This window comes from Sphingomonas daechungensis (genome assembly GCF_039543105.1).
Lineage (GTDB): Bacteria > Pseudomonadota > Alphaproteobacteria > Sphingomonadales > Sphingomonadaceae > Sphingomicrobium > Sphingomicrobium daechungense.
In genome coordinates this window covers 646,578-699,688 of sequence record NZ_BAABJC010000001.1, presented here as the reverse complement: position 1 = coordinate 699,688, position 53,111 = coordinate 646,578, and the positions used below count along the sequence as shown (strand labels likewise).

At 63.3% G+C, this 53,111-nt stretch carries 65 protein-coding genes and 2 tRNA genes (1 of these 67 only partly in view); 34 read left to right on the top strand and 33 right to left on the bottom strand.

Annotated features, from left to right (window positions below; genetic code table 11):
• The 5 genes from grxD to nadA all read left to right on the top strand — a co-directional run.
• A protein-coding gene (gene grxD / locus ABD928_RS03635) for a Grx4 family monothiol glutaredoxin (protein ID WP_187714462.1) crosses the window boundary here: on the top strand, positions 1-276 show its 3' portion. The gene continues 42 nt to the left of window position 1, outside the view; the window shows 276 of its 318 coding nt (coding positions 43-318); the start codon falls outside the window, past its left edge; its stop codon occupies positions 274-276.
• Between the two features lie 247 nt (positions 277-523).
• The gene (locus tag ABD928_RS03630; protein WP_187714461.1) at positions 524-1,783 is read left to right on the top strand and encodes a glycosyltransferase; all 1,260 of its coding nucleotides are present in this window, start codon (positions 524-526) and stop codon (positions 1,781-1,783) included.
• A gap of 49 nt (positions 1,784-1,832) precedes the next feature.
• Entirely contained in the window at positions 1,833-2,687 is an 855-nt protein-coding gene (locus ABD928_RS03625) for an MBL fold metallo-hydrolase (RefSeq protein ID WP_187714460.1), read from the top strand.
• Complete coding sequence (locus ABD928_RS03620; RefSeq protein ID WP_187714459.1) at positions 2,669-3,394, top strand: DUF4230 domain-containing protein; 726 nt, start codon at positions 2,669-2,671, stop codon at positions 3,392-3,394. Before ABD928_RS03625 ends, ABD928_RS03620 begins: the two co-directional genes overlap by 19 nt.
• The gene (gene nadA / locus ABD928_RS03615; protein ID WP_187714458.1) at positions 3,395-4,408 is read left to right on the top strand and encodes a quinolinate synthase NadA; all 1,014 of its coding nucleotides are present in this window, start codon (positions 3,395-3,397) and stop codon (positions 4,406-4,408) included.
• Here the strand turns inward: nadA and ABD928_RS03610 are convergent.
• From ABD928_RS03610 to ABD928_RS03600, 3 genes are read right to left on the bottom strand one after another with little or no spacing between them, the layout of a single operon-like run.
• On the bottom strand, positions 4,405-4,917 hold the full coding sequence (locus ABD928_RS03610; RefSeq protein ID WP_187714457.1) for an MAPEG family protein: 513 nt from the start codon (positions 4,915-4,917) through the stop codon (positions 4,405-4,407). The genes nadA and ABD928_RS03610 overlap by 4 nt on opposite strands.
• A 47-nt stretch (positions 4,918-4,964) precedes the next feature.
• Positions 4,965-5,387, bottom strand: coding sequence for a DUF4112 domain-containing protein (locus ABD928_RS03605; protein WP_345170139.1), 423 nt, complete (start codon positions 5,385-5,387; stop codon positions 4,965-4,967).
• Positions 5,387-6,871, bottom strand: a complete 1,485-nt coding sequence (locus ABD928_RS03600; protein ID WP_345166186.1) for an ABC transporter substrate-binding protein — start codon at positions 6,869-6,871, stop codon at positions 5,387-5,389. Before ABD928_RS03600 ends, ABD928_RS03605 begins: the two co-directional genes overlap by 1 nt.
• A 101-nt stretch (positions 6,872-6,972) precedes the next feature.
• On the opposite strand from ABD928_RS03600, the gene ABD928_RS03595 reads away from it, so the two are divergent.
• The 4 genes from ABD928_RS03595 to ABD928_RS03580 all read left to right on the top strand — a co-directional run bounded on the left by ABD928_RS03595 (position 6,973) and on the right by ABD928_RS03580 (position 9,918).
• Positions 6,973-8,946 carry a transglycosylase domain-containing protein gene (locus ABD928_RS03595; RefSeq protein WP_345166183.1) on the top strand — a complete coding sequence of 658 codons (1,974 nt, stop codon included), beginning with the start codon at positions 6,973-6,975 and terminating at the stop codon, positions 8,944-8,946.
• A 137-nt stretch (positions 8,947-9,083) separates the two neighbouring features.
• Positions 9,084-9,245 carry a Flp family type IVb pilin gene (locus tag ABD928_RS03590; protein WP_187709216.1) on the top strand — a complete coding sequence of 54 codons (162 nt, stop codon included), beginning with the start codon at positions 9,084-9,086 and terminating at the stop codon, positions 9,243-9,245.
• A gap of 188 nt (positions 9,246-9,433) precedes the next feature.
• Positions 9,434-9,592 (top strand): Flp family type IVb pilin, encoded by a 159-nt coding sequence (locus ABD928_RS03585; RefSeq protein ID WP_187714454.1) that lies wholly within the window; start codon positions 9,434-9,436, stop codon positions 9,590-9,592.
• A 167-nt stretch (positions 9,593-9,759) separates the two neighbouring features.
• Positions 9,760-9,918 (top strand): Flp family type IVb pilin, encoded by a 159-nt coding sequence (locus ABD928_RS03580; RefSeq protein WP_187714453.1) that lies wholly within the window; start codon positions 9,760-9,762, stop codon positions 9,916-9,918.
• Positions 9,919-10,059: 141 nt separating this feature from the next.
• Here the strand turns inward: ABD928_RS03580 and ABD928_RS03575 are convergent.
• Positions 10,060-10,135, bottom strand: a tRNA-Ala gene (locus tag ABD928_RS03575).
• Between the two features lie 66 nt (positions 10,136-10,201).
• Positions 10,202-10,522, bottom strand: coding sequence for a TIGR02300 family protein (locus ABD928_RS03570; protein WP_187714452.1), 321 nt, complete (start codon positions 10,520-10,522; stop codon positions 10,202-10,204).
• 100 nt (positions 10,523-10,622) lie between these two features.
• On the opposite strand from ABD928_RS03570, the gene cmk reads away from it, so the two are divergent.
• Both cmk and ABD928_RS03560 read left to right on the top strand, forming a co-directional pair.
• Positions 10,623-11,291 (top strand): (d)CMP kinase, encoded by a 669-nt coding sequence (cmk, locus tag ABD928_RS03565; RefSeq protein WP_345166167.1) that lies wholly within the window; start codon positions 10,623-10,625, stop codon positions 11,289-11,291.
• A gap of 114 nt (positions 11,292-11,405) precedes the next feature.
• Positions 11,406-11,825 carry a hypothetical protein gene (locus ABD928_RS03560; RefSeq protein ID WP_187714450.1) on the top strand — a complete coding sequence of 140 codons (420 nt, stop codon included), beginning with the start codon at positions 11,406-11,408 and terminating at the stop codon, positions 11,823-11,825.
• A 34-nt stretch (positions 11,826-11,859) separates the two neighbouring features.
• Here ABD928_RS03560 and ABD928_RS03555 read toward each other — a convergent pair whose 3' ends face one another.
• Both ABD928_RS03555 and ABD928_RS03550 read right to left on the bottom strand, forming a co-directional pair.
• Positions 11,860-12,651, bottom strand: coding sequence for a Crp/Fnr family transcriptional regulator (locus ABD928_RS03555; protein ID WP_345166162.1), 792 nt, complete (start codon positions 12,649-12,651; stop codon positions 11,860-11,862).
• Positions 12,652-12,768: 117 nt separating this feature from the next.
• A complete protein-coding gene (locus tag ABD928_RS03550; RefSeq protein ID WP_345166159.1) occupies positions 12,769-13,629 on the bottom strand; it encodes an agmatinase family protein in 861 nt (286 codons plus the stop codon).
• Positions 13,630-13,715: 86 nt separating this feature from the next.
• Here ABD928_RS03550 and ABD928_RS15360 point away from each other — a divergent pair, with 86 nt between their 5' ends.
• From ABD928_RS15360 to ABD928_RS03540, 3 genes are all read left to right on the top strand, one after another.
• Positions 13,716-14,009 (top strand): J domain-containing protein, encoded by a 294-nt coding sequence (locus ABD928_RS15360; RefSeq protein ID WP_425569664.1) that lies wholly within the window; start codon positions 13,716-13,718, stop codon positions 14,007-14,009.
• A 23-nt stretch (positions 14,010-14,032) separates the two neighbouring features.
• Positions 14,033-14,575, top strand: a complete 543-nt coding sequence (locus tag ABD928_RS03545; RefSeq protein WP_345166156.1) for a lysozyme inhibitor LprI family protein — start codon at positions 14,033-14,035, stop codon at positions 14,573-14,575.
• Between the two features lie 279 nt (positions 14,576-14,854).
• On the top strand, positions 14,855-16,432 hold the full coding sequence (locus tag ABD928_RS03540) for a putative bifunctional diguanylate cyclase/phosphodiesterase (protein WP_345166153.1): 1,578 nt from the start codon (positions 14,855-14,857) through the stop codon (positions 16,430-16,432).
• Positions 16,433-16,453: 21 nt separating this feature from the next.
• Here the strand turns inward: ABD928_RS03540 and ABD928_RS03535 are convergent, their stop codons facing one another.
• Together ABD928_RS03535 and ABD928_RS03530 are read right to left on the bottom strand one after the other, a co-directional pair.
• Positions 16,454-16,633 (bottom strand): hypothetical protein, encoded by a 180-nt coding sequence (locus ABD928_RS03535; RefSeq protein ID WP_187714445.1) that lies wholly within the window; start codon positions 16,631-16,633, stop codon positions 16,454-16,456.
• A 135-nt stretch (positions 16,634-16,768) separates the two neighbouring features.
• Positions 16,769-17,068: a hypothetical protein gene (locus ABD928_RS03530; RefSeq protein ID WP_345166147.1), complete on the bottom strand. Its 300-nt coding sequence runs from the start codon at positions 17,066-17,068 to the stop codon at positions 16,769-16,771.
• Between the two features lie 774 nt (positions 17,069-17,842).
• Here ABD928_RS03530 and rpsA point away from each other — a divergent pair.
• The 5 genes from rpsA to ABD928_RS03505 all read left to right on the top strand — a co-directional run bounded on the left by rpsA (position 17,843) and on the right by ABD928_RS03505 (position 22,091).
• Positions 17,843-19,576, top strand: a complete 1,734-nt coding sequence (gene rpsA / locus ABD928_RS03525) for a 30S ribosomal protein S1 (protein WP_187714443.1) — start codon at positions 17,843-17,845, stop codon at positions 19,574-19,576.
• 106 nt (positions 19,577-19,682) lie between these two features.
• Positions 19,683-19,979, top strand: a complete 297-nt coding sequence (locus ABD928_RS03520) for an integration host factor subunit beta (RefSeq protein ID WP_187714442.1) — start codon at positions 19,683-19,685, stop codon at positions 19,977-19,979.
• A gap of 34 nt (positions 19,980-20,013) precedes the next feature.
• Positions 20,014-20,100 (top strand) — tRNA-Leu (locus ABD928_RS03515).
• Positions 20,101-20,207: 107 nt separating this feature from the next.
• Positions 20,208-21,815 (top strand): putative bifunctional diguanylate cyclase/phosphodiesterase, encoded by a 1,608-nt coding sequence (locus ABD928_RS03510; protein WP_345166140.1) that lies wholly within the window; start codon positions 20,208-20,210, stop codon positions 21,813-21,815.
• A 102-nt stretch (positions 21,816-21,917) separates the two neighbouring features.
• Positions 21,918-22,091 (top strand): hypothetical protein, encoded by a 174-nt coding sequence (locus ABD928_RS03505; protein ID WP_187714440.1) that lies wholly within the window; start codon positions 21,918-21,920, stop codon positions 22,089-22,091.
• Between the two features lie 10 nt (positions 22,092-22,101).
• Here ABD928_RS03505 and ABD928_RS03500 read toward each other — a convergent pair whose 3' ends face one another.
• Positions 22,102-23,415, bottom strand: coding sequence for an MFS transporter (locus ABD928_RS03500; protein ID WP_345166136.1), 1,314 nt, complete (start codon positions 23,413-23,415; stop codon positions 22,102-22,104).
• A 181-nt stretch (positions 23,416-23,596) separates the two neighbouring features.
• Positions 23,597-24,766 (bottom strand): alpha/beta hydrolase, encoded by a 1,170-nt coding sequence (locus tag ABD928_RS03495; protein ID WP_345166133.1) that lies wholly within the window; start codon positions 24,764-24,766, stop codon positions 23,597-23,599.
• A gap of 340 nt (positions 24,767-25,106) precedes the next feature.
• On the opposite strand from ABD928_RS03495, the gene pgsA reads away from it, so the two are divergent.
• On the top strand, positions 25,107-25,676 hold the full coding sequence (gene pgsA, locus ABD928_RS03490; protein ID WP_345166129.1) for a CDP-diacylglycerol--glycerol-3-phosphate 3-phosphatidyltransferase: 570 nt from the start codon (positions 25,107-25,109) through the stop codon (positions 25,674-25,676).
• A 239-nt stretch (positions 25,677-25,915) separates the two neighbouring features.
• Positions 25,916-28,120 carry a catalase/peroxidase HPI gene (gene katG, locus ABD928_RS03485; protein WP_345166125.1) on the top strand — a complete coding sequence of 735 codons (2,205 nt, stop codon included), beginning with the start codon at positions 25,916-25,918 and terminating at the stop codon, positions 28,118-28,120.
• 77 nt (positions 28,121-28,197) lie between these two features.
• Here katG and ABD928_RS03480 read toward each other — a convergent pair whose 3' ends face one another.
• From ABD928_RS03480 to ABD928_RS03465, 4 genes are read right to left on the bottom strand one after another with little or no spacing between them, the layout of a single operon-like run.
• Positions 28,198-29,154, bottom strand: a complete 957-nt coding sequence (locus ABD928_RS03480; protein ID WP_345166122.1) for a hydrogen peroxide-inducible genes activator — start codon at positions 29,152-29,154, stop codon at positions 28,198-28,200.
• A 49-nt stretch (positions 29,155-29,203) separates the two neighbouring features.
• On the bottom strand, positions 29,204-29,428 hold the full coding sequence (locus ABD928_RS03475; RefSeq protein ID WP_345166119.1) for an ester cyclase: 225 nt from the start codon (positions 29,426-29,428) through the stop codon (positions 29,204-29,206).
• A 1-nt stretch (position 29,429) separates the two neighbouring features.
• Positions 29,430-29,678 (bottom strand): hypothetical protein, encoded by a 249-nt coding sequence (locus ABD928_RS03470; RefSeq protein ID WP_187715959.1) that lies wholly within the window; start codon positions 29,676-29,678, stop codon positions 29,430-29,432.
• A gap of 11 nt (positions 29,679-29,689) precedes the next feature.
• Positions 29,690-30,454 carry a sulfite exporter TauE/SafE family protein gene (locus tag ABD928_RS03465; RefSeq protein ID WP_345170137.1) on the bottom strand — a complete coding sequence of 255 codons (765 nt, stop codon included), beginning with the start codon at positions 30,452-30,454 and terminating at the stop codon, positions 29,690-29,692.
• Positions 30,455-30,579: 125 nt separating this feature from the next.
• Between ABD928_RS03465 and cysE the strand changes: the two genes are divergently transcribed.
• Positions 30,580-31,287: a serine O-acetyltransferase gene (gene cysE / locus ABD928_RS03460; protein WP_345166116.1), complete on the top strand. Its 708-nt coding sequence runs from the start codon at positions 30,580-30,582 to the stop codon at positions 31,285-31,287.
• Positions 31,284-31,628 carry a DUF2794 domain-containing protein gene (locus tag ABD928_RS03455; RefSeq protein ID WP_345166113.1) on the top strand — a complete coding sequence of 115 codons (345 nt, stop codon included), beginning with the start codon at positions 31,284-31,286 and terminating at the stop codon, positions 31,626-31,628. The genes cysE and ABD928_RS03455 overlap by 4 nt, the downstream gene beginning before the upstream one ends.
• Here ABD928_RS03455 and ABD928_RS03450 read toward each other — a convergent pair.
• Positions 31,606-32,712: a hypothetical protein gene (locus tag ABD928_RS03450; protein WP_345166110.1), complete on the bottom strand. Its 1,107-nt coding sequence runs from the start codon at positions 32,710-32,712 to the stop codon at positions 31,606-31,608. The two genes, ABD928_RS03455 and ABD928_RS03450, sit on opposite strands and share 23 nt — an antisense overlap.
• A gap of 120 nt (positions 32,713-32,832) precedes the next feature.
• Complete coding sequence (locus ABD928_RS03445) at positions 32,833-33,132, bottom strand: glycine zipper 2TM domain-containing protein (RefSeq protein ID WP_187714436.1); 300 nt, start codon at positions 33,130-33,132, stop codon at positions 32,833-32,835.
• A gap of 125 nt (positions 33,133-33,257) precedes the next feature.
• Between ABD928_RS03445 and ABD928_RS03440 the strand changes: the two genes are divergently transcribed.
• Together ABD928_RS03440 and ABD928_RS03435 are read left to right on the top strand one after the other, a co-directional pair.
• Positions 33,258-33,848: an SOS response-associated peptidase gene (locus ABD928_RS03440; protein WP_345166106.1), complete on the top strand. Its 591-nt coding sequence runs from the start codon at positions 33,258-33,260 to the stop codon at positions 33,846-33,848.
• Positions 33,849-33,872: 24 nt separating this feature from the next.
• Positions 33,873-34,256, top strand: a complete 384-nt coding sequence (locus ABD928_RS03435; RefSeq protein ID WP_187714434.1) for a hypothetical protein — start codon at positions 33,873-33,875, stop codon at positions 34,254-34,256.
• On the opposite strand, the gene rsmD is transcribed toward ABD928_RS03435, so the two are convergent.
• On the bottom strand, positions 34,234-34,773 hold the full coding sequence (gene rsmD / locus ABD928_RS03430; RefSeq protein WP_187714433.1) for a 16S rRNA (guanine(966)-N(2))-methyltransferase RsmD: 540 nt from the start codon (positions 34,771-34,773) through the stop codon (positions 34,234-34,236). The two genes, ABD928_RS03435 and rsmD, sit on opposite strands and share 23 nt — an antisense overlap.
• The gene (locus ABD928_RS03425) at positions 34,770-35,546 is read right to left on the bottom strand and encodes a pseudouridine synthase (RefSeq protein ID WP_345166102.1); all 777 of its coding nucleotides are present in this window, start codon (positions 35,544-35,546) and stop codon (positions 34,770-34,772) included. The genes rsmD and ABD928_RS03425 overlap by 4 nt, the downstream gene beginning before the upstream one ends.
• Before the next feature lie 51 nt (positions 35,547-35,597).
• Here ABD928_RS03425 and ABD928_RS03420 point away from each other — a divergent pair, with 51 nt between their 5' ends.
• Complete coding sequence (locus ABD928_RS03420) at positions 35,598-36,029, top strand: response regulator (protein ID WP_187714431.1); 432 nt, start codon at positions 35,598-35,600, stop codon at positions 36,027-36,029.
• Here the strand turns inward: ABD928_RS03420 and ABD928_RS03415 are convergent.
• Positions 36,026-37,165: an aromatic ring-hydroxylating oxygenase subunit alpha gene (locus tag ABD928_RS03415; RefSeq protein ID WP_345166099.1), complete on the bottom strand. Its 1,140-nt coding sequence runs from the start codon at positions 37,163-37,165 to the stop codon at positions 36,026-36,028. The genes ABD928_RS03420 and ABD928_RS03415 overlap by 4 nt on opposite strands.
• 108 nt (positions 37,166-37,273) lie before the next feature.
• On the opposite strand from ABD928_RS03415, the gene ABD928_RS03410 reads away from it, so the two are divergent.
• Positions 37,274-38,644, top strand: coding sequence for an AmpG family muropeptide MFS transporter (locus ABD928_RS03410; protein ID WP_187714430.1), 1,371 nt, complete (start codon positions 37,274-37,276; stop codon positions 38,642-38,644).
• Here the strand turns inward: ABD928_RS03410 and ABD928_RS03405 are convergent.
• From ABD928_RS03405 to ABD928_RS03390, 4 genes are read right to left on the bottom strand one after another with little or no spacing between them, the layout of a single operon-like run.
• Positions 38,641-39,861, bottom strand: coding sequence for a bifunctional folylpolyglutamate synthase/dihydrofolate synthase (locus ABD928_RS03405; protein ID WP_187714429.1), 1,221 nt, complete (start codon positions 39,859-39,861; stop codon positions 38,641-38,643). The genes ABD928_RS03410 and ABD928_RS03405 overlap by 4 nt on opposite strands.
• Positions 39,861-40,718 (bottom strand): acetyl-CoA carboxylase, carboxyltransferase subunit beta, encoded by an 858-nt coding sequence (gene accD / locus ABD928_RS03400; protein ID WP_187714428.1) that lies wholly within the window; start codon positions 40,716-40,718, stop codon positions 39,861-39,863. Before accD ends, ABD928_RS03405 begins: the two co-directional genes overlap by 1 nt.
• Positions 40,719-40,744: 26 nt before the next feature.
• Positions 40,745-41,446 (bottom strand): orotidine-5'-phosphate decarboxylase, encoded by a 702-nt coding sequence (gene pyrF, locus ABD928_RS03395; protein ID WP_187714427.1) that lies wholly within the window; start codon positions 41,444-41,446, stop codon positions 40,745-40,747.
• Positions 41,443-41,730 carry a hypothetical protein gene (locus ABD928_RS03390; RefSeq protein WP_345166092.1) on the bottom strand — a complete coding sequence of 96 codons (288 nt, stop codon included), beginning with the start codon at positions 41,728-41,730 and terminating at the stop codon, positions 41,443-41,445. The genes pyrF and ABD928_RS03390 overlap by 4 nt, the downstream gene beginning before the upstream one ends.
• 145 nt (positions 41,731-41,875) lie before the next feature.
• Between ABD928_RS03390 and ABD928_RS03385 the strand changes: the two genes are divergently transcribed.
• On the top strand, positions 41,876-43,195 hold the full coding sequence (locus ABD928_RS03385; protein WP_187714426.1) for a serine hydrolase domain-containing protein: 1,320 nt from the start codon (positions 41,876-41,878) through the stop codon (positions 43,193-43,195).
• A gap of 3 nt (positions 43,196-43,198) precedes the next feature.
• Here ABD928_RS03385 and ABD928_RS03380 read toward each other — a convergent pair whose 3' ends face one another.
• Positions 43,199-43,453: a hypothetical protein gene (locus tag ABD928_RS03380; protein WP_345166089.1), complete on the bottom strand. Its 255-nt coding sequence runs from the start codon at positions 43,451-43,453 to the stop codon at positions 43,199-43,201.
• A gap of 58 nt (positions 43,454-43,511) precedes the next feature.
• Here ABD928_RS03380 and ABD928_RS03375 point away from each other — a divergent pair, with 58 nt between their 5' ends.
• The 3 genes from ABD928_RS03375 to ABD928_RS03365 all read left to right on the top strand — a co-directional run bounded on the left by ABD928_RS03375 (position 43,512) and on the right by ABD928_RS03365 (position 45,261).
• Positions 43,512-44,024 (top strand): hemerythrin domain-containing protein, encoded by a 513-nt coding sequence (locus ABD928_RS03375; protein ID WP_187714424.1) that lies wholly within the window; start codon positions 43,512-43,514, stop codon positions 44,022-44,024.
• A 180-nt stretch (positions 44,025-44,204) separates the two neighbouring features.
• Positions 44,205-44,360 (top strand): hypothetical protein, encoded by a 156-nt coding sequence (locus ABD928_RS03370; RefSeq protein ID WP_187714423.1) that lies wholly within the window; start codon positions 44,205-44,207, stop codon positions 44,358-44,360.
• 31 nt (positions 44,361-44,391) lie between these two features.
• On the top strand, positions 44,392-45,261 hold the full coding sequence (locus ABD928_RS03365; RefSeq protein WP_345166084.1) for an MBL fold metallo-hydrolase: 870 nt from the start codon (positions 44,392-44,394) through the stop codon (positions 45,259-45,261).
• Positions 45,262-45,597: 336 nt separating this feature from the next.
• On the opposite strand, the gene ABD928_RS03360 is transcribed toward ABD928_RS03365, so the two are convergent.
• The 5 genes from ABD928_RS03360 to ABD928_RS03340 all read right to left on the bottom strand — a co-directional run bounded on the left by ABD928_RS03360 (position 45,598) and on the right by ABD928_RS03340 (position 48,459).
• Entirely contained in the window at positions 45,598-45,783 is a 186-nt protein-coding gene (locus tag ABD928_RS03360) for a hypothetical protein (protein WP_345166080.1), read from the bottom strand.
• Between the two features lie 10 nt (positions 45,784-45,793).
• The gene (locus tag ABD928_RS03355; RefSeq protein ID WP_187714422.1) at positions 45,794-46,345 is read right to left on the bottom strand and encodes a L,D-transpeptidase family protein; all 552 of its coding nucleotides are present in this window, start codon (positions 46,343-46,345) and stop codon (positions 45,794-45,796) included.
• A 93-nt stretch (positions 46,346-46,438) separates the two neighbouring features.
• Positions 46,439-46,993, bottom strand: a complete 555-nt coding sequence (locus tag ABD928_RS03350; RefSeq protein ID WP_345166077.1) for a hypothetical protein — start codon at positions 46,991-46,993, stop codon at positions 46,439-46,441.
• 54 nt (positions 46,994-47,047) lie between these two features.
• A complete protein-coding gene (locus ABD928_RS03345) occupies positions 47,048-48,076 on the bottom strand; it encodes a sulfotransferase family protein (protein WP_345166074.1) in 1,029 nt (342 codons plus the stop codon).
• Positions 48,077-48,132: 56 nt separating this feature from the next.
• On the bottom strand, positions 48,133-48,459 hold the full coding sequence (locus tag ABD928_RS03340) for a GNAT family N-acetyltransferase (RefSeq protein ID WP_345166072.1): 327 nt from the start codon (positions 48,457-48,459) through the stop codon (positions 48,133-48,135).
• A gap of 131 nt (positions 48,460-48,590) precedes the next feature.
• Between ABD928_RS03340 and ABD928_RS03335 the strand changes: the two genes are divergently transcribed.
• Positions 48,591-48,983, top strand: coding sequence for a hypothetical protein (locus ABD928_RS03335; RefSeq protein WP_187714418.1), 393 nt, complete (start codon positions 48,591-48,593; stop codon positions 48,981-48,983).
• On the opposite strand, the gene ABD928_RS03330 is transcribed toward ABD928_RS03335, so the two are convergent.
• Positions 48,929-49,294, bottom strand: a complete 366-nt coding sequence (locus ABD928_RS03330; RefSeq protein WP_187715920.1) for a bleomycin resistance protein — start codon at positions 49,292-49,294, stop codon at positions 48,929-48,931. The genes ABD928_RS03335 and ABD928_RS03330 overlap by 55 nt on opposite strands.
• Positions 49,295-49,360: 66 nt before the next feature.
• Positions 49,361-49,825: a PilZ domain-containing protein gene (locus ABD928_RS03325; RefSeq protein WP_187714417.1), complete on the bottom strand. Its 465-nt coding sequence runs from the start codon at positions 49,823-49,825 to the stop codon at positions 49,361-49,363.
• Between the two features lie 176 nt (positions 49,826-50,001).
• On the opposite strand from ABD928_RS03325, the gene ABD928_RS03320 reads away from it, so the two are divergent.
• Both ABD928_RS03320 and ABD928_RS03315 read left to right on the top strand, forming a co-directional pair.
• Entirely contained in the window at positions 50,002-50,187 is a 186-nt protein-coding gene (locus tag ABD928_RS03320) for a hypothetical protein (protein WP_345166066.1), read from the top strand.
• A 33-nt stretch (positions 50,188-50,220) separates the two neighbouring features.
• Entirely contained in the window at positions 50,221-51,822 is a 1,602-nt protein-coding gene (locus ABD928_RS03315) for a sulfotransferase family protein (protein WP_187714415.1), read from the top strand.
• Between the two features lie 61 nt (positions 51,823-51,883).
• Here the strand turns inward: ABD928_RS03315 and ABD928_RS03310 are convergent, their stop codons facing one another.
• Positions 51,884-52,807, bottom strand: coding sequence for an outer membrane protein (locus ABD928_RS03310; protein WP_187714414.1), 924 nt, complete (start codon positions 52,805-52,807; stop codon positions 51,884-51,886).
• Positions 52,808-53,111 lie beyond the last annotated feature (304 nt).

The window sequence follows — 53,111 nt, the reverse complement described above, 5'->3', positions numbered from 1 at the left end:
AACGAGGTCGTGCTGTTCATGAAGGGCACGCCCCTCTTCCCGCAGTGCGGCTTTTCGAGCCGGGCCGTGAGCATCCTGGAGCACCTGGGTGTTCCGTTCGAAAGCGTCGACGTCCTCCAGGATCAGGAGATCCGTCAAGGCATCAAGGAATATTCGGATTGGCCGACAATTCCGCAGCTCTACGTGAAGGGCGAGTTCGTCGGCGGTTCGGACATCATGATGGAGATGTTCAAGAGCGGCGAGCTGCAGCAGCTTGTCGGTGCCGAGGCTCAGTAGTTTGTAGAAACAAAAAGGGACGGTGAGCGGGACCAGAATAACCGCTGCACCGTCCCTTTCGTTGGCGTGGGACCAAGTGGACACGGTAATAGTAGCAATCGCCGTGCCAATTCAAATAAACGGCAGAAAATAGCCAATTTTGAGAAATCGAGCGAGAAGCGGTCAGCGCAATGTGTAAAAAGAGCCGACAGATTTGCCGCACTACGGCCGTCGGCACTTTGTCGCTTGCATTGTGTTGGGATGCTCGATGAGCCGCGACGATCCTGAAATGACCAGTCCGATGGCGGTCGAAAGGCTGATTTGCGACGTGACGCAGAGCTGGTCGGAAGTCGGCGGCGGCGTCGGAACGTACCTCCGTCACAAGCGCAACCACATCCTGGGCCGGACGCCGCACCGGCATTTGTTGATCGTTCCCGGTGCGGAGGACAACGTTACGGTCGAAGGACGCGCGATCACCGCGACCGTTCGCTCGCCGCGCGTACCGGGAAGCCCGAATTACCGGCTGATGCTCCGGAACGGCGCCGTACGCCGCATCATGGAGCAGTTCAGGCCCGACCTGATCGAGTGCCAGGACAGTTACAATCTCCCGTGGGCGGCGATCGCCCACCGCCGGAAATTCCCGGATACGGCGCTGGTTGGCGGCTATTTCACCGATTTCCCGACGGTCTACGCCGAACGGCCCTTCTCGAAGGTGATCGGCAGCACCCTGGCGGGCGTCGCCGGTCGCATATGCTACCGGTACTGCGGACAGCTATATCGCCGGTTCGATGCCGTTTTCGCGCTGAGCGAGAATGGCGGCGCGGCAAAGCTGCGGTCGTATGGTGTCGATGACATCGGTATCGTCCCGCTTGGGGTGGAACTGGGCGACTTCGGACCAGCCTTACGCGAAGAGCGACGGCGGCAATTGGTTGGCGCCGAAGACGGCAAGCCCTTGCTGATCTACGTTGGCCGTCTCGATCTCGAGAAAAAGCCGCAGATCGTTGTCGAAGCTTTCCGCAAGCTCCCGGAATCCCTTGGCGCTCGGCTGGTATTGCTCGGCGAAGGGCCGCTGCGGGATGAGATTGCGGCGCTCGGCGACCCGCGCATTCATGCGCCAGGCTTTGTGCGCGACCGCCGCGAGCTGGCGCTGTGGCTGGCAAGCGCCGACATCTACGTCTCGGGAATGGCGGACGAGACATTCGGCGTGTCCATCGTCGAGGCGCAAGCCTCCGGCCTGCCGGTGGTGGGCGTCGCGGCCGGCGCGATGGTCGACCGCGTCAACGATGCGATTGGCCGGCTCGGCCCGGTCGACGATTCCGATGCAATGGCGGCCAATATCCTTGCCGTCTGGCAATCGGACCGGCGCCGAATGAGCGAGATCGCTCAGGTCGAAGCGCATCAGTACAGCTGGGACCGCAGCATGGAGACCCTGTTCGGCCCGATCTACCGCAAGGCATTCGCGGCGCGAACTCGCCGGGTCGTCGAAGCGGCGCCCATGGCCGCTCCGCTCGCCGTCCCTGCGGAATAAGCCGACAACGTCAGACACTCGACGCGCCGACCCACTCCATGGCACAGCAATGAGCGTGGACGCGCCCTACGAACTGCTCGAAGCGCTCGAGCCCGGTATTGCCAGGGTGCTCGCGCATAATCCCTCCGCGTTCACCTATTACGGGACGCAAACCTATCTGATCGGCGAAGAGGAAGTCGCGGTCGTCGACCCTGGTCCCGACTTGCCCGAGCACATCGAGGCATTGTTACGGGCGATCGGCGATCGTCGGATCGCAGCGATCATGTGCACGCACACCCATCGCGACCACAGCCCCGCCGCACGGCCCTTGGCGGACGCGACAGGAGCCCTGATCGTCGGCTGCGCGCCGCTGGCCCTCGAAAGCGTGGGACCTCGGGCCGACGCGGCATTCGACGGCGACTATTCGCCCCACCGCGTGCTCGAAGACGGTGAGGCGATCGAGGTCGATGGCCGGGCTGTCACGGCGGTGGCGACGCCTGGCCATACTTCGAACCATCTCTGCTTCGCTGTCGGCGATGCGCTGCTCACCGGTGACCATGTCATGGGTTGGTCGACCACCGTCGTCGTTCCGCCCGACGGCGACATGGCCGCCTACATGGCCAGCCTCGACAAGCTTCGGCAGCGTCACGATCGCGTATTCTATCCTGCGCACGGGCCGCCAGTGCCGAACCCGCAGCGTTACGTGCGGAGCCTGATGATCCACCGGATGCAGCGGGAGAACCAGATCCTGCGCCTGGTCGCGGAGCAGCCGCGCGACGTTCCCGATATCGTCGCCAACGCTTATCCCGGGCTGGATTCGAGGCTCGTCGCGGCGGCGGGAGGATCGGTGCTCGCGCATCTCGTGGACCTCGAGAAACGTGCGCTCGTTGTTCGGGAAGGAGAGACATGGTCGAAAGCCGCCTGAACAAGCCCCTGGCCATTGCCGCCATCATTGTCGCGCTCGTGCTCGGCGTCCTGCTCGGCGTGACGTCCGGGATTGCCGACCGCATTTTCGGCGGGCCGAACGCCAAGACCATCGCGACATCGAGCCTCGAGTCCATGCGGGCCCAGAATCGGCTGATCACCTTCGTCGCCCGCTATGTTTCGGTTGTCAGCAGCGAGCAGGAGCGGCTCGGCGGGCTGGTCAGCACCGAACGCACCCTGATCCTACCCGGCAACGTCCGCTACGAGGTCGACCTGTCCAAGCTGGAACCGGAAGACGTGCGCTGGGACGCTGGATCGCAGACTTTGAGCGTACGCATCCCCGACGTCGAGATTGCGGGTCCGGAAGTCGATCTGAACGCCGCACGGGAGTATGGTTCGGGTGGCGTCCTGGCGACGCTCACCAACGCGGAGACCGAGCTTGATTCGGCCAATCGAGCGCGGGCGGTGGCTGACCTTCGCAAGCAGGCGCAGGCGGAACTGCCGATGCGGCTAGCCCGGGACTCGGCGCGCCAGGCGATCGAGAGAAGCTTCTCCATGCCCTTGAAGGCGGCAGGCTTCGACAATGCCAAGGTCGTTGCGAAATTCGCGTTCGAAGAAGGCGCCGACGATCCTTCCTATCTCGACACGTCCACACCATATAACGAAGCGATTTCAGAGGCTCAGCAAAGGCGGGCTCAGGGGAAATAGATGACGGTACAATCGCCTAGCCTGAAGGGGCTCGATCTTCTCTCCGAAATCGAGCGGCTGAAGCGCGAGCGCAACGCCGTCATTCTCGCCCATTATTATCAGAAGCCGGAAATCCAGGACCTCGCCGATTTCGTCGGCGATAGCCTCGACTTGTCCCGCAAGGCCGCCGCGACGGACGCCGACGTGATCGCGTTCTGCGGCGTGCGTTTCATGGCGGAAACGGCGAAGATCCTGTCGCCCCAGAAGACAGTCATCCTCCCCGATATGGATGCCGGCTGCAGCCTCGAAGACAGCTGCCCGCCGGACCAGTTCGCCGCATTCCGGGCAGCGCATCCCGATCATATCGCGCTGACCTACATCAACTGCTCGGCGGCGGTGAAAGCGCTCAGCGACATCATCGTCACCAGCTCCTCGGCCGCTGTGATCCTCGACCAGATCCCGAAGGACCAGAAGATCATCTTCGGTCCCGACCGGCACCTCGGCGGCTATCTCGCCCGTAAGTTCGACCGCGAGATGTTGCTTTGGCCGGGCGTGTGCATCGTCCACCAGGCGTTCAGCGAAACCGAGCTTCTGAAGCTCAAGGCCGAATATCCGGATGCACCGGTTGCCGCCCACCCGGAATGCCCGCCGCACATCGTCGACCATGCGGACCTCGTCGGATCGACCAAGGCGATCCTCGACTTCGCGCTAAGCTCACCGGCGCAGACCATTCTTGTCGCGACCGAGCCGCACATCATCCACCAGATGGAAAAGGCGGCGCCGCAGAAGACCTTCATCGGCGTCCCCGGCGGCGACGGGAACTGCAACTGCAACATGTGCCCGTACATGGCTCTTAACACGCTCGAAAAGCTCTACGTCGCCTTGCGCGACCTCGAGCCGCGGATCGAGCTGTCGCCGGAAATCATGGACCGCGCCCGCATTCCCCTCGACCGCATGCTGGACATGGCAGGACGAACAGTGGGGCAGGGCGACGTCGGCAAGCCGATCATCGACCCCAGGATCAGCGGCGATTAGGTCAGCCGCATCCACAGGACGGCGAGGTACATGAACGCATTCATGTAGGCGGTCGAAGAGAATCCGGGCGCTCGATAGAGCGGATGGATACGGTAGCCGATCCAGAAGATCGTGCGGCAGACGACGAACGTGATGGCGACGGCGGGCACGAAGCTGATCCGCTCGATCGGCAGGCTCACCGACAGTGCCCCGATCCCGACGAGGAAACACACGAACTGTTGCAGCGTATTGTCCGCGACGCGGCCGTTGACGACCATCTTTTGGCTTTCCTTGCCGAGCGTCGGATCGATGGCCTCGCTCAGAAAGCGCTCGTTGCCGACCGCGACCAGCATCACGAACAATGGCAGGATCGCCACCACCGACCAGCGAAACGCATAGGCTAGGCGGTCTCCGTTATTATCGACGACCTGCGGTGTCGGGAAATAGGTGGCAATCGCCCAGGCCAGCAGGATCATGCCTGCGATTCCGGATGCTGCCCCGACCGCAACTGTCTTCTGGTCTTTGGTCATGTGCCTGCCCCCGCAAGAGGGACAGCTCATAGCACAAATGCCGCGGCTCAGGAGGAGGGGTTCGGCGCCGTCGTGCTTTCAACGGTAGCGCTCGCCGGGTGATGCCGGTCAAGATGCTTCTTGATGATTCGAAGGTTCCGCGAATTGGAACGGAAGAAGAAATCCGGGATCGCGCCGAAAAAAGGAATCAGGCCGAGGAGCCAGTCGATCCCGACGTTGCCGGCCATCCGGGTCATGTCCCACTTGGACATTTTGAGGTTGCGGGCCTCCCACGCGACATAGGCTCCGAGCGCAGCGGCCGCAGTGCTGCCGGCAAACGGCACGAGGTCGAGAATCACGTCGAGCCCGACACCCTGTCTGAGGCCGGGGATTACGATCATCCGCTCCATGATCTTTTCCAGCGACTCGACCCGCTGGCGAACGGAGGCCGGATCGTTTCCAAGTGGGGGCACCAACGCCTTTGGGTCGATCACTCGCCCCGGTCCCGGTCCGGGCGCTGGCGGAGCCCGACCAAAGTGTGGGTTGCGAAGCGATTGTTTGCGAAGCCTTGCATCTGCGTCGAAACGAGCGACCAGCGGATCGGAGCCGTGAGCGCGATAAATAGCTGCTGATCGTCCATCCTCTGGGCAGCCTGCGTGAACAGGCCGTAGCGCTGAGCCGGGACCGTCGCGGCGCGAGCGCCGTTCAGAAGTTCATCCGCTTCGGCATCACACACGGATACGATTCCGCACCGGAACGAGCGCAGGTACCAGGCCGGAGAGCTTGACGGCGCGACCAGGTCGATCAGCCTCAAGTCGGCGGGGCCTCCCTTTTCCGCATCCTCAACTTTGATGCCGAGCGCTCCCCAGTCGCTCGCCAGGCGGCTGAGCATGATTTTCGCCCCGGGGGAGTCGGGGAGGGCGATCCTGATGACCGGCGCGTCCAGCCGGCCGATCATTCGCTCAGCCGCCGCGGAAAGCGTGGCACGCCGCTGGTCGATGGGTGTGCTCATCCAAGGCGGCGCCACCGGGCTCGGCACTCCATCAAGACCGGGCTCCAATATCGTCGCTCGCGGCAGGAGGCCGGGAACGTTCAGGGCATCGATCAAGGCCTGCCGGTCGATCGCTTGGGACAGCAGCCGGCGGAACGCGAGGTCGGCCACCGGGCCGGAACCGCGCGCAGGAACCAAGCCAAACAGGCCCATCGCCGGATCGAAGCGCAACGCGGTCTTCGGCAGATCGGCGCTTCGAGCATAGGCGAGATCGGCGAACGTGCCGCCGAGCACCAGCTCCGTCTCTCCCGCGATAAACGCCTTGATCGCGTCGGGAGCAGGACGGCCGCCCAAGATGACGTCTTCCTGAGTGGTCAGGTCATCGTCGAGTGACGTAACGGACCTGCGCAGCAGCAGCGCGTCGGGCTTGCTCTTGGGAGAAATCGCGAACGGCCCGCTACCCTGGTTCTCGCTGACGATCGCGAATTCCGGCTGGGCGAGGAGCTGGAGCAGGTGCGGGCGCGGTGCTGTCAGGCTGATCTCGATCACGCGATCGGTCATTGGCGTGATCTCGTCGATCGCTCCTAGCGTGTCCTTGAGCGCGTTATTGCTTCGGGCGGAAATTTGGCGACGAAGCAACCGGGCGACTTGCTGCGCCGTGATCTTCCGCCCGTCGGGCCACTTCGCCGTCTGCAGCCGGAAAATGTAGCTGAGGCCGTCGTCGGTCACGTTCCAGCGCTCGGCGAGCCCCGGAATGATCTGGCCGGAGGGATCGAACGCAACGAGGCCCTGGGCGACATTGGCCAGCAGCACGGCCTGCGGCTCAGTCAGAGCTCCGGAAGCGGGGTCAGTGATCCTGGGCTGGGCGCCGATCACCAGGACGTTTGTCTCGCCCCGGTCGTTGCGCTGACAAGAGGCGGCGCACAGCGCTGCAATCAGGATCGAAGCCGCAACAAGGGCGCGACGAGTTACCGGCGACCGCATCGGCGCTGTTTAGTCGTAAGCCGCGGTTCAGCAAATCTCTGGATATGTGCCTCCAACTGTTTTACTAGTATAAGTCACCTGAAGGGTGTCCGGGAACAAGAGTGGTCGACAACGAAGGAATCTGGAGCCGGGGAGGTTCCAACGTCGAGGACCTGCCGGATCCTTTCGCGCACGAAGCTCCGCGTCCCGAGATCCAGCCGGATGTTCCGGCCAAGCCGAAGCGCCGGCGCTGGCCGCTCGTGCTCTATGCGATTTCGGCCGTCACCCTCGTCACTTTGATCTGGCTAATTGTCACCGCTCCGCTCTCGCGTGCGCTCGAACCGCTCGACGATCCGGCGATCCTGCTCGTGTCACAGGAAGGACAGCCGATCGCGCGCCGGGGTGCGATCAAGGAAGCTCCCGTTGACGTGACGAAGCTCAACGCCGTCACGCCCTCCGCCTTCGTCGCAATCGAGGATCGCCGCTTCTACAGCCACTGGGGTATCGATCCGCGCGGCATCGCCCGGGCCATGGTTGCGAACGCGCAGGCTGGCGGTGTTCGCCAGGGCGGCAGCACGATCACCCAGCAGCTCGCCAAGACCAGCTTCCTGTCTTCGAACCGAAGCATGAAGCGGAAGGCGCAGGAGGTGATCATCGCCTTCTGGCTCGAAGCCTGGCTGACCAAGGACGAAATCCTCTCCCGCTATTTGTCGAGCGTCTACTTTGGCGACGGCGTCTACGGCTTGCGGGCCGCGTCGGAGCATTATTTTGGGCGTGCACCGGAAAACCTGACGCTGGCGCAGTCGGCCATGCTTGCCGGGGTGGTTCAGGCGCCCTCGCGGCTGGCTCCGACCCGCAACCTGAAGCTCGCTCAGGCCCGCAGCGAGCTGGTGCTGAACGCGATGGCGGACACGGGCGCTATCACCCACGCGCGCGCGAACGCTGCGACGCCTGCCAGGCCGGTCTATCAGTCATCCAAGATTCCGACCGGCACCTATTTTGCCGACTGGGTTGCGCCCGAAGCCCGCGACGCCTTCGAGTCGGACTTTGGTGAGGTGAAGGTTCGCACGACTCTGGACGCCGACCTGCAGCGGATCGCAGTTCGGACGATCGCCCGCTCCGGCATTCCGGGCGCCCAGGCGGCGCTGGTGGCGATGCGCCCCGACGGCCGTGTCGTGGCAATGGTCGGCGGCACGAGCTACGCCGAAAGCCCCTTCAACCGGGCCACCCAGTCACGCCGCCAGCCGGGCTCGGCCTTCAAGCTGTTCGTCTATCTCGCCGCGCTTCGGGCCGGCTACACGCCCGACAGCATCATCGAGGACCGGCCGATCACGATTGACGGTTGGACGCCCGCCAATAGCGACGGCGTCTATCACGGTCCGATCACACTTCGCGAAGCGTTCGCGCGTTCGAGCAACGCGGCGACTGTCCGCCTATCGGAAAGCATCGGCCGTCCCAACGTCATGCGCGCCGCGCGGGAGCTGGGGATCACCACGCAGCTTCCGAATTCGCCCAGCGTCGCGCTCGGTACCGCCGGCGTCAGCCTGCTCGAACTTACCTCTGCGTACGCAGCGGTCGCCGGCGGCCGTTATCCGATTCGCGCGCGAGGACTGCCCGACGAGGTTCAGGAAGGGCGCTTCTCAGGCTTGCTGAAGGGCGGCGGACGCATGGATTCGCGCCGTGACTGGGCGCCGATGCTCGACCTCCTCTATGCGGCGGCAAACAACGGCACCGGCCGTCGGGCAGCGCTTTCGGTGCCGACGTTTGGTAAGACCGGTACCAGCCAGGACAATCGCGATGCCTTGTTCGTCGGCTTCGCGGGCAACCTCGTGGTGGGTGTCTGGGTCGGGCGCGACGATGACAAGCCGCTGGGCCGCAAGGTCAGTGGGGGGACGGTGCCGGCGCAGCTCTGGCATAACTTCATGGTCTCGGCGATCGCGGTCGATGGGCGCGCCGGCCCGCAGCTTCCATCCGAGTTCCGGGTGCCTGTTGCAAAGCCTCGGCGCGACAAGCAAAGCCCGTTGCCTGACGAATGGAGCGAGGGCGTGGAACCGCTCCGCGAGGTGCTGAAGGAGATCGAGAAGCTCTTCCAGTAGGTCAAGTATAATTAACGTTTATTCACCTCTGCGTTTAAACATTTCTCAACACCCGACTCCTATTAAGGCCCTCGACCTGCACGGATTTGCAGGCCGGAATGGGACTAGCTCCCGACTTCGAGGACAGGAGACCAGAAATGTTCAAGCGGTTCGTCAAGCTGATGAACGACAGCAAGGGCGCAACGGCCATCGAGTATGGCCTGATTGCGGCTCTCATCGCCGTTGCGGCGATTGGTGCGATGCGCGGCATCGGCACCAAGCTGAACACGACTTTCGGTAACGTTTCGAACGCCCTCTAAGGCTTTTGAGACTTACGGGAGCGGCGGTGCCGAAAGGCGCCGCCGCTTCTTTTTTGCGGTTAACGCTCGCTAACCCGCCGGCTTAAGCCTTTCTCAACTCTGATCGCACTAAACTCCAGCCGACCTTCGCAATCGTAAATTGCGCGGGCGGGGCGTCCAGCATCCCGGGTGGACTTAGGAGGTCGGAAATGTCGAAGTTTCTCAAGCTGATTAAGAACGAGCAGGGCGCGACGGCCATTGAATATGGCCTGATTGCAGCTCTCATCGCCGTTGCGGCGATTGGTGCGATGCAGGGCATCGGCACCAAGCTGAACACGACGTTCGGCAACGTTTCGAACGCTCTCTAAGAGCCTTCAAGCGTACCAACGAACGGCGGTGTCCTTCGGGACGCCGCCGTTTTCATTTGTGCGCTTAGGAATTCGGCAATCACTTTGGCGGACAGTTGGCCAGTGCGATCCGATGATCGCGCGTGACAACGAGTAATTCTTTCGCCTGGAGCGGGAGGGAGAGTGTGATGTCGAAGATTTTGAAATTGATTCGCAACGAGCGCGGCGCGACGGCCATCGAGTACGGCCTGATCGCTGCTTTGATCGCCGTTGCCTGCATCGGCGCACTGCAAGGTGTCGGCGGCAAGCTGAACACGACGTTCGGTAACGTCTCGAACGCGCTCTAACCGAGCCTGATGCCAAAGACGGAGGCGGCGCCCGTGAAGCGTCGCCTCCTCCAAGAACAGAGAGGCTGCCCGAGCGGCAACACAAAAACGGCCCACCCAAAGGGTGAGCCGTTCAGGAATCTTCCAGTGATTTCAGAAGGATGGTGGAGCCGAGGGGGATCGAACCCCTGACCTTCGCAATGCCATTGCGACGCTCTCCCAGCTGAGCTACGGCCCCGTTCCTTCGCGCCTTAGGCGATGTTTTCCCGCCTGAAAACGGAGAATTTGATCCCCGCCGGCACGCTTATCCCTCTTCGTCTTCTCCGGCCTTGCCGACGCCAAGGTCGTCGTCGCCCGTATCGAGATCGACTTCCTCGTCCGCGCTCGGCTCTTCTTCCTCGTCGATCGCCAGATCCTCGGCCTCGAGGTCCTGGTCGGTCGCCGGTTCCTTCTGCTTGGCTTCCGCGGCCTCGAACGGCAGCGGCTGCTTCGACTTCAGAACCGGTTCTGGAATCCATTCCGTGCCGCACTCGATGCAGTGCACCGGCTCGTCATTGCCAAGATCGTAAAATCGGGTCGAGCACTTGGGGCAAGTGCGCTTGGTGCCCCATTCGGGCTTCACCATGTGGGTCAAACTCCAGTCAAAATCCGGGTAGCCGCAACAAGGCGGCAGCGTTCGGGCGGGCGCCTTGCCATAGGCTACCCGCCCTGTCAAAGCGCCTCGCTTGAACGGTAATTTCGGAACTGGAAGCGGCCCGCGCAAGGGGCTCGTGATTGCGGTCGACGGTCCGGCGGCCAGCGGCAAGGGCACGATCGCCCGCGCTTTGGCGAAGCATTTCGACCTGCCGCATATGGACACCGGCCTCCTTTACCGCGCCGTTGCGCTGAATCTCTGGCGCTGGGGCGGCGATCCAACCATCGAGTTCGAGGCGCTCCGGGCCTGCGGCGACCTCCGTTTCGATCCCGATGACGAGGAGCTTCGTAGCGAGCCGGTGTCCCGCATCGCCTCGAAGGTCTCGTCCTACGCGTCGGTCCGCGCCGCCTTGCTCCAGCGCCAGCGCGAATTCGCCGCTCAGGATGGCGGGGCTGTCCTCGATGGCCGCGATATTGGCACGGTGATCGCGCCCGATGCCGACGCGAAGCTGTTCGTGACGGCCAGTCCCGAAGTCCGCGCACAGCGCCGGGTCCGCGAACTTCTCGAGCGAGGGATGCCCAGTCATTATGAGGACGTGCTGCTGGACATCCGTGCTCGCGATGAGAGGGACTCGTCACGGGAAATCGCGCCGCTCAGGCAGGCGGAGGATGCGGAGCTTCTCGATACCAGCGGGCTCGACATCGAACAGTCCATTGCCGAGGCGATCCGTCTCGTGGAACGGCAGCTTGCCGAAGCCTGATCAGCCCGTTTGACTCAACAGCAGTAGAGGCGCACTCCGCCGTCGCGCGCGAAGGGGGAGAGTCGCGCTGGATGTGGTCCCCACCTGCGTTCCATCGAGAGCAGGGGAAAACCAATGAACTCATTCATGAAATATGCCGCGGCAGCACTTGCGGGCGCAGCCGCTGCAGGGTCGATTGCTTATGCCCAGTCTGCGTCAGCACCGCGTGCGGTGATTTCCATCTATCGCGCCGCGCCAGGGCATCAGGAAGCCCTTCTGCAATGGCTGGCCCAGCAGGATCGGATTGCCGTTTCGGCGGGCGTACCGTCGAGCCAGCTCTACGCCCATACCGATGGGGACAGCTGGGACTATCTCATGATCTCGCCTGTCACCACAGACGCTCAGGACGCCGCGATCGAAGCGGCTGCCGCGAAAGCGGGTATGCCGACGGGGCCGAAGGTCGGGCTGGAGTTGCGCAAGAATATCGCTTCGCACACCGATACGATGGTCGTCGGACCGCTGACGCCGGCGCAGATGGTGGATCGGTACAAGTAACAAATCAGGGCGGCGTCGATACCGGCGCCGCCTGCTAATTCTGGGCAGCAAACGCTGCGTTCGATTCCGTCAGTTGGAACGGAAATTGCTTCTTCGGCCTGACGGCCATCTGTAGGTAATCCGGATCGAAATCGCCCGCCTCGGCCAGCGCGTTCCAATCGGGAATCCGGGCGTTGTGCTTGATGTCGGCCAGGCCATCGAGACGAAGCGATTGGATGGTGCGGTTCACATGAACCGCTGTCAGGCCCGTTGCGTCGGCCAGGTGATTTTGCGTCAGCGGGAAGGGGAACAGAATCTCGCCCCTGGCCGGCGCGACCTGGAGTCGAACGGCAATCTCGCACAGCAAGTGAGCGATGCGTGTGCGCGCATCCCTGCGGCCCACGTTGACCACCCATTGGGAGAGGATCGAGGAATCGACCATGCAGTCGCGCCACAGCGCTTCGGCGAGCGCAGGAAATGCCGCCGTCGCCGCGCGAACGGCATTATGCGGAACGCGCAGGATCGTGGTCGTGGCCAGGGCCTGCAACGCTGAGGTGGCCTCTGGCTGAACGACCGAATGGAGATCGGCCATGTCACCGGGAATGTGCAGGGCCGTAATTTGCCTGACGCCGTCGGAATTCTGCTCGAACCTTCCGACATAGCCGGCAACGACAAGGCATGAATGGTCCAGCGTTTCGCCCAACCGAACGAAGTCTCGATTGGCTCGGACTTGCTCCGCGTAGGCGGGAAGATCGAGCACAGCCTCCTGCTCCTCGCGACTAAGAATGGAGCGGCTGGTCAACCTGTTCAGGAATCGCTGGAGGTCGGGTCTCTTCGAGGAGGTCATTGTCATACTCCGTCTGCAAGCGGGAGCATAACAATCTCTCAGCCACCGATGCCTGCGGGGCGAATGATCGGTGATAGGAAGAATACTAACACAGCCCGGGTTCGCTCCCTAATTTTGTTAGTGAAGGGCGGCGAGCTCCTTGACGAATTTCGCGGCGACGACCGCGGTCATCCCGTTGATGTCCCGCGAGGAATTGTATTCGACCACGTCCGCTCCGACGACCGGCCCGCGAACGCGATGCAAGACCGATACTATGTCGCGAACGGTCAGGCCGCCGGGCTCATGGTGAGACACGCCTGGCGCGAAAGCGGGATCGAGGGCGTCGAGGTCGATGCTGATGTAGAGCGGTCCTTCCGGGATCGGGATCGCATCGACGGCGAAATCCTTCATCTCGACCATCTCGACGCCGAAGCGCTGGGCCTGCTTGCGACAATGGCTGTTCAAAGTCCGGATCCCGACCTGGACGAGGCGCTTCGCCAGGTCGCGCTCCATGATCCGGGCGAATGGAGAAGCGTGGCTTAGCGGATCGTCGCCAAAGTCATCGTAGAGGTCCGGATGTGCATCGAAATGCAGGATATTCACGGGACCATGGATCTCGGCAATCCCGGCCACGATCGGGTAGGTGACCATGTGGTCGCCGCCCAGGAAGATGGGCCGGGACCCGCTCGCTGCGGCGGATGCCGCTGCGGCGCGAATCCGATCGAAGTCGGCTTCGCTTTCGTCGAGCGGAAGATCGCCGACGTCACTGAGCGTGATGTCGATTCCGATTTCCGAGCCCAGTTCCGTCGCCTGGTTGCCATGATCCGAAAGCAGCGCAGAGCGGATCGCTGCGGGCGCCTTCGCCGCCCCGCGGAGGAACGACGAGTGGGAGTCGGTCGGGAGTCCGATGAGCTGGTTGTTCTTCAAGTCGTGCCTCGACGGGATTCTTCCGGCCATCACTAAGGAATTCTGCGCCGCTGTGCGACGGCCGACCGCCATCACAATTTGCATTTGCGGGGTTGCACATCGGGCGAAGCCTCCGTCAGGATGGACGGGAATAGGGGCTAGACGGTCGAACAACGCCCGTGGAACAGGATCATTACGCAGTCTTGGGCATCCAGCCCGGCGCCGATCAGCCGGCGATCCGATCCGCCTATCGCGTCCTCATGCGGCGATTCCATCCGGACGCGGATCCGAGCGTGGAAGCGGCCGAGCAGCGCGGGCGATCAACGTTGCCTACGCCGTCCTTGGCGATCCGGCCAAGCGCGCCGCCTATGATGGGACGTCGGCTTCCAAAAGCTCGCTCTCATTCGAACCCTTCGACCCTCCCAAGACGGAAGTGCGTTGAAGTACGCGCATCGGCGCTTCCGCTGCCGTGATTGTCGTGCTGCTTGCAGCGGGAATGGTCACCTACGCTGTGCTTCCGCGGCTGTCGCCGGAACCGCCCCTCAAACAGGCAGAGCAAAGCAAGCCGATCCCGGTCCCAGATCGGAAGTCTCCGGCAGCCGCCAATCCTGCGGCTTCCGCGACGTCTCCTTCCGCTCCAGCGGCCTTAGTCCGAACGGAAGCCGCAAAGCCGCATCCCGAAAAGATCGCGCCTGTTTCCGTTGAGGCGGTCACCCCGGCCAAGCCAGTTGCCGCTCAGGTCAAGCCTGCGGGTACTCAAGCAAACTCCCAGAGCGACAGGTGTGCAGGCTCGGCGGCAAGGGCGGATCGCTTGATCTGCGGTGACGTGAATCTTGCGTCACTCGATCGCCAGCTCACGCTTCTTTACCGGCAATCATGGTCGGCTGCCGACCAGCGCAAGCGTGCCGCGCTCGCGGGCACGCGACAGATCTTCGACGACAAACGTGAAGAGTGCGAGACGTCGAACTGCCTGACCTCGGCCTATATCGTCCGGCTTCGGGAGATCAGCGACATCATGGCCGGACGGCCGCTGCAGTAGCCGTCAGGGCTTTCGGCGAACGGACCACACCAGCGCCGACACGCTGCCGATCAATGCGGCAATCGCCATGACGGCGGCAGGATCGAGAACCAGCAATCGGGGCCTCCTTGGGAGAGCGAAAATGCGACTCCGCGGGGAAATGTTCACTATTCGTTCCCTATTTGCAATAGGAATTTGCCTAGAGGCCAAGTAGCAGATTTTTCACACATGTTCGGTAGTTCGTGCGCCGTGGGATCAAAGAAACGAGATTGACCGGTGCGGGCACGAAGGAGCGCGGCTGTGAGGATTGCTAGCAGCCATTTGATTACGACGTGCGCCACGCTGGCGGCGATCATCCTGTTCGTGGCGCTGGGTAGCCAGTTGCTGCCAACAGCAATCGCCGGCGTCGATCTTCACGACGACGCGTTGCCGGTCGCGTTCCTCCTCAACATCGCAATCATCCTGTTCGGATGGCGACGTTCAAAGGACCTGCGCGAGGCGCTCGACAAATATGATCGTGCAGAGCGCCAGGCCGAGCGGAACGCGAACACGGATCCCGCAACCGGCCTCGCCAATCGCCGCGAGCTGATGCGTGCGCTTGGCGACCTGCTCGGGTCCAAGAACTCCGGCATCCTGCTCCTTCTCGATCTCGACCATTTCAAGCGGGTCAACGATCTCCACGGGCATGTCGCCGGCGACCAGCTGCTAAAGCTGGTTGCTCAGACGCTCGAACGTGAATGTCCGGAAGGGTCGTGCTGCGCCCGCATCGGCGGCGACGAATTCGCCGTGATGTTTGAAGGAGGCAGCACCCGGGATGCGGAAATGGTTGCCCAGACGATCCTTTCCAAGCTGGCCAAGCCGGTCGACCTCGGCAACGTCCAGGTGTTCGTCTCGGCCTCGATTGGGCTCGCCGAAGTGCGCCGCCTGCAGAAGGAAGAAGACGTTCTCCGCGAAACCGACTTCGCGCTTTACGCCGCCAAGCGTGCCGGGCGGAACTGCTTTGCCTGGTTCGATCCCGAGCTGGAGCGCGAGCTGACCGACCGCGTGAAGCTGGAAGAAGATATTCGCAGCGGCATCGAGAACGGCGAGTTCATTCCGTTCTTCCAACCATTGATCGACCTCGCTTCTCGCGAGCTGGTCGGGTTCGAGACCCTGGCGCGCTGGCGTTCGCCGACCCGCGGTTTCCTGGAGGCGGAATCCTTCATCGAAGCAGCGGAGAAGACCGGCTTGATCGGTCCGCTGACCATGAAGGTGATCGAGCAGGCGCTGAACGAGGCGCGAGAATGGCCGGGCCACCTGAAGATGGCGGTCAACATCTCGCCAGTGCAGTTCCGCGATCCGCAGCTTGCACAGCACATCATGAAGCTGATCACCGAAGCGGGCTTCCCGGCGCACCGGCTGGAAGTGGAGATTACCGAGGCCTCGCTGCTCGAGGACCGCGACCAGGTGCTGTCGACCATCCAGAGCCTGAAGAACGTCGGCATCAGCATCTCGCTCGACGATTTCGGCACCGGCTATGCCAGCCTGGCGCAGGTCAACAATCTGCCCGTCGATCGCATCAAGATCGACAAGAGCTTCATCAGCACCATCGTGAAGAGCGAGCAGACCGCGGCGATCGTCAACACGATCACCAGCCTTGGCCACACGCTGAACGTGCCGATCACCGCCGAGGGGATCGAGTCCGAGCAGGTCCGCAACGAGCTTGGGAAATATGGGTGCGCCGAAGGGCAGGGATATCTGTTCGGCCGCCCGCTGTCCGCCGATACCGTCCGCACCTTCCTCGAAATGAAGGAGCGGGATGCGAGCATCGATCCGGCGCCGCTGGAAAGCGAACAGGACGCGCTGGCCCGCCGCCGGGCTGGCCGCGGCAGCTGGTAGGGGAAGCCGGAAGGCCGCGCTCTAGGCGGCCTTGCCCTCCGTCCATTGCTTCACGCGGCGACCGCCGCACCACAATTCCTTGACCGCATCGCCATGCTTCTCGGACTGGCGGATGGCCGTCGGATCGTCTTCAGCAGCGAAGCCCTCGACGCGACCGAAGCGGCCCCGCCGATCGAGGAAATAAAGCCTGTAGTAAGGCACGAATTGTCTCCAGACCGGATCGGAGGTCATCCCGCTCCGGACCCGTCAAGAATCCGTGCCAATTGGTTAACAAAGTCTTTCGATCGCCGCTATCCGACTGACTTATCCACCGTTTTGACGAGCCGGCCGGCAAGGCTAGCGCGCAGCGGTCGACCGCTGGACGTTCGGATTGCGGATGCAGTTGTTGTAGCTGATCCAGTCGACCCGTCCGCTCCGTCGCTGCACCGCCCGGCGGTTGCAGAGGTGCACCTTCCACGACGGCGGAGTGGCCTTCCTGGTGTAGGACAAGGCGCGCTTCATCGCCCGTTGCTGCTGGTCCATGCAGCGGTTCTGCCACTGGCAGACGAAACCGATGTTGAGGAAAACCGGATCGCGCAACGGCGGCAGCTTCCCCGCGGCGGCTCCAGCCCCCGCGACGCCAACAGCAATCGCCACCACGACCCACGACACTCTCAAACCAGCTCCCCTCAACAACCGGCGCGACCCTGCAGGTCCTAACGCACGAAGCCGTGGAATCGGTTAATCCCATTTTTGGCAAGGCCGGACACGGCCGCGAAAATTGGCGGCTGTTGGAGTTTTCCGAAGGGGAAGTTGACCATTTTGACCCTGCCGCGCGTTCGGGCGTGGGGTGCGAATGGTCCCAATGTTCGCAGTGACGAGGGTGTTTTCAAGCTCAATCGTGCGGCTGTGTTCGTGCTGGCGGTTCATCTGGCAGGATAAGACACAGAATGGGGGCTGTAGGACAGCCAAATCGCCGAGCAGCACGAAGAGACGATACAGGCGGGCCGGCGCGCGCCTCGGACTTGATCCGGAGGGCCTAAGCCGCGAGATGCGTCCGACATCACGGGATTAACTCCCGTGATGGCTCCAAAGGGCAATTTGTTCGTGGCAGGAATGGGTCGAAAGCTGCCACTAGCTTTTCCACGCACCTTGCTCCTAACGCCCCTCTAGTCTAAGGGCGCAGCCGTCCGGCGGGCGGTGATCCCCTCTGGACAGCCCGTCTCAATTGGCGAGCGCGTGCGGTGTACCGGCTGATCCGGCACCGGAACTCGCTTTTTGCTTGGATGGGCTGCCCGGACGAAACCGACCTTGAGGACGCCACCTCGGGATGAGCCCGGGGCGGCAGTGCATTGAACCAGGTCCGCATGTGAAGGCTCGCCATGGTGGCGCGCTCCGCGGCAGGCCGAATACTGAAAGACACACGAGTTTATGGCAACCACGGCATTTCCGACCCGCGACGATTTCGCGGATCTCCTCAACAAGTCCTTGGGCGGTGAGAACGAGGCTTTCGAGGGCAAGGTCGTCAAGGGCACCGTGACCGCGATCGAGAATGATCTCGCGGTGATCGACGTGGGCCTCAAATCCGAAGGCCGAGTGCCGCTGCGCGAATTCGCAGCCCCGGGCCACAAGGCAGAAATTTCCGTCGGCGATACCGTCGAAGTGTTCGTCGACCGCGTCGAGAATTCGCAGGGCGAGGCGATGCTGTCGCGCGACCGCGCTCGCCGCGAAGCCGCGTGGGACAAGCTCGAAAAGGAATTCGAAGCCGGCAACCGCGTCGAAGGCGTGATCTTCGGCCGCGTGAAGGGCGGCTTCACGGTCGACCTCGGCGGCGCCGTGGCCTTCCTTCCGGGCTCGCAGGTGGACATCCGCCCGGTCCGCGACGTCGGCCCGCTGATGGAAATCGCGCAGCCGTTCGTCGTGCTGAAGATGGACCGCCGCCGCGGCAATATCGTCGTGTCGCGCCGCGCCATCCTGGAAGAGACCCGCGCCGAGCAGCGCAGCGGCCTCATCCAGTCGCTGGCCGAGGGCCAGGTCATCGACGGCGTGGTCAAGAACATCACCGATTACGGTGCGTTCGTGGATCTCGGCGGCATCGACGGCCTGCTGCACGTCACCGACATCAGCTACAAGCGGGTCAACCACCCGAGCGAGGTGCTGAACATCGGCGACACCGTGAAGGTGCAGATCATCCGCATCAACAAGGAAACGCAGCGCATCAGCCTCGGCATGAAGCAGCTCGAGACCGATCCGTGGGAAGGCGCAGCGGCCAAGTATCCGGTCGGCGGCGTGTTCCAGGGCCGTGTGACGAACATCACCGAATATGGTGCTTTCGTTGAGCTCGAAGCCGGCATCGAGGGCCTCGTCCACGTTTCCGAGATGAGCTGGACGAAGAAGAACGTCCACCCGGGCAAGATCGTCTCCACTTCGCAGGAAGTGGAAGTGAAGGTGCTCGAGGTCGACCAGGAGAAGCGCCGGATTTCGCTCGGCCTCAAGCAGGCCCAAGCCAATCCGTGGGAAGCCTTCGCCGAAGCTCACCCGGTCGGTTCGACCGTCGAGGGCGAAGTCAAGAACTCGACCGAGTTCGGCCTGTTCGTCGGCCTCGAAGGCGACGTCGACGGCATGGTCCACATGTCGGACATCGCCTGGGGCGTGTCGGGCGAGGACGCGCTCAACCTGCATCGCAAGGGCGAGACCGTCCAGGCGCAGGTGCTCGACGTCGACGTCGAGAAGGAGCGCATCAGCCTTGGCATCAAGCAGCTTGAGCGTGGCGGCGTTTCGGCCGGCTCGGCAGGCGCTGCCGGCGGCAAGAAGGGCGAGATCGTCACCGTCGAGGTCCTCGAGGTGAAGGACGGCGGCCTGGAAGTTCAGATCGCCGATGGCGGCGCTTCGGGCTTCCTCAAGCGCACCGACCTTGGTCGCGACCGCGACGAGCAGCGTCCGGAGCGCTTCCAGGTCGGCCAGAAGTTCGACGCGATGATCACCGGCCTCGACCGGTCGAAGAAGCCGAACTTCTCGATCAAGGCGCTTCAGATCGCCGAAGAGAAGCAGGCCGTGGCGCAGTACGGATCGTCGGATTCGGGCGCTTCGCTCGGCGACATCCTCGGTGCGGCGCTGAAGGAAAAGCAGGCCGAAACCGAGAAGAAGGCCACGAAGAAAAAGTAGGCAGGTGTAAGCTACGGCGGCACTTGCGCCGCCGTAGCCTTTCTGACAGCTTGACAGCGCTTCTTGGGGGAGAGGCGTCAATCATGAGTGTGTCTGCGGGGATGAGATGATCCGTTCGGAATTGGTGCAGAAATTGTGCGGGGATTTTCCCGACCTTACCCAGCGTGAGGTGGAAAGCGTGGTCGGGGCGCTTTTCGATTCCATTACAGAGCAATTGGCCACGGGCGGCCGGGTCGAGCTGCGCGGCTTCGGTGCGTTCTCGACACGCCAGCGCGACGCGCGCGTCGGCCGCAATCCGCGCACCGGCGATCCGGTGTCGGTCAACGCCAAGCGCGTGCCCTATTTCAAGCCGGGCAAGGAAATGCGCGAGCGGCTGAACTTAGGCGAGGTGACTGCCGAATAGCCGGGGCGCACTACCGTCGCTGCGGCTGGCACAAGCGGACGTGGCGGAACGGTAGACGCTGGGGACTTAAAATCCTCTTCCCGTAACGGGAGTGTGGGTTCGATTCCCACCGTCCGCACCAATATCGGGCACAGGCTTGCCTCGGCATGCCGAGCATCGCGCTGCTGAACCGGTTTCACTCCGGATCTTCGCGCAAATTATTAATCTTGTGCCGGTATTGAAACGGTCGTGGTCAAGGGGCTGTTTAAATTCCAGCGCGGTTCTCCGCTCGAGAGTTCGCGGCACGATTGGGTCGTGCTGGGGACGGTCATCGCGGCCGTCATCCTGCTTATCGGGAACGGGACCGACTTCTTCCGCCGGCTGGCCGACGCGCAGGCCGTCATCGGCCCCGGAGCGCAGGTCGCGGCCATCGCCATGACTCTGAACGTGGCGCTGATCCTGTTTGGATGGCGCCGCTACGTCGACCTTCAGCATGAAACTGAGCGCCGGATCGAAGGCGAGCGTCGCGCCGCAATCGCCGCAACGACGGATCCCGTCACTGGGCTCCTGAACCGCAAGGGCTTTGCCGACAGTGTCGAGGACCTTCGCCAAAGGGCGGACGCCGATGGCGCGGCCCTGCTGATTTCGTCGGTACAGCTCCATCGCTTCCGCGCCGTTTACGACCGCCACGGGTTCGACACCGGCGATGCCATGCTTCGCGGCATTGCCGTGACCATCCTCGAGCATGCCGGCGAGGGTGCCGTCGTCGGCAGAATGGGCGGGGACGAGTTCGCGATTGCGCGAACGCTGGAGCATGATGAGCATCCTGGCGCGGAGAAGCAGATCGAGACCTTGCTCAAGCTGGCGACGCGGCCGTTCGAAATCGACGGCAAGATGATCCAGGTCGGGGCCTTTGCGGGAATGGCTGTCGCGCCGGCTGGCGAAGTTCGCGTGCCCGACCTCCTGCGGCGGGCCGACATTGCGCTCGATCACGCCAAGACCGGCCGCACCGTCCGCCCGATCTGGTTCGATGCGGCGATGGAACGCGCATTGCTCCAGCATGGCGAGATCGAGCAGGGCATCCGCTTCGGCCTGGAGCACGAGCAGTTCCTGCCCTTCTTTGAGCCGCAGGTGGACCTGTGCACGGGCGAGATCACCGGTTTCGAGGTGCTGGCCCGCTGGCGCCACCCATTGGCCGGGATCATCCCGCCCGACCGCTTCATTCCGATCGCCGAGGAAATCGGCGTGATGGATCGCCTGTCGGAACAGGTGATCCGCGCCGCTCTGGTCGCTACTCGCGACTGGGACCCGTCGATCAAGATTTCCGTCAACATCTCGCCGACGCAGTTCTCCGACGGCTGGCTGGCCGAGCGGATCGTCCGCATCCTGACCGAGACGGCGTTCCCTGCCGACCGCCTGGTGGTCGAAATCACCGAGAGCTCTCTGTTTGGTGACATCGACCTCGCGCGAAACATCATCGCCAGCCTGAAGAACCAGGGCATCCGCCTGGCGCTCGACGATTTCGGCACCGGTTTCTCGTCGCTGTCGCATCTGCGCCAGCTGCCGTTCGACATCATCAAGATCGACCGGTCGTTCATCACCAACATCCACGAGAGCGGTCAAAGCGCCGCAATCGTGCGCGCCGTCGCGACACTGGCCGACGCGCTTGAGGTGCCGATCCTGGTCGAAGGGATCGAGAGCGAGGCGGCGCATGCCGCGGTCCTCGCCATCGGCTGTTCGAGCGGTCAGGGCTGGTACTTCGGCAAGCCGATGGAGGCCGACCAGGCGGCCCAGCTGATCAGCCGCAAATCGCAGTCTGCCGAGCGTTCCGCGCAAAACTCCTCGCGCGCCGCGTAAACCTTCATTCCCGACTGAGCTCCGTCCCGTTCCGAGACGTCGGGAGCGTATCCCTATTTTGTGACGTTGTACGCATGGTTAAAAGCATCTTAAGAAATGCACATGCGTATGAATCGTCCTGTAGTTGCCATCGATCCGCGGCTGTTCGGAAAGCGCATTCCCGGCTTCTTGCTGGGTTCGGCCGATCGAGCCGGCTTTTCGGTCAGCGACGACGTCAAGCTGTTCGCTTCGACCTTTGCGGTCGGCTTCGTGTTCGTGTCCGTCCTGATCTTCTAGCCAGCCTGTCCTAGTTGCAGGCGAGGTGAAGCTTCCAGCCTAGCCAGGCCGCAATCACGCTTGCCACGGCGACCAGGAACAAGGTCTCCGCGACCGACACGCCGACGAGCACGAGCCCGGTCAGGATCAGCGTCGCCAGCACCATCGCTCCTGAATTGACGATATTGTTCGCAGCCACGGTCCGCGCAGTTTCGGACTTCGGCACCGTCGTTGTCAGGAAGGCGTAGAGCGGCACCACGAACATGCCACCGGCGATCGCAACGCCGAGGAGGTCGAGCACGACCGCCCATCCGAGCGGGTGACGGAGGAATTCGCGGACGTCGACAAGTTCCGTTCCCGGAGGCGTCCAGTCCTTGGTCAACCAGTAGAGCAGCAGGACGAAGATCCCCATCAGTAGAGCCGATGACGGGGCGAAGCGGGCCGAGACGTTGCCCTTCAGCATGCGGTTGATCGCAACCGAGCCGATGGCGACGCCGACCGAGAAGACGGCGAGGAACAGGGTCGCGACGCTTTGGTCGGCAAAGAGCACGTTCTTCACCAGCGGCGGGAATTGTGCGGCCAGAACTGCGCCCATCGCCCAGAAGAAGCTGATCGACAGGATGGCGAGGAACAGGCGGCGGACGTGCAGGGTCGCGCTGACCAAAGTGATGGAGGCGCGCACGATGTGCCAATCCATGCCGCGGTGCGGGTATCCGGGAATTTCGGCATCGTCGGCCGGCGGCGCAGGCGGGACGAAGCCGCCCGCGATGCGGCCAATCAAGGCAACCACCAGGACGCCGACCGCGGCCCATTCGGCGTGATAGCTGCCGTCCGGCCGCTGCAGCACGAGAAGCCCCCCGAGAATCGTCCCGCCGAGGATCGCGATATAGGTGCCCGCCTCGACTAGCCCGGTTCCGCCGAGCACCTCATCCTTGGTCAGGTGCTGTGGCAGGATCGCGTACTTGATCGGGCCGAAAAAGGTCGAGTGGACGCCCATGGCGGTCAGCGCGATCAGCATCAGCGCCGTATTCTGCAGAAGCAGACCCGCGGCACCGAAGATCATGATCCCGATCTCCGCGCTTTTCACGATGCGGACAATCCTGGCCTTGTCCATGGCGTCGGCCAGCTGGCCCGACAGCGCCGAGAGGAGGAAGAAGGGGAGGATGAACAGCCCGCCGGCGATCGCGCTGAACGCCGCCTCCTGCTCGGCATCGCCGTAGATGCCGTAAATCACCAGCAGCACCATCGCGGTGCGGAAGAGATTGTCGTTGAAAGCGCCGAGGAATTGCGTCGTGAAGATCGGCAGGAACCGCCGTGTGCGCAACAGATGAAGGGAATCCTGCATCAGCCCGCCGAATATGAACTCAGAAACAAGCTTGCCGTCCTGCGCCGCCTCGGTGGCTCAACCCTTAGCGGGTAAAGCTACGGGGACAAGCGCCGGATCGACTATCGTACGACGGGGGCGGGAATCGACTCGGGCGACGATGGAGGCAGCAACGGGTGGAAAGCTGATACCCGACCGTTAGCTACATCTTGAACGGCGGCGGCATCATTGATGCAAAGCATCGATCATCCACCGACTTGGGATCGGCGGTTTCAAGAAAGCGCACGACCTGGGGATCGAAGCAACTGTCGAGGCCCGTAAGGCCGTCCACAATATGTCCCGCCCAAGTAATGACGATGAGCCGAGAGTTTGGTAGGCCCTGGGCGGCTTCCTCAGCCCATTTCCCGGGCGTGACTGGGTCGCGGTTACCCGAAAGGAAAAGCACAGGTACCCGCGCTCGCACCGGCTCGAAAAAGTCATTCTTGACCTGAGCCCGTGGCCAATTCGCGCACGCCTCACGCTGGCGGGTCAGGCGATAATCGCCGAACACTGTCTTCTGCGCGTTTTTCCTTGCTTCGGTTTCGTCGAAAAAGGGCAGGCTCTCCGAGCAAGTGATGGTCAGATACACGCCGTCGAAGTAATTGAAGCCGGCTCGCTCGTTTTCGGACCAGAGAACGGAAATGTCGCCTTTCGCAAGACGATCGATTAGGTTCGGTTCGCTACGCGCTCCGCCCGGCGAGTAGAGCTTCGTCCGCAGGCGCTCCATCGCTACCGACGGCGTGACCTTCGCCGAGATTTGAAGCTTGTCCAAAGCCTCTTTCAGCCTTGCTCTCAAATTCGGATAGCGGCTCGAACACGACGCATCCGCCGCGCAATCAGCAATCAATTGGTCGAGCGCGGGTTGGGCAGCTGTGGCGTGGTGCCGGGGCGGCATGGCTGAAGGCGGAACAGCAGACAAGAGAACGGCGCTCCGGACTCGGTTTTCGTGGCGCTGCACATATCGCAGGGCAAGCGTGGTTCCGTAGGACAAGGCGAACAGATCAATCTTGGCGTAGCCGAGCGCCCGACGCACATCATCGAGGTCGGCCACGGCATCATCGGTCGTGTAGCGTGTAAGGTCCGCGCTCCTGCTCAGCCTGGCCCGGCAGGACTGAACCGCCGCCACTGGAAACATCGGCTGAAGCGCCTTGTCGGGTGCGTCAAACTCCGGGCAGTCCAGCGGATTCGAACCGCCTGTGCCGCGCTGATCGATGAGAACGATATCGCGTGTCTCAGCGTATGCCGTTCCGTCGGTCAGATAAAAGCCGGCATTCTTAGTGTCGGCGAGGCCCGGGCCACCATCGAGGTCGAAAAGCGCCTGAGGTTGCTTCAAGGGCTTTGCCGCCGAGATCACGATCAAGTTTAGTCCAATTTGACGGCCTGAACGACGCGAGCGATCCTCTGGAACCATCACAGTCCCGCATCGGGCACGGGACACCAGTGATACGTCGAGACAGGGCTTGACCACGAAAGACGGACTGCTTGCAGCCGTGAGTGCCGCAGCGATTAAGCCAAGCATGGAAGTCTCCCCTCCGACTAAACCGCCTGCAATCTAACCCCGGTTTGAATGGCCGCAACGGGTCGAAGGCCTAGCGACAGGTTTGGGTCGAAAGCGGACATTCTCCCGCTGCCGTCTTTTGCTTGGATGGCGCTTTGCGTAGAGCGGTCTCAGCATGCTGAGCGTTCCGAACCTACTCACGCTGTCGCGGATCTTTGCCGTGCCCTTGCTGGTGTTCCTGCTGTGGAAGCCGGCGCCGTGGGATTATGCGATCACGTTCGTGCTCTACTGCATCGTCGGGGTCACCGATTATTTCGACGGATATCTTGCGCGGGCGCAGGGGCGGATTTCGCGGCTTGGGCAGTTCCTCGACCCGATCGCGGACAAGATCATGGTCGCGGCGGTGCTGGTCATGCTGATGGCGAGCCGGAAGGCCGACGGCGATGCGCCGATCATCCAGGACTGGAGCGTCATTCCGGCGCTGATCATCCTGCTACGCGAGATCATGGTCTCGGGGCTGCGCGAGTTCCTGGCCGAGTTGAAGGTGCTGGTGCCGGTCAGTGCGCTCGCGAAGTGGAAGACGACATTCCAGCTGGTGGCCTTGGGGGCCCTGATTCTGGGTGGGGCTTTCCCGGCGCAGCACTGGATCCATTTGGTCGGGATCGGAAGCCTGTGGGCGGCAGCGGCGCTGACGCTGGTGACCGGGTGGGATTATCTGCGGGTTGGCCTGAAGCACATGGATTGAGGTCGCGGAAGCTCACCGTCACGGGAGTAAATCCCGTGACGTCGGTCGGGCTGCGCCCGCTGGCCGGCTCTCGCAATCTCTTCGCACTGCTCCGGCGACGCTGTGCGTCGGCGTCGCTGTGCTCGGTTGCTCGACACTAATCGATTTTCCCGTGCATACTGACAAAGATTCATCGTTTCTGTCGTTCAGCGCGCGCGAGTAGGAGGCTGCATTTCCCAGGCTTGGAGAGGTGCAGAATCATGGACGTCAAAACGGGTTCGATGGGCGGTTGCCCGGTTTCGAAGGCACGCTCGCTTCTCGGCCGCACCAACCGCGACTGGTGGCCCGAAGCGCTGCCCGTCGACATGCTCCATCAGCATGGGGTCTCGCCGGACCCGATGGGCGAGGACTTCGATTATGCCGAGGCCTTCAGCAAGCTCGACTACCAGGCGGTGAAGCAGGACCTCACCGCGCTGATGACCGACAGCAAGTCGTGGTGGCCGGCCGATTATGGTCACTATGGCCCGTTCATGATCCGTATGGCCTGGCACGCGGCCGGCACGTACCGTGTGACCGACGGCCGCGGCGGTGCGTCGAGCGGGCAGCAGCGGTTCGAGCCGCTCAACAGCTGGCCCGACAACGGCAACCTCGACAAGGCACGGCGCCTGCTGTGGCCGATCAAGCAGAAGTACGGCCCGTCGATCAGCTGGGCCGACCTGTTCATTTTGGCCGGTAACGTCGCCATCGAAAGCATGGGCGGCCCGGTGTTCGGCTTCGGCGGCGGCCGCAAGGACGTCTACCAGTCCGAAGGCGACACCTTCTGGGGCGCCGAGGAAATCTGGGTCAACCAGGGTGCGAAGACTCGGATCACCGAGGAACTGCCTGAGCTGGAAGGCCCGCTTGCGGCGATCCAGATGGGCCTCATCTACGTCAATCCGGAAGGCCCGGGCGGCAATCCGGACCCGCTGCTGTCGGCCCGCGACATGAAGGCGACCTTCCTGCGCATGGCGATGAATTCGGAAGAGACGGTTGCGCTGACCGCCGGCGGCCACGCGTTCGGCAAGGCGCACGGCGCCAAGCCCGCCGAGAGCTTCGGCAAGGATCCGGCCTCGGAGTCGGTTCACCTTCAGGGCCTCGGCTGGCTCACCGACGACGACGAGATCGGCAAGGGTCACATCACGACGTCGGGCATCGAAGGCGCATGGTCGAACAACCCGACCCAGTGGGGCGGCGACTATTTCCGCCTGCTGTTCAAGTACGACTATGAGCTGGTCGAAAGCCCGGCCGGCGCCAAGCAGTGGACTCCGATCAATCCCGATCCGGAAGACATGGCGCCCGACGCTCGCGACCCGTCCAAGCGCGTGCCGACGATGATGACGACGGCCGACATGGCGCTGAAGATGGATCCGGAGTTCCGCGCCATCTCCGAGCGGTTCCGTGACGACCAGGCGGCGCTCGACGATGCCTTCGCTCGCGCATGGTTCAAGCTGACCCACCGCGACATGGGACCGAAGATTCGATACCTCGGCCCGGACGTCCCGGAAGAGACGTTGATCTGGCAGGACCCGGTTCCGCAAGGCACCGTTCCGTCGGATGCCGACGTCGCGGCGTTCAAGTCCGCGGTGCTGTCGAGCGGCCTTACCGTCTCGCAGCTGGTCAAGACGGCCTGGGCCTCGGCTTCGACCTACCGCAAGTCTGACCATCGCGGCGGCGCCAACGGCGCGCGCATTGCGCTCGACCCGCAGAAGGACTGGCAGGTCAATGAGCCGGAGGAACTGGCAAAGGTTCTCGCCAAGCTCAATGAGCTGCGGGGATCGATGTCGCTTGCGGACGCGATCGTGCTTGCTGGTTCGGCAGCAGTCGAGAAGGCGGCAAAGGACGCGGGCTTCGACGTCTCGGTTCCGTTCACCGGCGGCCGCGGCGATGCGACGCAGGAGTGGACCGACGTCGACAGCTTCGTGTGGATGGAACCGCAGGCCGACGGCTTCCGGAACTTCCTCAAGACCCGCCAGAACGTGAAGACCGAGGAATTGCTTCTCGACAAGGCGTCGCTGCTCGGCCTGTCGGCACCGGAAATGACGGTACTGCTTGGCGGGCTCCGCGTCCTCGGCGCCAACTACAAGGATGCGCCGGAGGGCGTGTTCACCAACCGCAAGGGACAGTTGACCAACGACTTCTTCGTCAATCTGCTCGACAACGACACCTTCTGGGACCTCGTCGACCCTTCGAGCGACGAGCTGTTCATTGGCTACACCCGCGGCGGCCGTCAGGAGAAGTGGCGGGCCACACGAACCGACCTCATCTTCGGATCGAACAGCCAGCTTCGCGCGACCGCCGAGGTCTATGCCGAGAAGGGCTGCGAGGCGAAGTTCGTCCGCGACTTCATCAAGGCCTGGACCAAGGTGATGAACGCCGACCGCTTCGATCTCGATCGCCGTGGGACAGGGCAGGCCCCCCCCAAATAAGAGCCTGCCTTGACCAAGTGACGGCGCCGGTCGCTGCTACGGACTTCCCGCAAGTCCGTGGTGGCGACCGCTTCGTTTCAGGCTAGCTCGACCTCGCGGATTTCCGGCGTTTTTGTGCCCAGGCTTGGGTTGAGGTCGTGGGCGATCTGGCGAAGTGCGTCGGCAAGCAGGCGGAACTCCTCCTCGCGCGGGCTTGAGCGGCGCCAGATCAGCGCAACCTGGCGAAACCCGTGATCCGAGCTGAGTGGGCGGGCGTCGACGCCTGTGCCTTCGAGAATCCCTGCATCGATCGCCATGCCGGGGACAAAGGTCACCCCAAGTCCATTGTCCACCATCTGCACCAGCGTGTGCAGCGACGTCCCCATCATGGCGGCATCAGCCCGCATCTCCGGTCGATTGCAGGCCGACAGAGCATGATCCTTCAGGCAATGGCCATCCTCGAGCATGAGCAGGCGCTGCTCATCGATGGCTCGCGGCTCGACACTGGTATCCGGCGGCGCTTCTCCGCGCGGGAAGGCAACGAACAGGCGGTCTTCGAACAGCTGCGCCTTCTCCACGTCGCCGCAGGGGAAGGGCATTGCCAGCAGGACGCAATCGAGCTGGCCGCGATGGAGCGCGTCGCAAGCGGCCTGGCTGGTCTCCTCGCGCAGGAACAGCTTCAGGTTCGGCCATTGCCGACGCAGTCGCGGCAGCATCGCCGGCAGCAGGAATGGGGCGATGGTCGGGATGACCCCCATGCGGAGTTCGCCGTGGAGCGGCTTGCCTTCGGCTCGGGCCATGTCGGTCAGCTCCTCGGCTTCGCGAAGAACGCGCAAGGCCTTTTCGGAGATCTTGAGGCCGAGCGGCGTAAAGCGAACCACGCGGCGAGTCCGCTCGACCAGAACGATACCGAGGAGGTTCTCCAGCTCGCGCAGGCCGGCGGAGAGCGTCGACTGGGTCACGAAGCAAGATTCGGCTGCCTTGCCGAAGTGGCCGTGCTGGCGAAGTGCCACGAGATATTGGAGCTGCTTGATCGTGGGGAGATGGATAGTCATCGAGAATTCCAATCAATCTCGACGCTATAAGCGACTCCCACGATGAGAGCTACTTCTCTCCCATCAAGCCCAATTGCTTCATGATCGTCAGATTGTCGTAGGTGGACCATTCCTCGACGATCTTCCCGTCCTTGAACCGGAAGAAGCTCATTCCGTCTATTTCGACTTTCTTGCCTTGTCCCGGAAAGCCGGGAACGGCGACCGTATTCGTGCCCACCGCGCTCCAGTGCAGAGAGACGAGATCGCCCTCGGCGATGATGCGCTCGACCTTCACTTCAAGGTCGGGGAATGCCGCTCTTAGCTGGTCCAGAAGCCTCGTCCTCCGCGAGCGTATAGTCACGCGCGAAACCGTGGGCGACGAAACCAGGCCCGTAGATTTCCGGCTGGATGTCAAAGCGGCCCTCGCCCATCTTCTCGAGGATGATACGAGATGCCAGAGCCTTGTTCTCGGCTGTCCCGCCCCAGGCCGTGGCCGGCAGGCAGAGAAGCGCCAAAGCGATGACCGAGCGGGACCTTCGAACCATGCCGACCTCCCTTACATGAGTGCGCGATAGAGCCCGTACAGACTGACGGTGGTGAGTAGCGCGCCGACAAACGTCAGCAGCAGATCCGGATTCACCCGCTTGGCGACCCAGGCGCCAAACGGTGCGGCCAGGACGCCGCCCAGAAGCAGGCCTGTGGTCGCGACCGTGAAGGCCCTCAGGCCGAGCGTGGCGATGAAGGTCGCCGAGATGGTCACCGTCAGGAAGAATTCGGCGGTGTTGACCGTGCCGATGGTCTTGCGCGGGTTGCTGCCCTGGACGAGCAGGTTGGAGGTGACGATCCCGCCCCAGCCGCCACCGCCGGCCGCGTCGAGGAAACCGCCGATGAAACCGAGCGGCGACACGACCTTCGGAGTGCGCTCCGTGTGGCGGTGCATGATTCCGCGGTAGAAAAGGTAGAGGCCGAGAGACGTCAGATAAGCGAGCACGAAGGGCTTGGCCGCGGACGCATCAACGGCGGTGAGGACATAGGCGCCGAGGACGCCGCCAATCACCCCGGGGATCGCGAGCCTGGTAAACAGGCTCCAATCGACATTACGGTGGGCGACGTGACTGATCGCGGAAACCGCGGTCGTGAACGTCTCCGCAGTATGGACGCCGGCCGATGCAGCCGCGGGGGGCACGCCGATGCTGATGAGGATCGTGCTGGAAATCTGGCCGAACGCCATGCCTAGCGCGCCATCGACCAACTGCGCTGAAAACCCGATTAGTGCAAAGATCAGAAGCGCTTGGGGATCTGCCAGGATGTGTTGGAGAATGTCGACCTCCGGCTCGTTTCGTTGGCGTTTGGCGAACAGTCCGTCCGTCTGCAAGCGGATGTTGCACTGCCGCAACGCGCCCCGTCTTTCATTCGAGGCGTCTCGCACTTAAATTAGTGCTCGTGGTGGAAGAGACGACAGCAGCCCCGCGCACGGGCATCGGCGCCTATTTGGAATCGGTGAAAGCCCGCGACCCGGCCGCGCGATCACGCTGGGAAGTCCTGCTTTACCCCGGCGTCATCGCCCTTGCGTTTCACCGCCTGGGCCATTGGCTCTGGGAGGGGCAACTCTATTTCCCGGCGCGTCTTGTGAACCATATTGCCCGTTTTCTGACCGCGATCGACATTCATCCGGGTGCGAAGATCGGTCGTAATTTCTTCATCGATCATGGCTTCACAGTGATCGGCGAGACCGCCGAGATCGGCGACAACGTCACCATCTACCAGAGCGTGACCTTGGGCGGCACCAACCCCTCAACCGGCGCGGGCGGCAAGCGCCACCCGACGATTCGTGACGGCGTGGTCATTGGCTCGGGCGCGCAAGTGCTCGGACCGATCGAGGTCGGCGCGGGCGCAAAAATCGGCGCCAACTCCGTGGTCACCAAGGACGTTCCTTCGGGGGCGACCGTCGTTGGCATTCCCGCGCGGCCGGTGCCGATCGACACGGTGCATTATAGCCCCGGCTTCGTCGCCTACGGTACTCCGTGCGGAGAGGATTGCGATCCGGGCCGTGCCCGACTCAACGAGCTTGAGGACGAGATCGCCGAGCTGCGCAAAGAGGTCGCCGCGCTGAAAGCTGCGCGCCAGCCCGCGCCAAGGGCCAAAAGCGCTTGAGCGTCATCGCGCCGTTCCCGAACCCTCGGGACCGGCGCCCAATTGCCACGTTCGATCGCCTCGAGATCAAGCGCATTCTCGACCTTTATGGGCGGATGGTGGCTGCCGGGCACTGGCGCGATTACGCCATCCACATGGGCGTCGACGTCGCAGTGTTCGCCGCCTTCCGGCGTACGTCGGAGCGGCCGGAGATCCGCATAGAGAAACGCCCCGCGCTTCGGTTGAAGCAGGGGGCGTTTGCCTTGGTCAGTGAGCATGGGCTGGTGCTCAAGCGAGGCCAGGAGCTTCACGGCATCCTGGCCCCGATCGAGCGTCGCCTCATGCGGCTGGTTGAGGAATAGCCGAGGCCCGGTCGAGCAGCGGCAACCGGTCGCGCAACCCTTCGGGAAGCGGCCGGACGATGAGGGCCCGGGCCTGGTGCCAAAAGGCTGAGAGCATCAGCAGCGCGGAACCGATGATGAGGCCGGTCAGCGCAATGTTGAGCTCGACCGCTCCGAACTCACGGAACAACTGCTGCATCGCGAACAGGACGTAGGCGAGCGCCGACACCAGCAGCGCGCGGCGGTCGATCGCAAGCGCAGTGACGCCGAGCGCGATGTAGAGCAGCACGACGACCAGGCCTTCGCCCATGGTCGCATTGCCATCGTTGAGTCCGAGCAGAGTGAAGACCGGGTGCACGATCATCGGCGCTGCCAGCAGGTGAAGCCAAAAGGCGACGTCCGAGCGGCGGGTGATGCGCGCACGGTCCGAGCCGTCCCACCACATCGCGAACAGGAATGTGCCGATGCCGAGCAGGAGCACGAAGCCGAGGATCACGTTCTTAGCGTCCTCCACGTTGGCGCCGAGAGCGGCGACCAGCAGGCCGACCGCGATGGCGGCGATGGATGCCGCGCCAGCGGCAACGGTGATGGGGACGTGGAAACGGCGCCAGTGGAGCCAGGCTCCGGCTGCGGCGATGGCGGCGGACAGCGCGCCGATGACACCCCCAAGCTGCGGGTTATTCTCGAACGCGCTGGGCCCGATCGCGAACACCATCACGAATGCCGACGTCAGCAGAACGCCGCCCACGAAGGCGAGGAGCAGAAGGATAGACGGCAAGGCCATCCGGCGCCTGGCAGTGAAGAAAAGCGCGAGAGACCAGCTCACCGCTGCGACGGCCGCCGGGGCCAGGAACGACGGACCATGATCGATCCCCGTGCCGGCACGCTCGCCGATCCACTGGCCGATCCAGCCGACCGCGAACAACAGGATCGCCGCGGCGATCGACACGAAGATATCGTTGAAGCCTGTGATCAGGCGGAATTGTTCTTCGTCCTGAGTCGGCAGCGAGCGCTGTCCTTCGACGAACGAGCGCAATGCGCCTGCAGCTTCCGGGGTGATCGCACCGGCGGATACCGCCTCGTCGATCTCATTTTGGCTGTACATACCTGTCCTCCCTGATGCGTGGAGGATACGCCTAGCTGTGTTAGTGTGTCAATACAGTGAAGGGGGGTGGCCGGCGCCGGGGGATATCCGGGGGGACTGGCGCCGGCCGGGTAATCGGGATTAGCGGCAGCGCACCCGGCTGCGATCGATGCTTCGGCCGAGCAGTGCACCGGCGGCAGCCCCGAGAATGGTCCCGGTCGCGCGCTCGCCATGCGTGTCGATGGCGCGCCCGACGAGGGCGCCTCCCGCGGCGCCGACAATAAGGCCCGTCGTGCCGTTCGACCGCTTGCAGCGGTACCGGCCTTCGGAGTCCTTCCAGATCTTGCCCTTGTAATAAGTGCTGCGCGCCTGAGCAGGCGTCGCGGTCGCCACCGGCACGACCATCGACGCGGCCGCGGCAGCAAGAAACAGGTTACGCATGTTACTCCCTCCAGATGATGCAAGCAGATTTGCTCATCGGAGCGAAGCGGACGAGACTATGTTCAACGCCGCGCGGCCTGTTAACGACGAACGGTTGCGGGAGGCCGATACGGTGCTGAAACAGTATGTGTAACCTTTACACGATGACGGCGACTGTGGATGAACTCCGTCGAATCTTCGGGTCGTTCGACGGCGATACGACCAATCTCCCGCCGTTCGACGAAATCTACCCGGGCCAGCTTGCGCCCGTTCTTCGCCGCAATGAGAATGGCGGCCTGAAGCTGGAGCACATGAAATGGGGCTTTCCGGGGCCCCAGGCGGCCGGATCGCGGGCGATTACCAACATCCGCAATCTCGCCAGCCCATTCTGGCGCAACGCGCTCCAGCAGCCCGCGCGCCGATGCATCGTCCCCGTTACCAAGTTCTGCGAATGGACCGGAGAAGTGGGGCGGAAGCAGAAGGTTTGGTTCGGCCTGACCGATGTGCATGAGTCCCCCCTGTTCGCCTTCGCGGGGCTGTGGCGGCCGGGCGAGGGCGGGCCGTTCATGGCGTTCCTGACCTGTGAGGCGAACACGATCGTCGGCGAGGTTCATCCCAAGGCGATGCCGGTGATGCTTCGGCCGGGCGACGTCTCGACCTGGCTGGACAGCACGCGCGAGAATGCCTGCGCGCTCGCGCGCCCGTTCGAGGATACATTGATGCAGCGTGTGGGTTGAGCCGACCAAAGGAGATTTGGCGTTATGGCGAAGAAAGCGACGGCAAAGGCCGCGAACACGACGGGTAAGGCAGTTCGGAGAAGCAGTTCGAGCGGGTCCGGCGGCGGCGGCAAGTCGAAGTCGTCGTCGAAGAGCGACCCCGTCGATGCACTGGTCAAGCTGCTTCAAAGCCCATTGGTCATCGACCTGCTGGCGGTTGGTGCCACAGCGGCGCTGGCGGCCATCACCGAGTCCCGATCAGGCCGTACCGAAGGCGCGGTCGGCACGAACAAGCGGACGCTGAAGGCGGCAGGCAAGGCGGCTGCGGCTGCGGTCGGGCGTCGGCTTGCAACCGAAATCGACGAGATCCGCGAAGCTTCGAAGCGCGCCGGCGAGGAGCGGCAGGCTAAGAGCGGCGCACAAGCGTAATCCGCGCGCGGGCGATCTCGCGCTCAGCCTCGATGTCGTAGTCGTCGGAATCGACGGCTTCTTTCCGGTCGGTCTCGATCGCCATCCAACCGCCGGGGGCAAGCCATTCGGCCTGCCTTACGGCTTTCAGCGCTGAGGTCCCTGAGCCGGCCGCGTAGGGCGGATCGGCGAAAACCAAATCGAAAAGCTCCGCGCGAGGCAAGGCAAGTGCGGAGCCACCGATGACTCGAACTTGGTCCGCGACGCCGAGCTTTTCGGCATTGGCCTTGATGGCGGCCCGGGCTCGAGGATCGTTCTCAACAAACGTCGCATGGGCTGCGCCGCGGGAGACCGCCTCGAGACCGAGGGCTCCGCTCCCCGCGTAAAGGTCGGCGACCCGCAGCCCCTCGAACGACCCGAGCCTGCTCGCCAGCATGGAAAACAGGGCTTCGCGGACGCGATCGGCCGTCGGGCGCGTCTCGGAGCCAGCAGGAGCCTGCAACGGCCGGCCGCGAAACTGGCCGGCGATGATCCTCACTTCAGCGAGGACCGGAACGCGTCGAGGTCGGCCTGGCGTACTTCGTCGGCATCGCCGGGCTCCAAGCCTTCGAGCGTGAGCGGTCCGTAGGCGGTCCGGATCAGCCGGGAGACTTGCAAGCCGAGATGGGCGAGGACACGGCGAACTTCGCGGTTCTTGCCCTCGGTCAGGCTGAGCTCGATCCAGAAGTTTCGGCTTGTGCGCCGCTCGAGGTTGGCGATGATCGAGCCATAGTGAATGCCTTCGATCGTGATGCCCTCCGCCAGCCGATCTAGCTGCGCCTGGGTGACATGACCAAAGGCACGCGCGCGATACTGGCGGACAACGGCAGTGCTCGGCAGCTCCAGCTTGCGCTTCCATTCGCCGTCGTTGGTAAGCAGCAGCAGGCCCTCGGTCATGAAGTCGAGGCGGCCGACCGGCATCACGCGCGGAAGGCCGGGCGGAAGCTTGTCGTAGATGGTGGCGCGGCCCTTCGGGTCCCTGATCGCGGTGATCGTCCCGGGCGGTTTGTAGAAGCGGAACAGCCGCGTGGCCGCGGCCGGCCGAACCGGCTTCCCGTCAACCGTGACGCCGGCAAGATCGGTCAGCAAGGTCGCCGGGGTGGTGAGCTTCTCGCCATTGATGGCGATGCGGCCTTCGGCGATCATCCGCTCGACATTGCGTCGAGATGCGACGCCGGCGCGAGCCAGCAACTTTGCAATACGCTGTGGTCCGCTCTCGCGCGGTGGCGGGGCGGCTGAAAAACTGCTGTTGCGCGGGCGGTGCCGCGGCACAGGTTTTCGTTTCGTTCGTTGCGGGGGCGAAGCCATGATATCGGAGAGTTGATGCTGTTCGGGAAGCGCAAACGGATCGTCAATCGAATTCTCATCGTCGAGGATGAGCCGCTGACGGCATTCGACAACGAAGTCATGCTTGGCGACCTCGGCTACGAGGTCGTGGCGACACTCGACAGCTTCGAGGATGCGATCGAGCGCCTGGACAGTGAGCAGGTCGACCTGGTCCTCAGCGATTATCGACTGTCGGGGGAGCGGACGGGGCTGGACCTCGCCCATGCGGCCAAGAGGCGCGGTGTGCCGATCGTGTTCTCGACCGGGCACGAACTTCCGCCGGAGTCGGTTCAGCTAGCGCTCGGCTGCATCACCAAGCCCTATTCGGAGCGGACGCTGAAGCTCGCGCTGGAGGCGGTCGACAAGCGCCTGTCGGGGAAGGGCGCGAAGCCGCCCAAGGGCGTCGAACTGTTTACTCCCGAAGGCTAGAGCAGCGATCCGAGCCGCTGGTGGAAGACGGCAATGCCGTCCTCCAGCCCGCCCACGGTGACGGTCTTGACCATGCCGGATTCGATGCCGCGCTGGCATAGGGTCGCCGCGCGGAAGTCTTCTGCTGCAAAGGTCCCGCCGTCGAGCAACTCCCAGCTGCGCTCCCAATGCGCCTCGGCCTGGGGGGTTTGGGGCGGCTCATTGATTAGCATGAAATCCTCGACCAGGCAGGTACCGACCGTCTGCGGCATGACGACCAGGAGGTTGATGTAGTCGGGGCTGACGATCAGGATCGAGGTCGGGAAGAAGGCGTAGGTGTAAGTCAGCACCCGCCTCAGCGCAGCCCAATCATCGCGATCGATGTCGGAAAGATAGTCGGCGCGGCCCACGATGGCGCGCTGGTGCGGACCGATGAAGTCTGCCGCCGCGATTCCGTCGGTGAAGAATGGCGCGATGGTTTCCGCGTGGAGGCGCTGGACGTGATAGCTTTCCAGAAACGCGTCCATCACCTGCTTCCAGTTGGACGCGACCTGGTGGGTCTTGCGGCGGTAGAGGTGGAGGCCGGACATCCCGAACGCTTCCATGTCCTCGGCAAGCGCTTCGACCTGGCTGAAGTCGGCATCGGGGGCCTGCGCGAACCAGATGAAGCCGCCGCTTTCCAAAGCCGGGAACTGCATCAGCGGGCGGTCCGCCCTGTCGATGCCCGGGAAGCAGTCGGCGCGCGGGATTGCCATCAGCTTGCCGTCCGAGCCGTAGGTCCAGGCGTGATAGGGGCAGATAATCCGCTTTGACGAGACGACTCCCGCGCTTTCGATCAGGCGCGTGCCACGGTGGCGGCAGACATTGGCCATGACATGGACCCTGCCATCGCCGTCGCGCGAGATGATCAGCGGCACGCCGTATCCGTCACGGGCGATGGCGGTGTTGTTGTCCGGCAATAGCGCCGACGGGGCGAGCAGCAGCGGCCATTTCTCGAAGATGGCGCGGCGCTCCTGCTCAAACCGCAGCGGATCAATGTAGACCGAAGCGTCGAGCTCGATGACCCGCGGTTCGGCCGGTTTTTCCCCGCTGACCAGTTTCTCGGCGAGCGCGCGCTGCCCTTCGCTTGGACGAGAGGCTTTGGCAGGCATGTCCATGCGGTGAAAAGTGCGCCTGACCGGACGCGTTCGCAAGCCTAATCGCTCACCCCCTGTTCAGTCGGACGCGGGCTGCTTAAGCATGACGGAAGAGTTGGGGAGGGTTTGATGGCGACAGTGACCGAGGCGGATCGCGGCTGGCGTTCGGTGCTTCCGGCGGGCGTTCGGCCCTATACCGAAGCGGCGCCCATCGCGGCCTTCTTCCTCGGCGTTTCGTCGGGCTTCCCTTATGCGATGATCGGCGCGACGCTAACGACGCGCCTGAAGCAGGACGGGATCGACAAGTCGACCATCACAGCCTTCGCGCTGGTCTTCCTCGCTTACAACTTCAAGTTTCTCTGGGCCTGGATCATGGACGGCGTGCGGCTGCCAATATTGGGCCGGCTCGGGCAGCGTGTTTCATGGATGCTGGTGACAGGCGCGGCGGTCATTGCCGCAGTGGTCAACCTCGCTTTGGTCGACCCAGCCGCCAGTGTTTCAGCGGTCGTCACCGCGGCCATCCTGGTCGGAATCGCTGGCGCCAGCTTCGACATCGTTATCGACGCCTATCGCATCGAGACGCTGGAGCCCCGCCAGCTCGGCGTCGGATCGGGCATGTCGCAATATGGCTGGCGCATCGGCTCGGCCGGAGCAGGTGCGCTCGCACTCGTCGTCGCGGCGCGAGCGGATTGGTCTGCCGCCTACATGGCCTGCGCCGCACTCGCGCTCCCCGCGATGCTCACGGCGCTTATCTACGGCGAGCCGAAGCGGCACCGGGAGCCAGTCGAGAAGAAGGGAATTGCGCGGACCATCGAGTCCGTCTGGAAACCGTTTGTGGAGTTCTTCTCGAGGCAGGGCGCGTTCCTCGTGCTGCTGTTCATCCTCCTCCACAAGATCGGCGATACGCTCGCGAACCTGACGCTTCGTCTGCTGTTCGACGACCTTGGTTTCACCAACGACGAGATCGCGATCTACGATGTCGGGGTCGGCTTCTGGGCCTATCTCATCGGCGTGTTCATCGGCGGCGTGATGTACACGCGGCTGGGGATGAAGCGATCGGTGTTTATCAGCCTGATCCTGATGGCCGTTTCCAACTTCAGCTTCGCTCTGCTTGCCGCATCGGGTCACAGTAACCTCGGCATGGCAGGGGCGATCGGCTTCGAGAATATCGCCAGCGGCATCGGCGGCGTTACCGTGATCGCCTATTTCTCTGCGCTATGTGACCTGAGGTTCACGGCCTCGCAGTTCGCGCTGATTTCGGCTGCGGCGAGCATCGTCGGCCGCTTCCTGACCGGCACAACCGCCGGTGCGCTGATCGATGCAATGGGCTACGTGAACTTCTACCTGATGACGACCGCCGCGGCCGTGCCCGGCATCATCCTGTTTTGGATCATGATGCGCACCGGCCTGGTCGATCAGTCGATCGGCAGTGCCGGGGTCGAAGGGCCGGGGGACGCGAGGACCGCCCATTCGGACGACGAATTGCCCGAAGAACGCTAATCGGGAACTTGCTCGTTCAGCCGGAGCGCTTCTCCGGCGAGGTATAGCGATCCGGCAATCAGACGCGGTGCCGGCAGGTCGTTGAGCGCGTCCTCAAGCGAGTTGGCGGAGTGGCCGCCGAAACGCCTGGCAAGCTCCTGCGGATCGTGATGCGCATGATCGGGCACCGGCACGAACGTGAACGACAGCGCGTGCGGCCTTAGCGTGTCGACGATGGCGTCCGCGTCCTTGTTGGCAAGTACTCCGAGGATGATGTGCTTCGGACCGTGGTCGACGAGCAGGAGCGCGAGGGATTTGGCCGCTTCGGGATTGTGCGCGCCGTCGAGCCAGGTCTCCACGCCCTGCGTCAGCGGCCCTGGTGCAAGTTCCTGGAAGCGCGCGGGCCATTGGGCTGATGTCAGCCCGCTCAGGAATGAGGCTCGGCTGATGGGGATGTGGTCCTGCTGCCGCAGCATATGCCAGGCGAGATTGGCGTTGCGGACCTGGTGGTCGCCGAGCAGCGAGGAGCGAAGGGTTGGGTCGATGGTCCAGTCGCGACCTTCTAACTGAACCGGCGCACCGCGCAGGTCGGCCACGTGCTGGATTGCGGCTTCCGCCTCCGGAGGTTGGGACAGGACCACCAGGGGCACTCCAGGCTTGGCGATACCGGCCTTCTCTCCCGCAATTTCGACCAGGCTGTTGCCGAGGAATTGCTGATGGTCGATGCCGAGCGCGGCAATCCCGCAGACGAGGGGCCGGTCGATCATGTTGGTCGCATCGAGGCGGCCGCCGAGGCCCACTTCGATGACCGCGGCATCCGCCGGAGTTCGCGCGAATGCGAGGAAGGCGACGGCTGTCGTGACCTCGAAGAAGCTGGCGTCGATGTCTCCCGCCGCATCAAGCACGTCGGAGAGGAAGGCGGCCAGCTGCTCATCGGTGATCAGCGTGCCGGCAATGCGGATCCGCTCATTGAAGCGGACGAGGTGGGGGCTGGTGAAGATGTGGACGGTGCGGCCGCTTGCCTCAATCGCCGCGCGAAGGAAGGCGCAGGTCGAGCCTTTGCCGTTGGTGCCCGCGACATGAAATGCCGGTGGAAGTCGATCCTGCGGCCGCCCGAGGCGGTCGAGCAGCCGGGTGATGCGGTCGAGGCCGAGGCGGTCGCCGCCTGGAGAAAGCTGCGCCAACCGGTCGAGCTGCGCCTGGACGGCCGGATCGTCCGACCGCGCGAAGTCCGGCATCAGGCCGCCTTCTTCTTCCTCTCCGGCGTCAGGTAGCCGATGAGCTTGCCAAGCGTTTCCTTGAGCTCGCTGCGCGGCACGACCATGTCGATCATGCCGTGGTCGAGAAGGTATTCGGCGCGCTGGAAGCCTTCGGGGAGCTTCTCGCGGATGGTCTGCTCGATGACCCGCTGGCCCGCGAAGCCGATCAGGGCGCCGGGTTCTGCAAGCTGGACGTCGCCGAGCATTGCATATGAGGCGGTGACGCCGCCGGTGGTCGGATCGGTCAGGACGACAATGTAGGGCAGTCCGGCGTCCTTGAGTTCTGCCAGCGCCACCGTCGTCTTGGGCATCTGCATGAGGGACAGGATGCCTTCCTGCATGCGGGCGCCGCCAGCCGCGGTGAAGATCACGTAAGGGCACTTGTCGGCGATGGCGCGCCGGACACCGGCGACGAACGCGGCGCCGACGGCAATGCCCATCGATCCGCCCATGAAGGCGAAGTCCTGGACGCCGACAACGGCAGGCTTGCCGGCAATCTTGCCCTTGGCGTTGGTGAGTGCGTCACGCATTTCCGTGGTCGTGCGCGCCGTCTTGATGCGGTCGGTGTAGCGCTTGCTGTCTCGAAACCGCAGCGGGTCCTCGCGCACTTCCGGGGCGGGCAAGACTTCGTAATCGCCGTCGAACAGCTGGTCGAAGCGGACCTGGACACCGATGCGATCGTGATAGTCGCAGCGCGGGCAGACGCTGAGATTGTCTTCCCATTCCTTGGTGAAGACCATCGTCCCGCACTTTTTGCACTTATGCCAAAGGTTTTCCGCCGACTGCCTTTTCGGCAGGAAGGGGATTCCGTTACGGACCCTGCTCAACCAACTCATATTTGCCTCATGTCTTGCGCGGGGGCTCAGGCCTGCACAGCCGCGCTTGTCTTGTGTTCGAGTGATGCGCTGATTTCGCGCAACGCTGCAATTGGGTCCGCAGCTCCGGTGATCGGGCGGCCGATGACGAGGATCGACGCTCCGTCGTCCAACGCCTGGCGCGGCGTAACGACCCGCTTCTGGTCTGAAACCTCGCCGCCCTCCGGGCGAACGCCGGGAACAACGAAGAAGCCGTCTGGCCACGCGGCCTTTGCAGCCGCGACCTCGGCTCCGGAGCAGACGATCCCGTCCAACCCGGCCGACCGCGCCAGCTGTGCCAGCCGTTCGACCTGTTCGCGAGGCTCCGACGCTACCCCGATGGAATGGAGATCGCTGCCATCCAGGCTGGTCAGCACCGTGACCGCGACCACCTTCGTACTGGGCGCAGCCGCAGCCTTGGCAGCTTCCAGCATGGCGCGTCCGCCAGCCGCGTGGACTGTCAGAACCGTAGGCTCGATCGCCTGCAGCGCCTCAACGGCCTTCGCGACGGTGTTCGGAATGTCGTGGAACTTCAGGTCGAGGAAGACGGGAAGGTCGAGGTCCTTGATTGCGAGAACGCCTGCGGGCCCGTTGGCGGAGAAGAACTCGAGCCCGAGCTTTACGCCACCGGCATGACCGCGAACGCTTTCCGCCAGCGTCCGTGCTCGCTCGAGATCGGGCGTGTCGATCGCAACGAAGACCGGGCTCATATGACCGGCGCATCCTCCACCGGAGCCGTGGGGGCTTCGCGCAAGACGGCCTGCTGGCGCTCGAGGCTTTCCACCCGCCCGCGAAGCCGCCAGGATTGTGCACGATAGATGAGATAGGTCGGTAGCCACCCCAGCAGGAACATCACTGCCATCAGGACCGGGATCTTGATGTCGATCTGGATATCGCCCCACAGGTTCAGCGTGACGTCATGCCAATTGCCGCTGGCCAGAAGCGCCAGCGAGACTGCGATGACGACCCAGATCAAGGTCTTCAGGAACTGCATCGCGTGCGGCTTTAAGCGAGGCGGACGGCGATGGCCAGCAGGTCGTTCGTCGTGGACCCCGCCCGCTTCGCCGCAGGAGGGAGCGAGAGTCGTTGAGCGGAATGGACTCCACGGTCACATCGGCGTTGGTGGTGGGGAGTAACTGGTGGAAAAGCCGCATATCTTAGGGCTCGGCGCATTCGCGCTGCTTGCGACGGCTGCATTCGCAATGCGTTCGCCGGAGGACCCGAAGCCCGCGGCGCACACCATCCCGAAATCCCACGTTCGTCTCGCATCGCTGTCGACAGATGCTCGCAAGGACGTCGATTACGCTTCGCTCGACCGGCGGCTTCAACAGCTCGCGGAAAAGCGCTCGATGGTCGGCCTCGCGGTCGGGGTGGTCGAGAACGGCCGGATCACGTTCCTGAAGGGATATGGGGAGACCGAGGCAGGCTCAGGGGAGCGCGTGACGCCGGACACGATTTTCCGCTGGGCCTCGGTTTCGAAGGGTGTCGCGGGATCGATGGTCGCCAAGCTCGCCGAAGAGGGCAAGGTCAACCTTAGCGGACCGGTCGCGACCTACGTGCCTTCGCTGAAGCTGCCGGCGGGCGCGGAATATCGCGCGACCGTGGGTGACATGCTGAGCCACCGGCTTGGGCTCTATCGTAATGCCTACGATAACAAGCTCGAGGAAGGGCAGGACACCAAGCTGCTCCGCGCCAGCCTTTCGCAATTGAACCTGATCTGCCCGCCGGGAACGTGCTGGAGCTACCAGAACGTCGCCTACGACGGCGCGTCGGAGCTGGTCGAGGGCATTACGCACTTGCCGTACGAAAAGGCGGTGATGCAGTATCTGTTCAACCCCATCGGCATGACCCAGGCGTCGGTGTCGATGAGCGGCCTGACCGGTGCCAGGAGCTGGGCCAAGCCGCACGACGCTGCGCGCCGGCCGATCAAGCTGAACGACAGCTATTACCGCGTCCCGGCCGCCGGGGGCGTCAACAGCAACATCAAGGACATGTCGCTGTGGATGCTCGCGCAGATGGGCGAGATGCCGGACGTCTTGTCGCAAGGCGTGCTCGACACCGTCCACGCGCCGCTGGTGAAGACGCCGGGCGAGCGGGGCCGCATGCGCAAGTTCCTCGAGCGACTTGGTGAGGCCGACTACGGCTACGGCTGGCGCAGCTACGACTATGCCGGCCATCACATCGTCGGGCACCGCGGTGGCGTTGCCGGGTACCGCTCGCTGATCCTGTTCGACCCGCAAAAGAAGAGCGGCGTGGTTGCGCTGTGGAACAGCAATACGAGCCAGCCGGGCGGGCTGGAGTTCGAGGTGATGGACATGATCTATCACCTGCCGTTCCGCGACTGGCTGGAACTCGACAAAACCGGAGGCGATCCGAGGACGATCGCTCGCGCGGAAAACGACGACGAGGTGTCGAGCGGCGACGGCGGCGGCCGGGAACGCAAGCGCGTGCGCGGCTGACCTTCAGCTTCGGCGGGCCTCGGCCTTCGCTTCCCGAATCTCGCGCCGTTCCTGCAGATGCGACATGTAGCGGAAGCCCATGCCGAGGATTGACAGGACCATGCCTGCAATGAGCGCGGGCAGCACCCAATCGGGCTCTTCAGGACCCGGCCAGGCGACCGCGCCGAGAAAGACCACGCTCGCAATCGAGGTCAGGTACCCGATCCCTTTCCAGTCCACGCGGTCCGTGCCCGTAGCTTTACCTTTTTCGTGACGCACGCTTCAGGAACACCGAGGCAAACGGTTGGTTTCACTCCCGAAAGAAGGAGGACCACCAATGGCCAGTGCCCAGTCTCAGGATGCCATCGCGCTCCTGAAAGAAGATCATCGTAAGGTCGAAGACCTGTTCGAACAGTTCGAGAAAGCGCGCGGGGACGGCCGCAAGCAGAAGCTTGCGCTCGAAATCTGCAAGGAACTCACCATCCACACGATGCTGGAGGAGGAAATCTTCTATCCGGCAGTGGAAGGGAAGGTCGACGACGACCTGGTGAAGGAGAGCTTCGTCGAACATGACGCCGCGAAAGTCCTGATCGCCGAGATCGAGGCCGGCGAACCGTCGGACGAATTCTACGACGCCAAGGTCAAGGTGCTGAAGGAAGAAATCGAGCACCACGTCGAGGAAGAAGAGAAGCCCAAGGAAGGCTTGTTCGCCCAAACGCGGGCAGCCGACGTCGACGTCAAGGAACTTGGCGAGCGGATGGCTATGCGGAAGGAAGAGCTTCAGCAGGAAATCAGAAACTCGGGACTGCCGGCGCCTGAGACCACCACGCTCGAAGAAGTGCAAATCTAAGCGGAAGAACGACGACTCCTCCGGAACGCGCCGGCTGTTGCGGTAGCGCGACCGCTTTCCGGAGGAGGATTAGGTGCAGCGGCCGGGACGTGCTAACGCATGTTTATCGGCGCCTCGTATCCCTCAGGCACGGCGCCCTGACAGCATGACAAAGCTGACGCTTGTAAGCTGGAGTTGGCCATGACCTTCGATCAGTTGGCCTATCATCGTCATCGTGAGCAGCAATGCCGCGAACTGGCGGAAAATGCGACGGATCCCGATATCCGCCGCCGTCACGAAGAACTCGCCGACCTGCACGCGGGCCGGACCGCGCAAGAGTTCGACGAGCGCCCTTGATTTTGCGGCTCGAGGGAGCCTCTAATCTTCCATGAGCGACGTGCCGGAAATCCGCGGTTTCTTCGACGACCAAACGAACACGATTACCTACCTGATTTGGGACCCCCAGAGCCGGCAGGCGGTCGTGATCGACCCAGTGCTCGACTACGATCCAGTGGACGGCACGGTCGATACGCAGTCCGCGGAACGGGTGCTCGAAGCGGTCGCCGCCAACCGGCTGACTGTCACTCATGTGCTCGAGACGCATGCTCATGCCGATCACCTGTCTGCCGCGCCGCTGTTCAAGGCGAAGACCGGCGCGAGGATCGGGATCGGGGCGAAGATTCGGGACGTGCAAAAGGTGTTCCGGCCGATGTTCTCAGCCGACGACCTCAAGGTCGACGGAAGCGATTTCGACCTGCTGCTGAACGATGGCGACCGGATTGCTCTCGGAGAGCTGGAGATCGAGGTGATTGCGACGCCGGGCCATACGGCGGCGGACGTCAGTTATCGAGTCGGCGATGCCGTGTTCGTCGGCGACACCTTGTTCATGCCGGACTACGGCACGGCGCGAACGGATTTCCCGGGCGGCGATGCCCGCCAGCTTTATCGATCGATCCAGAAGCTGCTCGCCTTACCGCCGGACACTCGGCTTTACATGTGCCACGACTACAAGGCTCCGGGCCGCGACGAGTATCGCTGGGAGACGACGGTCGCGGACCAGCGTCGGAACGTGCATCTGACCGCGTGCGTCACCGAGGACGAGTTCGTGACGATGCGCGAGGAGCGTGACACCACCCTTTCGACCCCGAAGCTTCTGCTGCCGTCGATCCAGGTGAATATCCGTGCCGGACGCATGCCGCCGGCGGAAGAAAATGGCGTCTCCTATCTGCGGATCCCGGTGCGCGTGAAGACTGCGTGAGGGTGGCGGCTGGGCAAAAACGACGCCCATCCACTGACTTATGCACAGAAGAGTCCGACTCCTCTGAAATTCATGATATCCTCCGGCCTTGGGTAAGCGCGACTCGGGGCGTTCAAAGAGTCGGCCTGTCGTTGGTGGGGGAGTTTCGAAAGAACGAACCCGCTTGCGCGCGCAGGCTTCAGACGTTCCGCGCCTACCTTGCGTTGCGATCCTCAAAGATCGCGGCGCAGGCATCGGAAGGTGATGGGGCGGGAGCCTGACACCCCACCCTCCACCCGGACGGCTTTCGTTTCGTCACCTTCCGAATACTTGCCGGGGCCGCACAGCGGCCCCTTTTCATTTCTTGCGATCGGAGAAGTAACGCTGTCCGCGCGCCTTCATCGCGCCAGTGATCAGCCGTTCGGAGATTTCGTCGGCCGCCTCGGGGGTGAGCTGCACGTCGACGGCGTCGGGGCCGTTGACGACCACGACGCCGTCCTCCGCCTCCACCTCACTGGGCTCGTCGTAGACCTTGTCGTCCATGATCGGACCGTCAGGCGCCGATCAGGACCGGCGTCCCGACGCCGGTCACCTGGTACAGCTTGGCCGCAAACTTGGACGGCATGCGGATGCAACCGTGTGAAGCCGGCTCGCCCGGATTGTATCCGGCGTGCATGGCAATGCCGTAGTCGTCGATGCGCTGCATGAACGGCATCGGCGCGTTGTCGTACTTCTTCGACCGGTACATCGGGCGCTTCTCCAGCACCGTGAAGATACCGGTCGGCGTGATCTTCGGCGGCTTCGCAGTCGAGATCGACGCCGCCGCGACGATGGTCTCGCCGCGATACAGATAGGCCATCTGATCCGACAGGCTGATCACCACCCGCTCTTCGCCCGCGCTTTTCGGGACGTCGCGCCACAGATACTGTCCGGGCTTGATGTCCGCTTCGCCGAAGGCGTCGAACATGTCCTGGCGGGCGATCGACGCGGCGCTCGCCGCAGTCATTTGCGCTTCGACGGTTTCGACCGAAGCGACGGCCGGGACGGTGGGGACACTAAGAGCGCAGACGGCCACAGCCGCAAGCGCACGCGCTAGCTTCCTCATAACAATGCTCTTTTTCAATTATTGACTTTGGCCGGAACAATGCTTTTCGGCCGAGTCGGGTTCCTTGCTACGGCCGTTTTCCGCGATTGCGCCTCATTCGCGTTCGCTCGCTTCGATCGGTGCGGCGGCGAACAGGAAAGCCCCGTTGACGACGAAACTGATGGCCAGGACCCACGCGAATGTGGCGATGATCTCGCTGGTGGTTCCGAACAGGCCGTAGACAATGAGCGCGATTGGAATGCCCGCGAGAAGCATCACGGCGAGCAGGAAATCGGTGGCCGCGACGACCCTCAACCAGCCTCGCAGCGGCGGCATCGACCGGCTTGCGGCGAAGGCCAGCGCCGCCATGCGAATGACCAGCCATAGTATGACCATGTTGAGCACCGGGAAGAAATTGGCGTCCTCGTCAAACGCCAGCCTGAATCCGGCGAGCATTGTTGCAGCCGCGGCGATCGCTCCGCTTGGCCAGTGAACCCGGCGGGCCATTGCCGCCACCAATTCGATCGCTCCTGCGGCAACCAGCAGCCAACCGACCACCAGGCGTCCGGGCAAACCACGCTCCAGCGGTAGCAACGCCGCGCCCGCCGCGAGCAGGACGATCAGCACGCCGCAGGTCCGGATGATGTATTTTCGAGCCTGGTCGGACATGGTCAGCCCTCCGTCACGCAGTGCCGAAACTGCGACAGCTCAGTGGCGGTTCCGTCAGGCGGCCTGATCGTAGGACGCGCTCTTCTTGTCACTTGACCCAAGCCAGTGGCTGAGATCGCGATCGAGGAGGGCGGAGAGCTTCGCAACGTCATCGCGCAAGGCCTCGCGGATTTCCTGTGCGAAGGACGGACTGAGGCGCACAGGCGGAGGATCGGTGCGATTCCATTCCAGCAGGGCCCGGCGAGCCGACATGATTGCGCGCAGCGGTGCCGGCGGCCTTCGCTGCGGTTTGGCGGCGATCCGCTTGCGGAACTGCGGCCCGGCCAGAACGGTGCGGGCGATCGGCGGCCGCTTCAGCAGGCGCTGCAGCCATTTCACCTTCACGCCCCGGCGCGGGCGGGGGTTCCAGTTTTCCGGCATCGGCGCCGGAGGCAGGTCGAGGAAATCGAGAACGCCCGCATAGGCCTTTGCCGGATCGGCCCGCAGATCGTCGAAGACGACGACGTGGCAACGATCGCGGCCGACAACGTCGAAGAAGCGACCGACATGCTTCCCGAACCGGGCGACCTCGTCATACTGGAGCTGGCGCGCGTCGAGGCAGGTTCGCGGGATCTTCCGGCCTGAGCGGCGCTCGTCGATCAGCCGCCAGGCCTCTTCGAAGTCCTCCACCGTCTCGTCGCCCTGGTGGACAAGCCGTTGGTGGAACGACGGCAGCTGCTGGATCGGGTCACGCACGGCGATGATGAACTTGGCGTCGGGCCAAAGCCGCAGCAACGGCAGCAGGCGCTCGGGCGCGTACAGGTAGGAAACCGATCCCTCTGCCATCACCTGGGCATCCGGATCGACGTCATGAAAGTAACGCGCCAGATATTCGTCGGCGACAGTCTGTTTCAGCTCATCCTGGTCGAGATCGTCGAGATCGAACAGCGCGAAGTAATGCGGCTCCTTCACACTTGAGAAACTGACCTCGGGATGACTTTCGAGCAGACGGGCAAGCGTCGTCGTTCCGCACCGCGGCGCTCCGACGATGCAGGCGAAGCGCTGCGACGGCCAGTTGGGAACGGAAGGTGCGGTTGTCGCCATGTGCCTCTGCTAGAAGGGATTTGAGGCAAAAAGGGGTCCAGCTTTTGGCAATCGTGTCAATCGGGAGAAACCACACCCAGACGTTGCTTCCAGTCTTCAGTCAGCAGATCCTGAACGTCTGGATGCTTCTTCAGATAATCCGCGAAAAATGGGCAGGTCGGAACAACCTTGAGGCCGCGATCCCGGGCCGCGTCGAGCGCGAACCGGATCAACGCAGTGCCGATCCCTTGCCCCTCGTGATCCTTCGGAACCTCAGTATGTGTGAAGACGATCTTGCCGTGACCGAGCATGTATTGCGCGAAAGCCCGGCTGCCGTTGCCGAGGTCAATCTCGAACCGGTGAAGGTCGGCATTGTCGCGGATTCTCAAATGATTTGATTGCATTGCGCAGACTTAGCTGCGGTCCCGGACTCCCGCCAGGCTTGCGGCGGAGTTGCGATAACAATTGTTACTGTGCCATAATGAAACAGAAGTGCCGCTCGTGCTGAGTCGATCCGCGGACCGAGGAGGTGTCGATGTCTCGTTACCAGGTGACGTCCATCCGGCGCGACCGCGCGCATCCGGACTGCCTGATCGAATCCGTCGGCTTCGCCGGCCAGATCTACTCGATCGACGAAACGATGCGCTGGCTGGACGCGTCTCCCGATAACCAGCTTTGGGTTGTCGACGATGACGGCGAGAGCGTGTGGGTCAGTGCGCGGCAGCATCTTCGAACGGGCCGGTACTTCCTGACGACGGAGCGGGGCGGCCAGCCGCTGAGCGAGCTCGCCAGCCTGTCCGAATGCCCACAGGCCGGATCGTCCCGCAGTGCCTTCCGCTTTGCCCAAGCCGTGGAGCGGCCCGCGATCGAGGATCAGGACGAATTCTGGACGAGCCGGGCCAGGGTGCCATCCAGGTCGACCATGTAACCGATGGTCAGCCCGCTCGCTTCGACCTTGGGCGGCTGAAGCCGGGGCAGGCCGGTTCGAGCCTCCGGAATTCCCGCTTCCCTGCAAGTCTCGTAGAAGCTCGCGACGTCGTCGAGCCGCAGGCAACATCCGAACGAACTCTCGAGTGGATCGAGGTCGGGGTAGAGGAAGAACTCCAGCGCAAGCCCGCCGCGCTTGAGGATCATCCAGCCGCGGTCGCGCCACGTCTCCTCGAAACCGAGCCGGACATAGAATTGCGATGTGGCCTCGAAATCGCGAGATGGGAGGTTCGGCGTTGCGTGATCCATGATTGACCTTCCCGCGACCGTTGCAATGATCGGATAGCGCTTCATGCAGCCATGGCAAACGCCGCCCGGCTACAGCACGCCCACCAGCCAGAGGATGACAGCCCAGAGCGCGATCGAAATGCCCAGAATCGCTCTCAGTCGCGTTCCGAGGGCGAAGCGGTCGTCAGGCGGGTCATCGACCTCGCTTTCTTCTTCGACCGCTACTGCCGTGTCGGGCTTCACGATCGGGCTGCGGAGAAGTGCCGCGCTGACCGCCGCACGAGAAACGGGGTTCGCGAATTCGCATCCGAAGTATTCGCCGCTGTTCCAGACCACGAACGCGCTGGTTGCGCCGATTGCGGGTAGGTCGATCTCGAAATCGTCGAACGGTTCCAGCTTGGCCGCCGTCTGCAGAAGCACGCCAGTCGTCGAGATGTCGTGGATCACCACGGGCATTCCGCTCGATGGAAGCGACGCGCTCAGGCTCAGCTTCCGGCGTGGTGACGTCCGCCTCGACGTCGTCTTCAAAGTCTCCAGCCGGGCTTGAATTGTCATACGCCACCTCCGGCCTTCAAGTGACCGGATTGCAGTAAACAAGACCTTACAATCCGGGCCGATGCGAATGATATTCCGGTGGATAAATCTCGAAGCCTGGACCCTAAGTACATCACCGTATGTGAAACCCGGTCTGCTTGAGCGAAACGGTCCCGCAGAACTGCCGGGAACGTCAGATGCGCTGGTACAAGATGCCGGTAGAGGATCTTCCGGCCGAGGATTATCGCGAGCGGGCAGACCGCTTTCACCGCATGGCGGCGCGGCTCTCCAACCCGCAGATCGCGGCGAAGTTCGAGGCGATGGCAATCGACGCCGAAATCATTGCCGAACGAAAGGCGCGGGAAGCTTTCAGCCGAAGTTGACAGGCGGGTGCGGCGAGTATCCATTCCGGTGGTATGTTCGCCAATCCGCTGTCGCTTAGGGGCCGCTCCGCAAAGTCGAAGGTCGCGCTCAATTTCGCCGCGGCCGCTCTGCGCGCGGGCGATCGGGCCAAGGCGCAGATGCTGCTGCGCGACCGCTTGATCGAAGACCCGACTGACGCAGATGCTCTGACCGTCCTTGCGCAGATTGCCGCAGAGGATGCTCGCGTGGAGGATGCGACAGTTCTCCTGCGTCGCGCCGTGTCGGCCGACCCGTCGCCGGACAGGCGGTTGGCGTTGATCGAACACCTTCAGAAGCATGCCGGCGCCGCGCTCGCGCTAAAGGAGTTCGAAGAGCTTCCCGCCGACTTCCGCTCACGGATCGAAGTCAGCGGGATGGAGGCCCGGACGCTCGGCCTGCTCGGCATGCACGATGAGCAGATCGGGACTTACAAGCGCATGCTTCGCCAGCAGCCGAACCGAGCCGGGACTTGGATGAACCTCGCCAACGCGCTGAAGACAGCGGGGCGGACTGATGAAGCGGTGAAGGCCCTGAAGCGCGCAACCAAGATCGAGCCGACGATGGGCCAGGCGTATTGGACTCTCGCCAACTTCAAGTCCTATCGCTTTACCGCGCCTGACATTGCGCAGATGCACCAGGCGCTCGGCCGCAAGCTTACTCCCGACGAAGCGCTCCACATCCATTTCGCGCTCGGAAAAGCGTATGAAGACCAGCGCAACTTCGAATCTTCGTTCCGCCATTACCTTGCCGGGAACGTCATCCGCACCAGCCAGATCGATCCGGAGTCCGTGCCCATCGATGCACCGGTCGAGGATGCAATCGAGCACTGCACACCGGAGATCTTCGAACGGTTCCGCGGTGCCGGCTGTCCGGCGTCCGACCCGATTTTCGTATTCGGCCTACACCGGTCGGGATCGACGCTGATCGAACAGATCCTCGCCAGCCATCCACAGATCGAAGGGACGTCGGAGCTGCCGGTCCTGAATGCGCTAGCTTCGCGGCTGCGGCGGTCGACGGGGCAGACGGTGGGCGAGGCGATTGCCGCGCTCGACGCATCGGAGATCAAGGCGATCGGCGAGGAGTATGTGGAGCGGACACGGCCGTTCCGGCACACCGACAAGCCATTTTTCGTCGACAAGATGCCGGGCAACTGGATCAACGCAACCTTGATCCGACTTGCGCTTCCCAACGCGAAGATGATCGATGCGCGGCGCTTCCCGATGGCGTGCGGCTTTTCGAACTTCAAACAGAATTACGCGACCGGGGTGACCTTTTCCTACAGCCTGCGAGCGATCGGGGAGTTCTACTTCAATTACTGGCGCTTCATGCGGCATTTCGAGACGGTTCAGCCGGGAGCGATCCACCATGTCCTCAACGAACGGCTGATCGAGGAACCGGAGCCTGAAGTGCGGCGGATGCTGGATTACATCGGTGTCCCGTTCGATCCGGCCTGCATGGAGTTCCATTCCAACAGAAGGGCAGTGCGCACGCCGAGTGCAGAGCAGGTTCGGCGGCCCATCAACCGTGACGGCGTCGACGTCTGGCGGAACTACGAGCCCTGGTTAGGCGAGCTGAAGGATGCGCTCGGGCCAGCCCTCGAAAACTGGGACAGCTAGTCAAGAAAAAGGGCGGAGTGGTTTCCCACCCCGCCCGATTTCATTTCACGCCTGACTAAAGTCAGCCGCGTTCCGGCGCCGGTGGCGGCGGAGGAGGCGGAGGCGGCGGAGCCGGGCAGGCCTCGGTCGCCAGGATCACCGATCCGTCCGGGCACGTCTGCGTCGCCGGCGGCGGCGGAGGCGGCGGAGGTGGCGGGGGTGGAGGCGGCGGCGGCGGTGCCGGCGACGCGAAGTTGTAGATCAGGCTCGCCAGCACGCTATGCGACTGGAACCTTCCTGCATCAAAGGCCGCGGCGCCCGCAAGGATCCCATTATCGAAGGTGTAGGCATCCTTCACCCTCGGTCCCTGGAAGTATCTATACTTCAGACCGAGGTCGATGTTGGGCGATATCGCATAGCGTATGCCCGCGATGGCTTGCCAGGCGAGGCCGCTGTCCTTGATCGATCCGGACGCCGCGTCGACGACCGTCGCCGGACTGGTCGCTGTCGTGCTGACCGCCAGCTTATATTTGACGGAGGCGTATCCAATACCGCCGCCCGCATAGAAGCTGAGGCCGTTCTCGTCGCCGAAATCGAGCAAGGCGTTGACCATGCCGGACAGAACCGTCGTCCGGCCGTCGGCGTCGATATCGTACGGTCCGTAGGTATACGTGCTGCCCTCGCTGCTGTCCGCAACCAGGGTCGCATTGTCGTAGCTGCCGTGCTTGGCCTTTTTCCAGCCCACTTCGCCTTCGAGGCGGAACATGCCGAAATCGTAACCCGCGATGAGGTCGAGATCGATGCCGGTCTTATAGTTCGTCTTGTAGTCGGCGATGAAGTCGTAGGAAAAGCCTTCGGAGGACGAGAAGTTGCCCGCGAACACGGCCGACTTGTCCTTCGGGAAGAGGGCGCCGCCCTCAACTCCGAAATAACCGCTGCCATCGCGAGCCGCGGCCGGTGAGGCAATTGCCGCCGCAGCAGCGGCAGCCAGTAGATATTTTCGCAACGTGCCCTCCTTCTGGTCATGGACGCGCGTGCCTGCGGCCCACCATTTGTTGGATGAACGCGACTTGCGGGCAAACCCCCGTTTGCGGATGACCGAACTGAACGGACCCGATGCATCGGCATTAACATCGTTTAGGTTACAGTACAAAGAAAAGTACGGAATCCCGCGATTTATGGCGGCATGAGCATCGATTATGACGCGGTAGCTGTGGGGCCCGCGAGCCGCGCACATCAGGCACGGATTGTCCGCAAGGTTACATTTGCCGTGAAAAGGCCTATCTAGCCCTCGCTATCAGTCGCAATCG

Coding starts and splice junctions, on each gene's coding strand:
- ABD928_RS03630 (WP_187714461.1), top strand. CDS start 524: ATGAGCCGCGACGATCCTGAAATGACCAGTCCGATGGCGGTCGAAAGG.
- ABD928_RS03625 (WP_187714460.1), top strand. CDS start 1,833: ATGAGCGTGGACGCGCCCTACGAACTGCTCGAAGCGCTCGAGCCCGGT.
- ABD928_RS03620 (WP_187714459.1), top strand. CDS start 2,669: ATGGTCGAAAGCCGCCTGAACAAGCCCCTGGCCATTGCCGCCATCATT.
- nadA (WP_187714458.1), top strand. CDS start 3,395: ATGACGGTACAATCGCCTAGCCTGAAGGGGCTCGATCTTCTCTCCGAA.
- ABD928_RS03610 (WP_187714457.1), bottom strand. CDS start 4,917: ATGACCAAAGACCAGAAGACAGTTGCGGTCGGGGCAGCATCCGGAATC.
- ABD928_RS03600 (WP_345166186.1), bottom strand. CDS start 6,871: ATGCGGTCGCCGGTAACTCGTCGCGCCCTTGTTGCGGCTTCGATCCTG.
- ABD928_RS03590 (WP_187709216.1), top strand. CDS start 9,084: ATGTTCAAGCGGTTCGTCAAGCTGATGAACGACAGCAAGGGCGCAACG.
- ABD928_RS03585 (WP_187714454.1), top strand. CDS start 9,434: ATGTCGAAGTTTCTCAAGCTGATTAAGAACGAGCAGGGCGCGACGGCC.
- ABD928_RS03580 (WP_187714453.1), top strand. CDS start 9,760: ATGTCGAAGATTTTGAAATTGATTCGCAACGAGCGCGGCGCGACGGCC.
- ABD928_RS03570 (WP_187714452.1), bottom strand. CDS start 10,522: ATGGTGAAGCCCGAATGGGGCACCAAGCGCACTTGCCCCAAGTGCTCG.
- ABD928_RS03560 (WP_187714450.1), top strand. CDS start 11,406: ATGAACTCATTCATGAAATATGCCGCGGCAGCACTTGCGGGCGCAGCC.
- ABD928_RS03555 (WP_345166162.1), bottom strand. CDS start 12,651: ATGACCTCCTCGAAGAGACCCGACCTCCAGCGATTCCTGAACAGGTTG.
- ABD928_RS03550 (WP_345166159.1), bottom strand. CDS start 13,629: ATGGCGGTCGGCCGTCGCACAGCGGCGCAGAATTCCTTAGTGATGGCC.
- ABD928_RS03545 (WP_345166156.1), top strand. CDS start 14,033: ATGGTCACCTACGCTGTGCTTCCGCGGCTGTCGCCGGAACCGCCCCTC.
- rpsA (WP_187714443.1), top strand. CDS start 17,843: ATGGCAACCACGGCATTTCCGACCCGCGACGATTTCGCGGATCTCCTC.
- ABD928_RS03520 (WP_187714442.1), top strand. CDS start 19,683: ATGATCCGTTCGGAATTGGTGCAGAAATTGTGCGGGGATTTTCCCGAC.
- ABD928_RS03505 (WP_187714440.1), top strand. CDS start 21,918: ATGCGTATGAATCGTCCTGTAGTTGCCATCGATCCGCGGCTGTTCGGA.
- ABD928_RS03500 (WP_345166136.1), bottom strand. CDS start 23,415: ATGCAGGATTCCCTTCATCTGTTGCGCACACGGCGGTTCCTGCCGATC.
- pgsA (WP_345166129.1), top strand. CDS start 25,107: ATGCTGAGCGTTCCGAACCTACTCACGCTGTCGCGGATCTTTGCCGTG.
- katG (WP_345166125.1), top strand. CDS start 25,916: ATGGACGTCAAAACGGGTTCGATGGGCGGTTGCCCGGTTTCGAAGGCA.
- ABD928_RS03480 (WP_345166122.1), bottom strand. CDS start 29,154: ATGACTATCCATCTCCCCACGATCAAGCAGCTCCAATATCTCGTGGCA.
- ABD928_RS03470 (WP_187715959.1), bottom strand. CDS start 29,678: ATGGTTCGAAGGTCCCGCTCGGTCATCGCTTTGGCGCTTCTCTGCCTG.
- ABD928_RS03450 (WP_345166110.1), bottom strand. CDS start 32,712: ATGTACAGCCAAAATGAGATCGACGAGGCGGTATCCGCCGGTGCGATC.
- ABD928_RS03445 (WP_187714436.1), bottom strand. CDS start 33,132: ATGCGTAACCTGTTTCTTGCTGCCGCGGCCGCGTCGATGGTCGTGCCG.
- ABD928_RS03440 (WP_345166106.1), top strand. CDS start 33,258: ATGTGTAACCTTTACACGATGACGGCGACTGTGGATGAACTCCGTCGA.
- ABD928_RS03435 (WP_187714434.1), top strand. CDS start 33,873: ATGGCGAAGAAAGCGACGGCAAAGGCCGCGAACACGACGGGTAAGGCA.
- ABD928_RS03420 (WP_187714431.1), top strand. CDS start 35,598: ATGCTGTTCGGGAAGCGCAAACGGATCGTCAATCGAATTCTCATCGTC.
- ABD928_RS03415 (WP_345166099.1), bottom strand. CDS start 37,165: ATGGACATGCCTGCCAAAGCCTCTCGTCCAAGCGAAGGGCAGCGCGCG.
- ABD928_RS03410 (WP_187714430.1), top strand. CDS start 37,274: ATGGCGACAGTGACCGAGGCGGATCGCGGCTGGCGTTCGGTGCTTCCG.
- ABD928_RS03405 (WP_187714429.1), bottom strand. CDS start 39,861: ATGCCGGACTTCGCGCGGTCGGACGATCCGGCCGTCCAGGCGCAGCTC.
- accD (WP_187714428.1), bottom strand. CDS start 40,718: ATGAGTTGGTTGAGCAGGGTCCGTAACGGAATCCCCTTCCTGCCGAAA.
- pyrF (WP_187714427.1), bottom strand. CDS start 41,446: ATGAGCCCGGTCTTCGTTGCGATCGACACGCCCGATCTCGAGCGAGCA.
- ABD928_RS03390 (WP_345166092.1), bottom strand. CDS start 41,730: ATGCAGTTCCTGAAGACCTTGATCTGGGTCGTCATCGCAGTCTCGCTG.
- ABD928_RS03375 (WP_187714424.1), top strand. CDS start 43,512: ATGGCCAGTGCCCAGTCTCAGGATGCCATCGCGCTCCTGAAAGAAGAT.
- ABD928_RS03370 (WP_187714423.1), top strand. CDS start 44,205: ATGACCTTCGATCAGTTGGCCTATCATCGTCATCGTGAGCAGCAATGC.
- ABD928_RS03365 (WP_345166084.1), top strand. CDS start 44,392: ATGAGCGACGTGCCGGAAATCCGCGGTTTCTTCGACGACCAAACGAAC.
- ABD928_RS03360 (WP_345166080.1), bottom strand. CDS start 45,783: ATGGACGACAAGGTCTACGACGAGCCCAGTGAGGTGGAGGCGGAGGAC.
- ABD928_RS03355 (WP_187714422.1), bottom strand. CDS start 46,345: ATGAGGAAGCTAGCGCGTGCGCTTGCGGCTGTGGCCGTCTGCGCTCTT.
- ABD928_RS03350 (WP_345166077.1), bottom strand. CDS start 46,993: ATGTCCGACCAGGCTCGAAAATACATCATCCGGACCTGCGGCGTGCTG.
- ABD928_RS03345 (WP_345166074.1), bottom strand. CDS start 48,076: ATGGCGACAACCGCACCTTCCGTTCCCAACTGGCCGTCGCAGCGCTTC.
- ABD928_RS03340 (WP_345166072.1), bottom strand. CDS start 48,459: ATGCAATCAAATCATTTGAGAATCCGCGACAATGCCGACCTTCACCGG.
- ABD928_RS03335 (WP_187714418.1), top strand. CDS start 48,591: ATGTCTCGTTACCAGGTGACGTCCATCCGGCGCGACCGCGCGCATCCG.
- ABD928_RS03325 (WP_187714417.1), bottom strand. CDS start 49,825: ATGACAATTCAAGCCCGGCTGGAGACTTTGAAGACGACGTCGAGGCGG.
- ABD928_RS03320 (WP_345166066.1), top strand. CDS start 50,002: ATGCGCTGGTACAAGATGCCGGTAGAGGATCTTCCGGCCGAGGATTAT.
- ABD928_RS03315 (WP_187714415.1), top strand. CDS start 50,221: ATGTTCGCCAATCCGCTGTCGCTTAGGGGCCGCTCCGCAAAGTCGAAG.